This window comes from Brachybacterium sp. UMB0905 (genome assembly GCF_002871795.1).
Classification (GTDB): domain Bacteria; phylum Actinomycetota; class Actinomycetes; order Actinomycetales; family Dermabacteraceae; genus Brachybacterium.
The window spans coordinates 1-57671 of the sequence record NZ_PNHL01000012.1; the positions used below are offsets into that span (position 1 = coordinate 1).

A 57671-nucleotide genomic window follows, 5' to 3' on the forward strand; every position below is an offset into this window, starting at 1 on the left:
CCCGCCACGCCGAGGAGTACCGGCTGGAGTACAACACGGTGCGGCCCCACGAGGCCATCGCCTGGAACCGGCCCCTGGACGTCCACCTCGGGCACGCCAGCCCCGACACCCCCAATTTTGCTGGCCCCATAATCCTGCCAACAACTTGACACGGGACACCGGCACCAACGTTACGAAGAGACCTCAGCAGTGCTGGGCCGTGTCCCTATCAGCGGTCAACGCGTGTCTCTCGACCGGGCGGCAACACCCCCCGGACCATTGAAGGCAGGGCAACAAAGCCATACCCGGCCGAGCGACCAGACCCCCGACCATCGAGGGTGCTCACAAGGTAACGGGTCCGAGTGGTAAGGCGCGCGGCGGCGTCTCGCCGGTCCCGGCTCGCGGTGTGATTCCGCGGACGGCACTGAGGTGACCGACCACCTGCATACTGCACGCGCCCGGCCGTGAGAGTACCGTCGGTGGCAGCGGGCCGAGGGCTCACGCCCTGCCAGTCCCAGCCTCATCGGGCCTGGGGCCGCCCGCACCCGGTGAGCTCGACCTCGCCAGGACCCATCCCCTCGATATCTCGGAGGCACCCATGGCCGGCACCACTTTCGCTCAGCTCCTCGTCACGCAGCTGCGTGACCTCGGCGTGGAGCGCATCTACGGGGTGGTCGGCGATTCGCTGAACCCGATCGTGGACGCGATCCGCACCACGGACGGCATCGACTGGGTGCATGTGCGCAATGAGGAGGCCGGGGCGTTCGCGGCCGGTGCGGAGGCCCGGCTGACGGGGAAGCTCGCGGTATGCGCCGGGTCCTGCGGCCCGGGCAACACCCACCTGATCCAGGGCCTGTTCGATGCGCATCGTGACGGTGCGCCGGTGCTCGCGATCGCCTCCCATATTCCGAGCCCGAAGATTGGCACCGGCTTCTTCCAGGAGACCCACCCGGAGGCCATGTTCCGCGAGTGCTCTCACTTCTGCGAGATGGTGAACTCCGGGGAGCATGGCACCACATTGCTGCACACCGCTATCCAGACGGCAGTGGCCAAGCGGGGGGTGAGCGTGCTGGTGGTCCCCGGTGATGTGGCCGATGAACGGGTCGCGGGTGCGCAGACGAACAACCTGGCCACGGAGCTGGGGCGGGTCCAGCCTGCGGCGGGCCCCGTCGGACGTCTGGCGGAGATGATCGACGCGGCGGACACCGTGACCCTGTTCGCTGGCGCCGGGGTGCGGGAGGCGCGTGAGGAGACGCTCGCGCTCGCCGAACGGGTGAAGGCGCCGATCGGGCATGCTTTCGGCGGCAAGGAGTGGATCCAGTACGACAACCCCTTCGACGTGGGCATGAGCGGTCTGCTGGGGTATGGCGCCTGCTACGAGGCGATGCATGAGGCGGATCTGGTGATCCTGCTGGGCACGGACTTCCCGTACTCGGAGTTCCTGCCGCAGGAGGGTTCGCGGAAGGGGCCGCGTCTGGTGCAGATCGACGCCGATGCCTCTCGCCTGGGCCGCCGCGCCCCACTGGACCTGGCGGTGCATGGGGATGTGGCGCTCACGTTGCAGGCGGTGCTGCCGCTGCTGACGGCCAAGAAGTCCAACGCGTTCTTGAAGAAGATGCTCAAGCAGCACCACAAGGCGCTGTCCGGCGTGGTCGCGGCGTACACGAAGAACGTGGAGCGGATGAGGCCGATCCACCCGGAGTTCGTGGCGGCCACGCTGGACGACCTCGCGGCGGAGGACGCGGTGTTCACGGTGGACACCGGCATGTGCAACGTGTGGGGCGCCCGGTACATCACGCCCAATGGGAAGCGCCGAGTGTTCGGCTCCTGGCATCACGGCACGATGGCCAACGCCCTGCCGCAGGCGATCGGGGCGGCGATGACGTTCCCGGACCGGCAGGTCATCTCGATGAGCGGCGACGGTGGGCTGGGCATGCTGATGGGTGAGTTGCTGACGGTGAAGCTGCACCAGGCGCCCGTGAAGATCGTGGTGTTCAACAATGCGAGCCTGGGCATGGTGAAGCTGGAGATGCTGGTGGAGGGCATCCCGGATCACGAGACCGACCATGAGCAGGTGGACTTCGCGGCGATCGCGGCGGCGGTGGGCATCCCGTCGGTGCGGATCACCGACCCGAAGAAGCTGAAGAAGCAGATGGCGCAGGCGCTGGCGAGCCCGGGCCCGGTGCTGATCGACGTGGTCACGGACCCGGATGCGCTGTCGATGCCGCCGCACATCACCGCCCAGCAGATCCGCGGTTTCGCCACCGCGTCCACGAAGGTGCTGCTGGGCGGTGGCGTGGGCAAGATGCTGGACATGGCTGCGAGCAACCTGCGGAACATCCCGCGGTGAGGTGAGGCTGGTTGCCCCTCTGCCATACTCACCGGTATGCGAGGAATCATCCTGGCCGGGGGGACCGGCAGCCGCCTGCATCCGCTGACGATCGGCGTCTCGAAGCAGCTGATGCCGGTCTATGACAAGCCGATGATCTACTACCCGCTGAGCACGCTGATGCTCGCGGGGATCACGGAGGTCCTGGTCATCACCACCCCGCAGGACTCTGATGCGTTCCAGCGGGTGCTGGGGGACGGGGATCGTTTCGGCATTTCGATCCGATACACCACGCAGCCCTCGCCCGATGGGCTCGCGCAGGCGTTCGTGCTGGGCGAGGAGTTCCTGGGCGGTGACCGCGCGGCGCTGATCCTGGGCGACAACCTGTTCTACGGCCACGGCATGGGCACGCAGCTGCGCCGCCACCTGGAGGTGGAGGGCGCGGCGGTGTTCGGCTACCGGGTGGCGGACCCCACCGCGTATGGCGTGGTGGAGGTGGGGGCCGATGGCCGCGCGATCTCGCTGCAGGAGAAGCCGCAGCAGCCGCGCTCGAATCTGGCGGTGCCGGGCCTGTACTTCTATGACTCCACGGTGGTGGAGCGGGCGAAGGCGCTGCGGCCGTCGGCCCGTGGGGAGCTGGAGATCACGGATCTGAACCGCACGTACCTGGAGGAGGGGAACCTGCAGGTGGAGGTGCTGACGCGCGGCACGGCGTGGCTGGATACGGGGACGTTCGATGATCTCGCGGCGGCGGGGGAGTTCATCCGCACGGTGCAGAAGCGCCAGGGCCTGTCGATCGGTGCGCCGGAGGAGGTGGCCTGGCGGATGGGCTACCTCAGCGCCGACCAGCTGCGCGAGCGGGCCGAGCCGCTCGTGAAGTCCGGGTACGGCCGGTATCTGCTGGATGTGTTGGAGCGAGAGGAGACCCGATGACCCCCACCCCCCGCCACCTGCTGATCACCGGCGGTGCCGGTTTCATCGGCGCGAACCTGGTGCATCACGTCGCCGAGCACACCTCGGACACGGTGACGGTGTTGGATGCGCTGACCTATGCGGGCAACCGGGCCTCGCTGGATGGTCTGCCGAAGGATCGCGTCACCTTCGTTGAGGGCGATATCGCGAACCCGGACCTCGTGGATTCCCTGGTGAAGCAGGCCGATGCGGTGATCCACCTGGCCGCCGAGTCCCACAACGACAACTCGCTGAGTGACCCCTCGCCGTTCCTGCGCACGAACCTGGAGGGCACGTTCACGCTGCTGGAGGCGGTGCGGCGGCATGATGTGCGGTTCCATCATGTTTCCACCGATGAGGTGTACGGGGATCTGCCGCTGGGCACGCCGGAGCGCTTCACCGAGCACACGCCGTACAACCCCTCGAGCCCCTATTCGGCCACGAAGGCGGGCAGTGACCTGCTGGTGCGGGCGTGGGTGCGGTCCTTCGGAGTGGCAGCGACGATCTCGAACTGCTCGAACAACTATGGGCCGCGTCAGCATGTGGAGAAGTTCATTCCGCGGCAGATCACGAATCTGATCGACGGGATCCGTCCGCGGCTGTACGGGGCGGGCGCGAATGTGCGCGACTGGATCCACGTGGATGACCACAACCGGGCGGTCCTGGACATTCTGGATCGCGGCCGGATCGGGGAGACGTACCTGATCGGGGCCGACGGGGAGCTGTCGAACCGTGAGGTGGTGGGGATGATCCTGGAGGCGTTCGGCCGGGACGCCGAGGATTTCGATCACGTCCCGGATCGGCCGGGACACGATCTGCGCTACGCGATCGATGCGACGCGGCTGCGTGAGGAGCTGGGCTGGGAGCCGCGGTACGCGGATTTCGCGGCGGGGCTCGCGGATACGGTCGCCTGGTATCGGGAGCATGAGGACTGGTGGCGCGGCCAGAAGGCGGCCACGGAGCAGAAGTACGCCCGCACGGGGCAGTGAGGAACCGATGAGCTCTCCCACCGTTCACAGCACGCCGATCCCGGGCCTGCTGGTTCTTGACCTGCCCCTGCACGGGGATGCGCGCGGCTGGTTCAAGGAGAACTGGCAGCGCGAGAAGATGACCGCGGCGGGCCTGCCGGACTTCGGCCCGGTGCAGAACAGCATCTCCTTCAATGCGGAACGGGGGGTGACGCGCGGCATCCACGCTGAGCCGTGGGACAAGTACGTGTCGGTCGCCATGGGCAGCGTGTTCGGCGCCTGGGTGGATCTGCGCGAGGGCCCCAGCTTCGGCGCCACGTTCCACACGGAGATCACGCCGGGGGTGGCGGTGTTCGTGCCGCGCGGGGTGGGCAATGCGTTCCAGACGCTCGAGGCCCCGGCGGCGTACACCTACCTGGTCAATGACCACTGGTCGGAGGCAGCCCAGGAGCAGTACACGTTCCTGAACCTCGCCGATGAGACGGTGGCGATCCCGTGGCCGATTCCGCTCGATCAGGCGGTGCGCTCGGCGAAGGACCTCGCCCACCCCCGCCTTTCGGAGGTGACGCCGGTGCCGCCGCGCCGCACCCTGGTGATCGGTGCGGGTGGTCAGTTGGGGCGCGCGCTCACGCAGCGGTGGGCGGGGCGGGCCGATGTGGACGTCGTGGACCGGGCGCAGTTGAACCTCGCGGATGCCCAGAGCGTCGCGGCGTTCGACTTCGGGCCCTACGGGACCATCGTGAACGCCGCGGCGTACACAGCGGTCGATGGGGCGGAGACCGACGAGGGCCGGCGCGAGGCGTGGGCGGTGAACGTCACGGGCGTGGGGCGCCTGGTGGAGGTGGCGCGTGCGCAGCGGGCCACGCTGGTGCACGTCTCAAGCGACTACGTGTTCGATGGCACGGTGGAGCTGCATGACGAGGACGAGCCGCTGAGCCCGCTGGGCGTGTACGGGCAGACGAAGGCGGCGGGGGATCAGCTGGTGGCGACGCTGTCGGACCACTATGTGCTGCGCACCAGCTGGGTGATCGGCGAGGGCGCCAACTTCGTGCGCACCATGGCCTCCCTCGCCGAGCGGGGCGTGGACCCCGCCGTGGTGGACGACCAGATCGGTCGCCTCACGTTCACCGAGGATCTGGCCGCCGCGATCGATCACCTGCTCACCGTGCGTCCCGAGCCCGGGGTGTACGACGTGACCGGGGGTGGGGAGGCGCTGTCCTGGGCCGACATCGCCGCAGAGGTGTTCGCCCTGACCGGTCACGACCGATCCCGGGTGAGGCCGGTGGCCACGGCCGACTACTACTCCGCGCAGGGGAAGGCCGAGGGCGATGGCACTGTCGCGCCGCGGCCCCGGAACTCCGTGCTGGACCTGACGAAGATCGAAGCCACCGGCTTTGCGGTGGGGGACCACATGCGTCCGCTGGGGGAGTACCTGCAGCGGGGGTGACGCACGACCAGGCCGAACGCCGGTAGTGTGTGTCCCCAGTCACGCCCCCGGATTACTGGAGCCTCTTCATGTCCGCATCGGACAGCCCCGCGCCCGCCCCGGCCGACGCCACCGCGCACGCCTAGACCCGCAAGCTCGACAGGACGATGAAGCCCGCGTGGGTGTTCGCGATCGCGCTGGGCTCTGCCGTGGGCTGGGGCGCGTCCATCCTGCCGGTGGAGTGGCTGGCCGACGGCGGCACCGCCGGTGCCCTGATCGGCTTCGCGATCGGCACGGTGCTGATGGCGATCATCGCCGTCTCCTACGGTCTGGTGATCCGGGCGCTGCCGGTCACCGGTGGGGAGCTCTCCTTCACGCTGCACGCCTTCGGGAGGTACGCCTCCTTCGTGGTGGGCTGGTTCCTGGCTCTGGCGTACGCGTGCATCATCGCGCTGAACGCCTCGGCGATGACTCTGGTGTTCCGCCAGCTGTTCCCCTCAGTCATGGAGCGCAGCTACCTGTACACGATCGCCGGCTGGGACATCCATGCCCCTGAGGTGGTGGTGGCCCTGGCCGCGATGGTGATCGCCGGTGCGCTCAACGCCCGTGGCGCGGCGCTCTCGGGCCGCTTCCAGTTCTACGCCTGCGTGATCATGATGGCCGCGGTGGGCATCGTCCTGGTGTGGACCGCGGTGCTGTACCTCCAGGACCCCGTGCCGCTGTACCAGGGCTTCCCCTCGGAGGCCTCCCCGATCGCGGCGATCGCGATCATGGTGGCGTTCGCGCCGTGGGCGTTCGTGGGTTTCGACAATGTGCCACAGGCGGCCGGTGGGTTCGACTTCTCCCCGAAGAAGGCGATGGGCCTGATCGTGGCTGCGATCTTCGCCTCCGGCGCCACCTACCTCACGATGATCCTGGTGACCTCGGTGGCGGCCTCCCACGCCGGCGGCAGCGTCGACGGTTCCGTGTGGGCCACGGCCGATGCGATCACCGCGATGCTGGGCCCGGGGGGCCGGGCCCTGGTGGTGATCGCCGTGGTCATGGGCGTGATCACCGGCCTGAACGGGTTCACCGTCTCGGCCAGCCGGATCCTGATGACCATGGGCCGGGCCCGGATGCTGCCGCCCGTGCTGGGGCGGGTCAGCCACCGCTTCGGCACCCCGGTGGTGGCGGTGGCCGCAGCGATCCTGATCGCCTCCCCGTCGCCGTTCTTCGGCCGCTCGGCGCTGCTATGGATCGTGGACATGACCTCGGTGGGCGTGACCGTGGCCTACTTCGTCACCTGCCTGGTGGCGTTCAAGATCGCCGAGGAGGACGGCTGGTCGCCGGGAAAGACCAAGCTGGCGAAGATGATCGCCATCGTGGGGGCGGTGCTGTCGGTGGGCTTCCTGCTGCTGCTGATCGTGCCCGGCTCCCCGGGCGCTCTGGCCACCGAGCCGCTGGTCGCCCTGGCCGCCTGGGTGGTGCTGGGCATCGTGTTCTTCGTGCTGCGCAAGCCGGCGGTGGACGAGATGCCGGAGGAGCAGCTGGAGCAGGTGATCCTCGAGGGGTGAGCCAGTGAGCGGGCTTGCTGAGGCCCGCCCCTCACGGTTTTGCCCGCTGTGCTTCCAGTAGTGGAAGCACAGCGGACAATTCGGTGAGTTGCGCCGTCAGGGAGCCGACTCGACTTCAGTGCGGAGACGCGCGATGACGCCCGGCAGGTGCTCCGTGGTGGTCTGCCAGAAGAGGTCGGCGTCCATCGCCCGGTATCCGCTGTGTGCGGCGATGTTCCTCGTGGTGGTGATGCCGCGACGCTCGTCGTCCGCCACTGTGGTGAGGAATGGTGCGAAGCGGCTCGGCTCCTCGAACAGCGCGGCGAGTCGGATGACGGCCACTGTCGCCCGGTCATAACTGTCCGAGCCCTCGAAGAAGGCCGGGCGCCCCTGCTCGATGACATCGTCGAGGCGGACCTGGATGCGGTCGAGCTCGACCAGCAGCGCCTCTGCGGGCGAGGGCGCACCGGGGGCTTCGCGCTCGGCGCGGCCCTGGATCCGCCACCGGTGCCGCGCCGACGGGGAATCGTCTGCCGAGCTCACAGCGGCACCGCCGTCTCCCGGAGGTGCTCGGGCGTCTCCACCCCGTCGATCGCCACGTCGACCGGGAACCCGAGCAGGTCGGACGCGTCGGCGACGAAGAGCGCATAGTCCAGGGGGCCGGAGTCAGGGTCCCGGGACACCAGGAGGTCGACATCGGACTGGTGGTGGTCCGATCCTCGGGCGACGGAGCCGAAGACTCTGACGTGGCGGAGCCCCCGCCGCTCGGCGAGGGCCAGCAGCTCGTCCCGATGAGCGGCCAGAGCGAGGGAGGGGCGGTAGTCCGCCGCGGCGAGCAATCGGGCGAGCATCTCGGCGGAGACCGCTCGACGCCCGGATTCGATGCCTGCGATGTGCGGCTGCTGGGCACCGACCGCCTCGGCCAGCGCACGCTGCGTCATCCCGGCATCCTCGCGAGCGGCGCGGAGCACCCGGGGGGCATCCTGGAGCGGCACGGTCATGACGCCAAGCATACCCAGCGTGGTATGCGGCGGGGTTGGTGAGTGTGCATCGGTCGACGACGGGCGGGGTCGTTGCCGGCCCCGAAGAGACAGGCTCAGCTCTCGGACCGGGTGAGCCGCCGAAAGTGTCGCCCAGCCCGGGGAGCGGTACGACGCATCTCCTCCGCCGGCCGGGGCGTGGCGAGGATGCCTCGCCCGGGCCGCGCCCTCGATAGCCTGACTGACCAGGGCGGGAGAACCGCCCGAGGTGAGGACACCAGGGGAGGGGCCATGGAGGAGCGGCAGGCGCGCCGGCGGATCGGCATCGGGGCGGTGGTCGTGCTCGGCGGAGCGGCGGCGATCGGCGCGGTGCTGTGGACCGGCGGGGGGCTCGTCCCGTACCTGCTCGCCCTCGCGCTCGCGGCAGTGGGCGTGCTCGTCCTGCTCACGGCGCTGCCGACCACCCGCTGGCGCGTCCTCGGCACAGCTCTGCTCGTCCTCGTCCTCGCGCTCGCCGTCGCCGTCCCGTGGCGCCTCGCCGTCCGGGAGCTGCACGGCGACCCACTGTGGTCCCTCGACGTCCAGGGGTTCGTGCGAAGGGTCCACTCCGACGGGACACGGCTGCTGTACTCGGACGATGTGGGCCTCCACGCGGTGGACCTCGCGAGCGGGGAAGAGCTGTGGGTGCACGATCCGTCGGGCGCAGGCACGCCGCGGCGCTTCCATGTCGCGACCGACGGGCACGTGCTGGTGCAGCACGAGAGCCGACCGGGCCAGGTCCTCACCCAGTGGATCTCCCCGGGCGGCGAGGTGCTGTGGAGCCATCCCGCCGAGGCGGCGGTGGGAGACGGGGACGGCGCTCCCGTCGAGATCGATCTCGAGCGCCACCATCTCCGCGACCCGGTCGCCGCCGCCGATGGTGCCCTCGTGGTCGTCACCTGCGCGGACGACGCCGACCATGAGTCCTGCCGCACGCTCGGCATCGGCCCGGACGGGACGGAGGCCTGGTCCCGCGCCTCCCATCCCCGTCCGCTCGGCCTCCGCACGGTCCGCCAGGTCGACGTCGATCCCGGGGAGCCGCGGGAGATCCCGGCGGTCGCGGCGGTGCACGGCCCGGACTCGTCGACCCGCGCGCCGCGGCCGACGGATCTCCTCGAGCCCGCGACCGGCGAGGTGCTCGGGACCCTCGAGGTGACGGGCTTCCTCGGGGTGATGGGCGACGTCGTCGTCCACGAGTCGGCGGAGCAGGGGCTGGACGGCCTGTGCACGACCCGCGGCTGGTCCGCCGACGGCCGGGTGTCCTGGGAGCGGGATCTGCCGTGCCTCGGCCGGGGCGCGGTCGCGATCGGCGACTGGATCTACGGGACCCTGCGCACCGTCCAGGAGGCCGACGGCGAGACGCTCGGCGAGGACGTCCCCGTCGAGGCGTATGCGCTGGATCCGGAGACCGGGGCCCGGCAGGCGGTCGGACCGCTGGACTTCTTCTCGAGCCGCGCCGCGCCCCGCACCGGGGTGCCCGGCACGGACGTCGTCGTGCAGCGCCGCGACCAGCAGATCACCGCGGTCGATCCTGCGACCGGCGAGGAGACCTGGTCGTTCGGGGTCACCGGCACCACGATCGTCCCCGGGGTCAAGGCGGCGCACGGCGCGGTCGTGGTGCACTACGACGTCGAGGACCACCCCGGCCGCAACCCCTTCCTCGCGGGGGACGACCTGACCCTCGCCCGCAGGATCCTCGCCGTCGACACGGCCACCGGCCAGGTGACCGGGTCGCTGCTCACACCCGACGACGTCTGGGTCGTCGCGCCCGTCGCACCCGGCCAGGTGGCCGTCGCCGCCGGGGACCGGCTGGTGCTGATCGGTGCGAGGCCGAGCTGAGCCAGCCGCTCGCTGACGTCCTCAGTCCCCGAGCCCGGCGAGCAGCAGCGCCGAGAGCGTGATGCCGTCCGCGATCTCCCCGTCGCGGATCAGGGCGCGGATCTCCGGGTCGCTGCACCAGCACCGGGCCTCTACCTCGCCGTCCCCGCGCCGCGGGGCAGCTCCCACAGCTCCCGGCCGACGACGGGTCGACGCACGCGCACCAGCAGCGTCTCCCGCTCGCCGTCCCGGGCGCGACGACAGACGGCGACCGCGCCGGCCCGACCCGCGCCGGGGCTGGTGAGGAAGCGTGCGGGGAGGTGAGCCGCAGCTGCTGGAACACGAACGGGGAGATCAGGCGCATGTTGTCGACGATCTCGCCCTCGAAGGGGATCTCCTGGCGGGGCGGCACCTCGCGGGTCGACAGGCGGGAGCGCATCACGGCGAGGCGGGTGCGCGGCGCGCTGGGCGGCGAGGATCTTGAGCACCTGCCCGCGGCGGGTGGGCACCTCGTCGAGGTCGATGAGTGCGGTGAGCACCGGATGCTGCTCCAGCACGCGGTCGCCCGATGCCGGGGCGGGGACCTGGGAGATCTGCGTCCAGGGCGCGGTGGTCACCTCGCCGCGGGTCATCGCGTGCGCCCAGGCGACGCGCGCCTCCTGGAGGTCGTCGTCGATGCTGCGTCCGGCGGGGGTCGAGGCATGGCGTGCCGGCAGACGGGTCGCGGCGGGGTCGGTCATCGGCGGGAGCAGCCATTCCCAGGGGCTGTCCGGTGCCGCCTCGCGGGTGAGGGCGGCGCGGGCGGCGGAGGTGAAGGTCGGGCTGGTGACGGCGGCGAGCTGCTCGGCGACGTCGATCGACGGGGAGCCCGGGGGAGCGGAACCGGTGACGACCAGCGGGAGCGGTGCATGCTGCGGGAGCCCGAGATGCCAGCGCAGGCCCTCAGGGCCGAGGGCGAGCAGCACCACACCGTCGAGCAGCTGGTTGCGGTCCACGATGATCTGCTCGCTGAGCAGCAGCGCCGAGCGGAACATGGAGACGGTCCGGTCGATCGCCTCTTGCGGTCCGTGCCGACGCCAGGTCTGCGCCTGGTGCACCGAGTCCAGGTTCGTCACCCGGATGCGCAGCGGCGCGGAGTCAGACGGAGACACGAAGACCCTCTCGGTGGTGGGTGAGGTCCGGCCATCGGAGGCGGGTGGTGGCAGACGCCGAGCCGGCGCCTGCCACCTGGCAGGCCTGCTCAGGGCCGCCCGAGAGCCTCGACTTGCCACCCGGCCTCTCGCCAGGTGGCGAGGTCGAGGGTGTTGCGTCCGTCGATGATCTGTGCGGTGGAGACAAGTTCCTTTGCCGCACGAGGGTCGAGATCTCGGTACTGCTTCCATTCCGTCAGGAGGAGGACCAGATCGGCGTCGCGCAGGGTGTCCTCTGTCGAGTCCTCGACGTGGAACGAGGGGTACCTGCCCCGAACGTTCTCGTTCGCCACCGGATCGGTGATGATCACCCGGGCGCCCTCGGAGTAGAGCTTCAGGGCGATGTCGAGGGCTGGGGAGTCGCGGACATCATCGGTGTCCGGCTTGAACGCAGCACCCAAGACGGCGATGCGCTTGCCGTCGACGCTTCCTTCGAGAAGTCGCTTCGCGAGTCGCACCACGTACTCGCGACGTCCCTGGTTGATCGCATCGATGTCGCGCAGGAAGGCGAAGCTGTTGACGGTGCCGAGCTCGCCTGCGCGGGAGATCAGACCGCGGATGTCCTTGGGGAGGCAGTCGCCGCCGAAGCCGATGCCGGCGCGGAGGAACTTTGGCCCGATCCGATCGCCTCGGTGACGTCGCCGACATCGACCCCGGTTACGTCGCAAAGCTTGAAGATCGCGTTGATGAAGGAGATCTTTGTGGCGAGGAAAGAATTGGCCGATACCTTGACCAGCTCGGCAGACTCAAAGTTGGGCACCCGCCGGGGGTATCGAGATCGAGGATCTGCTGGTAGACGGCGTCGAGGAGTGCGATCTCGGCCTCGCCGTCGCTGGTGTCTGCGACCCCGCAAACCAGGCGGTCCGGACGCAGCGTGTCGTCGACGGCGAAGCCCCCGCGCAGGAACTCCGGGTTCCATGCCCTGTGCGCCCTCGCCGGGGAGCTCGGTGAGCAGCGCACCGCCGATCTGACCGAGCTCCTCGAGTACAGCCGGGCCCACAACCTGGCCGCCGAGGGCGCCGCCGCGGTGGCCCGCGCCGCAGAGATGGGCGGGGTGGGAGACGGGGAGAGGCATCGCTGGCGTCGGTCCCGGGGAGATGTACGCGACGACGGTGCCGTTGTTGGTCACCTCCATTGCCTCTCCGGCTGCGACACGACGCAGCACATCGGCTGGGTTGTTGCGGAGCTCGAGGTACGTGATGAATCGTCATCCGGGCGACGAGCCTGGATCCGGTCTCCTACGTCAGGTGGTGGTGTTCCGCGATGAGTAGCTCGCCCTGATCGGGGAACGACAGAGCCGAGCGAGCTCCACAGAGGGGGCTCCCGGATACCGCGGCCGCTGCCGGACTCCGCGGGGGTCACGGATTCTCCGTCCAGCGGTGGAGGCGCTCGATGGTGAGGCCGGTGGCGTCGAGGCCGCTGAGCAGGCGACCGCGATGCTCCCTGCGGCGCAGTACCCGAGCAGGCCGACGATCAGGCCGGCGATGAGCGCCGCTGATCCGATGGCCAACAGCCGCAGGGTCAGCAGCGGAGTGGGCGGGCGAGAGGTGCTGTGATCAGTGTGCTCAGGTGTCATGAGACGACGGTCCGGGCTCCCGGCGAAGGGACCCCTACGGTGAATGTCACGAGCGGCGGGGTCATCGTCCCGGGGTCATGGTGCCGGCGTCAGGGCTCTGTCTGATCGATCTCGTGCGCGGCGCAGAGCCTCGATAACCGCGGGAGAGTGCGTGAGCGCCCGCAGCGCTGATCGCGGTGGCCGCCTGGTGCGCGCTCGCGATCCACTCGATGATCGACCACCTCTACGAGTACCCGCTGGTGGTGCTCACCGCCGGGATCGTGCTGGGTGTTGCAGGGCGGCGCGTGGAGCGGGATCCGGACGAGCCGGGCTGACCGCCCTCATCAAGGGAGTGCCATCGCTCCTGCTTCAGGATGTCCTGCAGCGGCATCGTGATGCACAGCGGTGCGAAGAAGTGCGGCCCGTCTCGGAACGAGGACGGGCCCGTACTGTCGGCTGAGGCCGGGGATCAGAACTTCGCGTCGTAGCGCTGCCTTCGGGGTGCTCAACGACGCGGCGCTGTGGCTGCTGCGTGACGTCACCGCCTCCAACTACTGGCAGCAGTGGCTGCTCGCCGTGTGCGGCATCGTCAACGCGGGCTTCGGCGTGGCCTTCCAGGTCAAGGCCAAGGCCAAGCCGCTCGCGGGGGAGGGGTTGATCCACACCCTCAGCACCGAGCTGGTGGCCCGGTTCGGGCCGCGTGCAGCGGGTGCTCGAGCCCGTGCGCTCGGTCGAGAAGGCGGTCGCGCTCGCCGAGGACGCTGCCCCTGCGAGCATCGCCTGAGCGTTCAGGACAGGCGGTCGTAGATCTCCGCGGTGACCTCGTACTGCATCGGCTTCCCGGCGAGGAACGCTGCGACCGCGTCCACCACCCCGGCGCCCTGGGCGAAGCGCGCCTCCACGGTGCCCCCGGCCACGTGCGGGGTGAGCACCACGTTGTCCAGACCGTAGAGCGGGGAATCAGCAGGAAGGGGTTCGACGTCGAACACGTCCAGCCCCGCGCGCAGCCGCCCCGAGACCAGCTCGGCGGTGAGCGCTTCCATGTCGATCACCGCGGAGCGGGCGGTGTTCACCACGATCGCTCCGTCCCGCAGACGGGCCAGCAGGCCCGCGTCGAGCATTCCCCGGGTCTCGTCGGTCACCGGGGCATGGATCGCCAGCACATCGCTGCGCTCGCACAGCTGCGCGAGGTCCACCAGCTCGGCGCCGATCTCCTCGGCGTCGGCCGGACTCGTGAAGGGGTCATGCGCCAGGACGTCCTGCACGCCCAGGCCGCGCACCATGGAGGCGTACTCGCGGCCCACCCGGGACAGCCCCACGATGCCGATGGTCTGGGCGCGGATCCCGTGAGTGAGCCTGCCGGAGCCGCCCTCGTGCCAGTCCCGGCTGGCCTGCAGCCGCCGGTCCATCGAGTGCAGGTCCCGCAGCAGCACCAGAGTCAGCGTGAGGGCCAGCTCCGCCACCGCAGCGGCCATCGGGGCCGAGCCGCCCTGAGCGAGGCGCACACCCTGTGAGAGGACTTCCTTCGGGAAGAGGCCGCGGAGGGTGCCGGCGGTGTGCACGGCCAGCTGCAGGCGCGAGCCGAGCAGCTGGGCCGGTGCGAAAGGCGCCGTGCTCCAGGAGGTGATGAGGACGTCGTACTCGTCGGCGAGCCCCTCGGGCAGCGCCGCGCGGTCCTCGCTCGTCTCGGGAGCGAGGACCACCTCGGCCACCGCGCGCAGGCGCGCCAGGGTGGGCGCGTCGTAGAGGACGGCGAGCTCGCGCGGCGTGATCGCCACGTACACGCGGGGGGAGGGGTGAATGCTGGTCATGAGGTCTTCCTCTCGAGGCCGGGAATGTCGAGCAGGCCGAGACCCTGCAGGCCGGCACGGAGATGGCCAGCGATCGCGACGTTGCCGAGCTGGTTGAAGTGTCCCGGATCGGTGGAGAGTGACGGCGGCTTCTCGCCGTCGGCGCGAGCTCGCAGATCGGCCGGGGTGGGCGGGACGCCGGTGCGCTCCGGCAGGGCGGCCGAGGTGAGGAACTCCTGCACCTCCAGGTGCGCCGCACCGAAGTGCTCCTGGCACGCGGCGTTCACGGCGAACACCTGCTCCCGGACGGAAGGCTCCGCGCCGTTGTTCACGAACTGGCCGATCACCACGACCCGCGCCCCTGCCTGCTCGAGGTGACGGGCGGAGGCGATGATCCGCTCCACCACGCCTGCGGCGTCCTGCCCGCGCAGCAGATCGTTCTTGCCCATCCACAGCAGCGCATCGGTGCCGCGCAGCGCGCTGCCGCTCGAGGGCACGAAAGGGTCCCCGCAGACGGCGACCGGATCCCCGGGGGTAAGGCGCGTGAGGAAGACTCCCTCCTCGGTACCGTGCACCACGGCGGGCACCCCGGCTACGTCACCCGCGAAGGGTCGCAGGAAGTGCGCGACCAGATCCAGCGCGGTGGGCTTCAGGCGCACCGTCCCGGCGCTCGGCAGGCGGCCGCCCTCGACGGAGACCTCCAGCGGGATCGCCCCGAGGCGGGCGGCCGTGTGATGGGAGGTCTCGCCGCCGCGGCCCTGATCGTGGAAGCGCACGCCGCACGGGGCCAGCACCGCCTCCATCGCCGGGGCCAGCAGCGCCATGGAGGAGGATCCCCACCCCACGAGCTCGGTGGTCAGTCCAGCCATCGCGAGAGCCCCTCGGCGATGAACTCCTCGTCGAACAGCACCGGGAAGCGCTCCCGGAGCGAGCGGATCAGCTCCGACTGCCCGGGGGAGAGGACATCGGGGCCCAGGCACCTCGTGGTGCGCAGCAGGCCCTGCTGGCGGAGCACCTCGTTGATCCCCGGCACGCATCCGGCGAAGTCGTGGAGCACGTCGAACACCCCGGCGTTGATCTCGACCAGATCGGCGGCCAGGGAGAGCAGCTCCGGGGTGATCGCCCCGGACTCCGCCTCGGCGTTCGCCCGCGCCACGAGGCCGACGGCGGCGCGAGTGCCCACGGCCCACTGGCCGAGAAGGCCGCCCCGCGCCCGCACCTGCCGCTGCACCCCGCCGACGGTGCGGCGGTACGGGGTCAGCAGATCGGCGACGATCGCATCGTCGTTGCCGGTGAGCACCGCCACCTGGTCCCACCGGTCATGGACCAGCAGCTCCTGCATCACGTCATTGGTGCGATACCGGTTGAACGGCGCGGTCTTGACCGCCACCACCGAGTCGAGATCGAACAGCGAGCGCCAGAAGGACCGCGACAGCGGCATCCCGCCCACGCTGTCCTGCAGGTAGAAGCCGATGGTAGGCAGCACCTCGCCGACGGCGGCGGCGCGCTCGAGCAGTCGCGGCTCGCTGCGATCAGCCATGCCCCACGGGCTCATGAGCACCGCCTGGTAGCCGAGGTCGCGGGCGACCTCCGCCTCGTGCACGGCCTGCGCCGTGTCCCCGACCAGCCCGGCGATCAGCAGGGGAGCACTCGCCGCGGCCCCGTCGGCCCCAGGGCCCGAGGTGCTCGGCGCAGCCGCGTGCTCGTCGGCCGTGCGTGCTGCCAGCTCCCACACCGTGCGCAGCAGGCCGGGGTCGTCGTGCAGCTCGAACTGTGTGGAGTGCACGCCCACGGAGAGGCCGTCCGCCCCGGCGTCCAGCTGGTAGAGGGTCAGCGCGCGCTGGGCCGCAGGATCCAGGCGCGAGGAGTCATCGAGCGCAAGAGGATGAGCGGGCACCACCACGCCCGCGTCCAGCCGCTCGTGCAGGGAGGCGGGTGCGCTCGCCGGAGCTGCGGCGGTGCGGGATGACGCGGGCGGCTGGGTGGAGCGGTCCTCGAGATCGGTCATCAGAACTTCCCCTCCCGCTGCTGGAACTTGGTCGCCTTGCCGAGCTGACGCCCACCTCCTGCGACCCAGCCTCCCACCCAGCGCACCAGGCGGCGCAGCGGCACCGACGGATAGCCGTACAGCTCATGGATCTCGGAGGAGTCGCTCAGCAGGGCGTCGGCGGACTCCTCGCCGACGATCATCGGCTCGATCCCCATCTCCTCGCCGAGCCAGTGCGCCAGGCGCCGCACCGAGACCATCTCGGGGCCCGTGGCGTTGAGCAGCCGCGGGGGAGCGGAGGCCAGCTCGATCGACCGCAGCGCCCAGGCGTTGATGTCCCCCTGCCAGGCGACGTTGACCGCCGGCATCGTGACATCGACCGGCTGGCCGGCCGCGATCTTCTCGGCGATGTCGGCGATCACGCCGTAGCGCAGCTCGCAGGCATAGTTCAGCCGGAAGATCGACACGGGCGTGCCCCAGGTGTGGGACGCGTAGCTGAACAGGCGCTCACGGGCCAGGCAGGACTGCGCGTACTCGCCGACGGGCGCCGGCTCATCCTGCTCGGTGGAGCCTCCCCGGGTGAGCGGGGACAGCGGGTAGACGTTCCCGGTGGAGTAGACGACCGACGGCACACCGCGGTACCTGTCGGCCACGAGGGCGGGCATCGCCGCATTGGACCACCAGGTCTGATGCTCCTGACCGGTGGTGCCGAACTTCATCGCCGCCAGGTAGAACATGCCGGCGGCGTCCGGCAGCTCCGCGTAGGACTCGGAGCGCGAGAGGTCCGCGGGATGGACGACCACCCCGGCCTGCTCGAGCAGCTCCCGTGGGGCGGGATCCGAGAAGCGCGAGACCGCGACGACCCGGGCGGAGGAGCCCACCTCGTCCAGCGCGCGACGCGCCATCAGGGACATCGTGGGGCCGATCTTGCCCCCGGCCCCGAGCAGCACGATGTCCCCTCCGAGCGCGTCGAGAGCCCGGCCCACGCCGGGCAGCGGCCGGGAGAGGAGCTCGTCCAGCGCCTGCTCATCGGCCGGGGCGGTCAGGGGGGCAGCGTTGGCTGTGATCGCGGTCGACACTGATCGTCCTCACGTCGGTGGGTGTGAACGGGGTGAGAAAAGGATTTCCCCGTAGGTGCGACTGTATGCCGCACCCGTTCCGCCGTCAAGGCTGCGGGCGTCACGGGTATCCTCCGGCCATGGCAGTGACCCTCAAAGTCGTGGCACAGCGCGCCGGTGTCTCCGTTCCGACGGCCTCCCGCGTGCTCTCGGGGAGCACGTACCCGGTGGTCGACGAGCTGAGAGAACGCGTTCTGGCCGCCGCGAAGGAGCTCGACTACGTCCCCAACGCCCAGGCGCAGGGGCTGCTGCGCGGCAACACCGGCACCATCGGCGTGCTCGTGGGCGATGTGGGCGATCCCTACTTCTCCGAGATCGTCAACGGGATCCATGAACGCGCCACAGCGCAGAACCTGCTGGTGACCATCTGTCACACGGAGCGAGATCCGGAGCGCGAGCTGGGGTACTTCCGGATGCTGCAGGCCCATCGCGCGCACTCCGTGATCATCGCCGGGTCGGGGCTCAGCGACGAGGAGTACCGAAAGGGGATCGCGACCCGCGTGACGTCCTTCCGCGCCGCGGGCGGGCACGTGGTGGGCATCGGCACCCCCGTGGTCGAGATGGATCGGGTGCTGGTCGACAACCGTGGCGGCGGCCGCCTGCTCGGGCGCTATCTCGCCGGGCTCGGCCACCGCGAGGTCGCCCTGATCTCGGGGCCCGAGGCGCTGAGCTCCAGCCGGGAGCGCTATGACGGGCTGAAGGAGGCGTTCGACGAGGTCGGAGCGCGACTCATCGTCCACCACGGCCCGCCGAACCGCGACGAGGGCTACCACGCCGCCGGCGTGCTGCTGCGCGACCATCCCGGTCTCACCGCCCTGATCGGCTCCGCCGACCAGATGGCCATGGGGGCGCTGGCGCAGCTGCGCGACCGCGGGCGCAGCGTGCCCGGGGACGTCTCCGTGGCAGGCTTCAACGACATCGCCGTCTCCCGCGACCTCTCGCCCTCGCTGACCACCGTGCGCCTGCCGCTGCGGGAGATGGGGATGGGCGCTCTGGATCTCGCGCTTCGCCCGCACGCCGCCGACGGCGAGGCCGCCATCGAGCGCCGCCTCGGCGTCGAGCTGGTGGTGCGCGAATCGACCGGTCCCGCCCGCAGCTCCTGAGCGCGTGCACAGCGGGATGGGAGGAGGAGTGGTGGACGAGCAGGCCCCGCAGGGGCGCAGCAGCGACATCCGGGTGACGGAGGCGGAGGTCCGCTTCCGGGACGTCGCGCTCGAGCCACCTTTCGTGATCAGCGGCCGCCCGATGACCCACTTCACCGCGGTCACCGTGCACGTGGAGGTCGTCTCGAGGAGCGGGCGCACCGCCACGGGGGTGGGGGCGGGGATCCTCTCGGTCCCCTGGTCTTGGCCCCGCTCCGGGATCGACCTGGGCGCACGGGACCAGGTGCTGCGGGGCCTGGTGAGCGAGCTCGCCGCGCGCGCGGCGGCGGCGCCGGGGTTCGGCGATCCCTTCGTGCTCTGGCACCCGCTGTACGAGCAGCTCGATGCGACGCTCGCGGAGGCGGCCCGCAGTGCCGGCGTCGAGAGCATCCCGCGCCTGGCCGGGCTGCTCGCCCTCGGGCCGGTCGACAACGCCCTCCACGACGCCTGGTCCCGGGCCGCCGGGATCTCTCTGACGTCGATGTACACGAAGGAGCACCTGCGCGAGGACCTCAGCCGCCACGGAGCGCTCGGGGTGGGGCTCTACCCCGCGGACACTCTGCGCCGGCCCCGCCGCGCGCTGCCGGTGCAGCACGCTCTCGGCGTCGGGGACCCGCTCACGGCGGGTGCGGCGGGCCCCGGGGTGCGCGATCTCGAGGACTGGATCCGGGCCGACGGGGTGCACCATCTGAAGCTCAAGCTCACCGGCGATGCCCGGGCGGACCTCGAGCACCTGCGCGCCGTGCACCGCGTCGCCGCCCCACTGCGCCCTGGCCTGCGGCTCTCCCTCGACCCCAACGAGTCCTACGCCCTGCCCGCTCTCTCCGGGCTGCTCGATGCGCTCGCGCGCGAGGGGCCGGAGGTGGTGAGCGCGATCGACTATCTCGAGCAGCCCACACCGCGGGACGAGGAACCGGATCCGGATCAGCTGCGCAGGGTGTCCGCCCGGATCCCGGTGCTGCTCGACGAGGGATACAGCAGGCTGTCCCAGCTGGCCACGCTCGCGGAGCAGGGATGGTCCGGCGTCGTGATCAAGGCGGCCAAGGGGCAGAGCCACGCGATGATCACACAGGCGCTCGCGAGCGCCGCCGATCTCCACATCGCCGTCCAGGACCTCACCGCGGTGGACCTCGCCCTCGAGCACTCCCTCGGCCTCGCCGCGGTGCTGCCAGTCTCCTGGCCAGGGGTCGAGTACAACAGCCGCCAGTACGCCCCGGGGGCCAATGCGGAGCTGGCCGCGAGGCGGCCCGAGGCCGTCATCGTGCAGGACGGTCACGTGGCCTGGCACCCGAGAGGACTCGGCCTGACGGCCCTCCCACACCGGGCTTGATCCTCTTGTGACCCACCGGACGTTGACCTGGGTCACATGGCGGGCTAGCGTATAGAAATCGTTTGCCGTCGTGCTCGGGCCCGGTGCCCGCAGCGCAGGCGCAAAGCGACGGCCACCACTGGCCGCACGACCCGGGACTCTCGCCGACCCCCGTCGGCGACCCACCTGTTTCAAGGAGGAGACATGGTCGACAGAATCTCGCGCCGCAGTGCCCTCGGTGCCGGTGCCGTCAGTGCCGCCGCGCTCGGACTCGCCGCCTGCGGCGGGAGCGGCGGCGACACCGTCGAGGCCCCGCCGGAGAGCTCCGAGGAGCTCAGCGGCTCGATCGTCATGTGGATCTACCCGCTCAGCGACAGCGCGAGCGCCGAGTCCTACGCCCCGTTCGTCGAGTCCTTCAAGGAGAAGTACCCCAACGTCGAGGTCGAGATCGTCCAGCAGCCGTGGGCGAACCGCGAGGAGCAGCTGACCACCGCCATCAGCGGCGGGAACGCTCCGGACGTCGTCTACTTCAACCCCGACTTCGTGCCGCGCTTCGCCGAGGAGGACCTCCTGGTGAGCCTCGATGACCTGCGCGAGGACTGGGACAGCGCCTTCGTCCCCGCCTCCCTCGAAGCGATGACCTACGAGGACACACTGTACGCGGCCCCCGTGCTCATGCAGGCCTCGCAGGCCTTCGCCAACCAGCGGATCCTCGACGAGATCGGCATGGAGGCCCCCACGACCTGGGACGAGCTGCGCGCCGTCGGCGAGGCCGCCAAGGAGAAGGACTACTACCTGCTCGAGTACTCCGGCGACATCACCCTGAACCACAGCTACTACATGTACCTGTGGCAGGCGGGCGGCAACGTGCTCACCGAGGATCTGAGCGCCGCTGCTTTCAACTCCGCCGAGGGCCTCGAGGCGCTCGAGTTCATCAAGGAGATCGTGGACAACGGATGGGCTCCCACCGAGCCGATCAGCGTGACCCTGCCCTTCGAGCAGACCGACATGGCGCAGGGGAAGGTGGTGTACAGCATGGGGTCCAACATCGGTCAGGTGCGCGAGATCCTCGAGGATCCGTTGACCGTGGTGCCGCCGATGACCCACGCGGAGCAGGTCGCCAAAGGCTCCGTCGGCGCCCTGTCCATCTTCAACACCACCGGGTCCCCGGAGGCGGCGGCCGCCTGGGTCCACCACCTCACGGAGCCCGACTTCATCGAGTTCGTGGCTTCAGAGTTCACGTACTACCCGCCGCGCACCGACGTCACGGGCGTCCATGACGACGACGAGCAGGTCGCCGAGTTCGAGCAGTACCTCGACGTGGTCAACGCCGGGATCATCCACGCCCAGGCGAGGGAGATCATCGACGTGATGAAGCCCGAGATCCAAGCCGTGCTGCTGCAGGGGAAGGACCCGCAGGCCGCACTGGACACCATGGAATCCGCGGTCAACGAGCTGCTCGAGCGCGGCTGAGTCGTCCCACCCGCGCCGGGCACGTGATGACTGCGTGCCCGGCGCCGAGCAGACCACAGCTCAGAGAGGAGCGGCATGTCCACTTCCGTGGCCCCCGCAACCCCCGGCGCCGCTGGCGGCCCCCACGTGCCCGATGAACCGGGCACGGCGGACTCCGACTCAGGACGCCCTGTGGCGGTCGCCCGCACAGTCACTTGGAAGGAGCTGGCCACCTCCCGCGCCGCGCTCGTCGCCTATGCGTTCATCTTCCCGTACGTCGCGTTCTTCGTAGCCTTCCGCATCCTCCCGGCGCTGTACGGCGTGCTGCTGAGCTTCGGCGACGTCTCCCTGTCAGGGAAGTTCCGGCTGGTCGGAACGGAGAACTTCGCCCGCCTGATCTCGGATGACGTCTTCTGGCACTCGCTCCGCGTGACGGGCATCTACGCGGTGCTGGCGATCCCGCTGTCCGTGGTGCTCTCGCTGCTGATGGCGCAGCTGTGCAACCGCACGATGCGGGGGATGTCCTTCTACCGCTCCCTGTTCTTCCTGCCCGTGGTGACCTCGCCGGTGATCTCCGGCATCATCTTCGTCTGGTTGTTCAGCGGCGGCGGGCCGATCGACGAGCTGCTCAGCACCGCCGGGCTGGAGCTGGGCTCCTGGCTGCAGAACAAGCACCTGGTGCTGCCCGCCCTGGCCCTGGTCGCGGCATGGGGGAGCTTCGGCTACAACATGCTGATCCTGCTCGCCGGCATGCTCGCGATCCCCACGGACTACTACGAGGCCGCCGAGCTCGACGGCGCCGGCGCCTGGCACCGCTTCCGGTACATCACCATGCCGCTGCTGAAGCCCGCGCTGTTCTTCGTGCTGGTGCTGGAGACCGTCAAGAGCTTCCAGGCCTTCGACATGATCTACGTGATGACAGGCGGCGGTCCCGCCCGCGGCTCCTACACCCTCACCTTCATGGTCTTCGACCAGGGCTTCGGCTACTTCGAGTTCGGGTACGCCAGCGCCGTGGGCGTGGTGCTGCTGGTGATCACCCTGATCCTCTCCCTGATCCAACGCCGCCTCGTGGGAAGGAACGACACATGAGCGCGATCACCGAGCGCCGCGAGCCCTTCGCCGCCCGCCGTGCGCCCCGTGCGGTGAGGGTGCGCAAGCAGCTGATCCACATCCCGATGATCCTGATCGGCGCGCTGACGCTGTTCCCGTTCATCTCGATGGTGGTCATCTCCCTGCACCCGGGGGTCCCGGTGCAGGTGCCGGAGATCTTCTTCAACACCGACATCTCGCTGGACGCCTACCGGCAGGCCCTGCGCAGCTCGAACATCCCGCGCTGGGCGCTGAACACCACGATCTACTCCGTGGTCTCGGTGGTGCTGGTGCTGCTGTTCGCCTCCATGGCCGGGTACGCCTTCGCGAAGAAGAGGTTCCTGGGGCGCGAGGTGATCTTCTGGGTGTTCATCGCGATGCTGATGATCCCCTACCAGCTCACGATCATCCCCCAGTACCTGCTGGTGGGCCAGATCGGCGGGCTGGACACCATGTGGGGCCTGATCCTGCCCACCATCGCCAACGCCCAGGCCATGTTCCTGATGCGCCAGTTCATGCAGGACATCCCCGATGAGCTGATCGACGCCGCCAAGATCGACGGCGCCGGCGAGCTGCGCGTGTACTGGTCGGTGATCCTGCCCCAGACCAAGCCGATCCTCGCCACCCTGGGCACCTTCGTGTTCCTGTGGCACTGGAACGACTTCCTCTGGCCGCTGGTCGCCCAGCAGTCACCGGAGAACTACGTCCTCACGGTGGGCCTGAACGGTCTGCAGGCGCAGAACGTCTCGCTGGCGACGTTGATGGCCTCCGCCGTGGTCATGTTCATCCCGGCGCTGCTGGTGTTCATCTTCCTCCAGCGGTACTTCGTGCGCGGCGTGATGATGAGCGGGATCAAGTAGATGAGCCCTGCTCCGAGCGATGCATCGCCACATGCGCCGATGCTCCGGGCACGGCAGCGATGAGGGACTCCCTGCGCACCCATTTGGAACGCGACGTGCTCGCGTGGTGGAGCCGGCACGGCGCCGACGACGAGCTCGGCGGTGTCCGCACCTGCTTCACCAACCGCGGGCAGCTGAGGACCACGGAGAAGTACACCTGGTCCCAGGGACGCTGGGCCTGGACCAGCGCGCTGGTCGCGGAGGAGCTCGATGCCGGTCGCCTCGAGGGAGATCGCGACTTGTGGCGCCGGCGGGCGCTGCGCACCGCGGACTTCCTGGCCGAGCACGCCTTCCTGCCCGATGGCCGCACCGCCTTCCTGCTCAGCGCCCGCGGGGAACCTGTCGCCGACGCACAGGGCGAGCTGGCCACCAGCGTGTTCGCCGATTTGTTCGCCGTGCTCGGGCTGGCCGGGGCACTGCGCCTCACGGAACCGAGCACCGACGGCGACCGGGAGCACGGGACGGGCACGCCCGCGGCGACGCGAGGCCCCGCCGCCGGGTGGCTCGCCCAGGCCGAGCGCACACTGCACGGAGCAGCGGACTCCCTGCGCCGGCGCACCGCCCGCAGCGAGCCCTACCCGGTGCCCCGGGGCTTCGGCGACCTCGCCGGTCCGATGACCCTCCTCCACGTGGCCGCCGAGCTGCACCGCGCCACCGGCTCGGACCTCGCCGCCGAGGTGATGAGCGAGGCGCGGGCCGTTCTGCTCGGCGGTGACGATGCCTTTCTGGGCACCGAGGTCTGGTGGGAGCACCGACCCGATGCGGCCGCGGACCACGACACCCTGCTGGCCCGCCACGTCACCCCCGGCCATCTGCTCGAGCTGCTGTGGATGCTCGTGCACGTCGGCGATCAGCATCCGCAGTTGGCGGTCGCGGAGAGCACCCTCACCGTGCTCGCCCTGCGCGCGCTGGAGACGGGATGGGATCAGGCGGAGGGAGGACTGCTGCGCTACGTCGACCGTGGCACCGGCGCGGCCCCTGCCGGGCGCGAGCTCGGCACCCCGTACGAGGCACTCGTGCATCGCACCTGGGACACGAAGCTCTGGTGGGTGCACGCCGAAACCCTGTACGCCACGGCGCTGCTGGCACGCCGCACCGGCTCCCCGGAGATCGCACGCTGGGCCGAGCAGGTGCGCGAGTACACGATGGCCACCTTCCCCGACCCGGATGGTCAGGAATGGATCCAGATCCGCTCCCGTGACGGCAGCCCGCTGGACGAGGTCGTGGCCCTGCCGGTCAAGGACCCCATGCACATCGCCCGGTCCTTGCTGCTCCTCAACGCGCTCGAGGCCGGCGGCGAGTCCTGACGGGTGAGCGGCCCGCAGAGGTGCTCAGGCCCGGCGGGGCAGCTTCTCGCTGAACCACGCGCCGATCGCGGTCATGACGTGCGGCGGGAGCGGGTGCCCGCCGTCATGCAGGAGCAGGTCGGGTCCCTGCCCGTCGGGCCACCGCCGCGCTGCCGAGCGGAACAGCTCGAGGTTGTGCACGCCGTCGCCGTCCCCACCCCCGGCCAGCAGGAAGGGCCGCGGGGCCACCAGCCCCAGCAGATCGTCCTGATCGCGCTGTGGCGGGATTTCCCCGTCCAGGTACCACGGGTCCGCCCAGTTGGAGTGGGCGAAGCCCAGGCCGGGCTCGTGCGCGGCGGCCGCCTCGATGCGGGAGTCCAGGGCGGCCAGGTGCAGGGTGAGCTTGCCGCCCAGAGAGTGACCGAAGGCGGCGAGGTGGGCCCCCGGGACGAGCCCGGACTCCTCGAGGGCGGTGAGGGCGAGCATCAGGTCGGCGATGCTCCTGCCGAGCCCCGTCATCGACTGCTCGCGGCGGTGGCGGGCCGCGGCAGGGCCGTATCGCTCCTCGAGGCCGCGAGCCCCGGCGGTCGCCGGATCCGCAGCGGCGACCTGCTCGAACCACCACGGCACCGCGAGCACGGCATGCCCGGCGCGCGCCAGCTGCAGCCCGAAGGCGCTGCTGGCGGGGTCCCGGTCGTTCAGCGCGGTGCGCGGGGAGGGCTCGGCGAAGAGCGGAGGCGTGTCGTAGAACGGCACGACCACCACGATCCCGGGCGACGCGGCCGCCGTCGGCACGAGCAGCTCGCACACGAGCTCGGAGCCGAAGCTCCGGATCGCCAGCTGGTCGATCTGCCCCTCGAGCCCGCGAGGCGCCAGCGCACGCCGACCGGCGTGTCGCCAGGAGCCGCCCGGATCCGGGACCGCGCCCAGCCGCTGCCGCCACCACTCACGTGCCGAGTGCACGGGGGCCGCCGGCGCCTCAGGACTGCGCCGGCAGCGCGGCGGGGCGGACCGGCCGCCCCGTGCGGCCCGACTCGTAGACCGCCTCGATGAAGGCGACCGCGGCGCGCGCCTCGGCCGAGGAGACCAGCGGCGCCGTGCCCTGCTGCACCGCCGTCACGAAGTCGATCAGCCCTTCGCGGAGGATGTCGCGAGGGGTGAACTCCGGGAGCTCGAGCCCGTCGCGCGAGTGCACGTGCACCACGCGCTCGTTCTCCGTCACGATCGATCCGGCATCCCCCATCAGGTTCATGCGGATCGGCAGGTTGCCGTAGGCGGCGGTGGTGGCCTGGAAGGTCAGCTGGGCGCCGCTGACCAGCCGGGCGGTGACGGTGACGGTGTCCTCGACCTCGATCCGCTCATGGGCGAGCAGGCCGGTGTGCGCGAACAGCTCCTCGACCTCGCCCAGCAGCCACAGCGTCAGATCCACCAGGTGCACGCCCTGGTTCATCAGCGCGCCGCCGCCGTCGAGCTCCCAGGTGCCGCGCCAGGCCCCGGAGTCGTAGTACTCCTGGCTGCGCCACAGCGGCACCTCGATGGTCGCCGAGGTGATCCGGCCCAGCCGCCCTTCCTCGATGATCTGCTTGAGGAACTGGTTCTCCGCGGCGAAGCGGCGCTGGCTGGCGATGGTCAGCACCTTCCCGGACCGCTGCTCCGCGGCGCGGATCCTGTCCGCCGCCGCGACGGTCACCTCGATCGGCTTCTCGAGGAAGACGTGCTTGTCCGCGTCGAGCGCCTGAATCGTCACCTCGGCGTGCAGGCCGGAGGGGACCGCGATGATGACCGCGTCGAGGTCCGCGCGGGCCAGCAGGGCGGTGACATCCGCAGCGGCCTCGACGCCGTGCTCCGCGGCGATCTTCTGCGCGGCCTCGGGGTTCTGATCGGCGACGGCGATGAGATCGGCAGGGGAGTCCTCCGCGGTGAGCCGCTTGGCATGGCCCTGGCCGATGACGCCGACCCCGATGATGCCGAATCGCAGGCGGCCGTGCGCGGCCGCGGCGGGGGACTGGGTCATGACGGGTTCCTCTCGAGAGACTCGGTGATCGCACAGAGCGTCACCACGGGGGACAGAAGGGCCTGCGGGGAGCGCGGTGAGGCACCGTCCTCCACCGCCTGCAGGAACTCGGCCAGCGCCGGGGCGTTGTAGTCCCCGCCGAGCGTCAGCGGGCGGGAGACGGCGGCGTTCTCGTAGATCGCCGTCGCATGGAAGGGGGTGCGGGTCCCCTCCCCGGGGGTGAGGAAGGTGAACGTGACCTGGGTGCCGGCGATCTCGCACCACGCCACGACGGTGTCCTCGCGGCGCACGGTGCGCACCTCGAGCGTGCCGGGCGCGACCGTCGGATTCCCCAGGATCTCCAGGGCCGCCTCCACATGGTGGATGCCGTAGAAGAACAGTCCCGCGTACTCGCTGTCCGGATCGGCCGGCCCGCTCACGTGGAGGTGGCGCAGCCGGCCCGTCTCCTGCGAGGCGGCGAAATCCGAGAGCTCCGGCACGAAACGCAGCGCCGAGCAGGACAGCATGACCGCCCCGCTGCGCTCGGCCAGGGCGAGCAGCTCCTGGGCGTCGGCCACGGAGGCGGCCAGCGGCTTGTCCACCAGCACCGCCTTGCCGGCCTCGAGGAGGGGGCGGGCGTGCTCGAGGTGCTTGCCGCCGTCCCGGGAGGAGACGATCGCGGCATCGACCTCGTCTCCCAGATCGGCGGGCTCCTGGACGATCCGCTCGATAGCGCCGAGCTCGGCGAGCTCCTGGTTCCGCGGTGACGGGCCGCCCACCAGCGCCGTCGCCCGGACGCCGGGGTGCCGCTCCTCCACGTTGAGGAAGCGCGTGAAGTGGGTGATGTGCGAGTTCTCGGTGCCTATCAGGCCGATGCGCAGCACGGCTGCTCCTCGTGGTTCGGTGGGTCCTTGCCAAGCTGCCGACAAGGGCGGGCTCCCGACGGGCAGGCGCGGTGCCACGACGACGGGACAGTGCCACAAGGCTCCCCCGCATAGGCCCCTGAGTCAAGAGGAAAAGGTGTTCATCAGGCATAGCGGTGTATTGCGATCGCGCTCCCGGCCACCTAGTGTCGAGACATGACCACGCACAATGACGTCGTCCGGGTGGGCCTGCTCGGCCTCGGCACCATCGGGGTCTCGCACGCGAAGGCGCTCGCCGAGCTGCGCCACCGTGCCCAGCTCGTCGCCTTCAGCGGAGGTGATGGCGAGAAGGCGGCCGATGCCGGCTGGCCCGAGGCGGTGCAGTCGAGCCCCCAGGAACTTCTGGCCCGGGAGGACCTCGACGTCATCGCCATCTGCACGCCCAGCGGCGCGCACGCCGATAACGCCCTCGCCGCGCTCGGCAGCGACCACCACGCGGTGGTCGAGAAGCCGCTCGCTCTGACCGCGGCGGAGGCGGATCGGATCGTCTCCCTCGCCGAGTCCCGAGGCCTCAGCGTCCACGTCATCTCCCAGCGCCGCCTCGAACCCGAGGTGCAGGCCGTGCGCAGGGCGCTGGAGGAGGGGCTGCTGGGCCCGCTGCGGCTGGCCACCACGCACGTCCACTGGTGGCGGGACGAGAGCTACTACTCCGCCGCTCCCTGGCGGGGCGACGCCCGTGCCGGCGGCGGTTCGCTGATGAACCAGGGAGCGCACAACGTGGACCTGCTGCGCTGGCTCGCCGGCCCCGTCGAGGCGGTCACCGCGCAGTCCGCGACCCTCGCCCATGAGCCCGGCACCGAGGACACCACCGTGGCGACCCTCCGCTTCGCCAGCGGTGCCCTGGGACTGATCAGCACCTCGACCGCCACCCCTCCCGGGAGCCCGGCGACGCTCACCCTGTACTGCGCACGCGGGGTCGTCGAGATCGGCCAGGGCGAGCTGCTGCGATGGGACGTGGACGGGGTCCCCGCACCGCAGATCGACGCGGCGGGGACAGGCATCGGGGTGGGTGCCTCGGATCCCGCCGCCATTGGCATCGCCGGACACGTCCAGCAGTGGACGGAGATCCTCGACGCCATGCAGGAGGGGCGCGACTCCTCGATCCCCGGCCGGGACGGCGCGGAGACTGTGCGCCTGCTCGAGGCCATCACCGCCGCGGCCGCGACCGGCCGCACCGTGACCATGAACGAGCTGCGATGACGGAGGAGCTGCGATGAAGGTCGCCATCCTGGGCGCCGCCCATCAGCACGTCGACTACGCCCTCGCGGAGGTCGAGCACCGCGAGGAGCTCGAGCTGGTCGCCGTCGCCGAAGCCGATGAGACGCTGCGCCGCCGCTTCTTGCCCGGCATCGAGGTCCCGAGCTACCGGAGCGCACAGGAGCTTCTGGCGGAGCATGACGTGGACGTTGCGCTCGTGGCCGGGATCTACAGCCAGCGCGGCAGCGCGACCGTCGCGGCGCTGCGCGCGGGAGCGCATGTGCTCGCCGACAAGCCCCTGTGCACCTCCCTCGAGCAGCTCGCACAGGTCAGCGCCGCGGCCGAGGAGGCACAGCGGCACGTCTCGATCGTGTTCGAGAAGCGGTTCTATCCCGCCACCCTGGCTCTGCGGCAGCTGCTCGCCGAGGGCGTGCTCGGGACGATCGCCATGATCGCGAGCACCGGCCCGCACAAGCTCCTCCAGGAGAACCGTCCCGCCTGGTTCCTGGACCCCGCGAGCTACGGCGGGATCGCGGCGGACCTGCCGATCCACGACATCGACCTGGTGCTCGAACTGGTCGCGGAGCAGTACGGGGCATCGGCTCCTCTGCAGGGGACCGTGAGCGCCTTCACGGGCAACGCCCGAGCGTCGGACCATCCCGGTTTCGACGACCACGTCAGCCTGCTGCTGCACGCCGGCGGCGTGCCCGCCACGATCGAGGCGAACTGGCTGGGCCCCGAGGCGGCGGACGTCCACGGCCACTACCGGATGCGGGTCACCGGCTCGAAGGGGACCGCCGAGGTGGACTGGGCCTACCACCGGCTCACCGTCACCACCCACGACCGGCCGCGCTGGGAGGAGCCGCTGGGCCCCGCGCAGCGCCCCGCCCAGTACTTCTTCGACGCACTGCTCGCCGGAGAAGAGCCGGAGGTGAGCACCGCAGCGAGCCTGCAGGCCACCGAGATCGCCCTCAAAGCGCAGGCGAGCGCACTGCACGCCGGCGTGCCGCAGGCGTTCTGACGTTCTGTCGCTCTGCTGTTTCGTCGTTCTGTCGTTCCCGAAGGAGACCCGATGTCGTCCCCCACCAGCACCCCGCGCCCCACGGTGAGCATCCGTGACACCGCGGAATCCGCCGGCGCCGCCGCCGGACGCGCCGCCGCCGATGCCCTGACCGAGATCCTCGAGCAGCAGGACCGGGCACGGGTGATCTTCGCCTCGGCCCCCTCGCAGGAGCAGATGCTCGCCACCCTGGGCGCCGACCCGCGGATCGACTGGACCCGCGTGCAGTCCTTCCACATGGACGACTACCTGGGTCTGGACCCGGCGCACCCGGCCGCCTTCGGCACCTGGCTCGCCGACCGACTGCCGCAGGCCGCGCGGGCCGGACTGGATCGGATCCGCGCCGATGCCGATCCGGACCAGGAGGCCGCCCGGTACGGCGCCGCGCTCGCGGCCGCACCGATCGACCTCGTGTGCCTCGGGATCGGGGTCAACGGGCACATCGCCTTCAACGAACCGGGCGACACCGACTTCGACACCCCCGAGCGGGTGCGGCTGATCGAGCTCGCGCACACCTCACGGCAGCAGCAGGTGGACGAAGGGCTGTTCCCGGATCTCGAGTCGGTCCCCACCACCGCCCTCACCCTCACCGTCCCGGCGCTGCTGAGCGGAGACGTCCTGGTGTGCACGGTGCTCGGCGAGGCGAAGGCGGAGGCTGTGGCCGCGACGCTGGCCGGGCCCGTCGACCCCCGCGTGCCCGCCACCGCGATGCTCACGCACCCCCGGGTCCGGATCCACCTCGACCAGGCCGCAGCCGGGCTCCTGCCCGCGCAGCACCGCACCGACAGCCCGGTCACCGAGGGCTGAGCCGTGAGTGCGGACCCCCGCGTCGAGCCGGGCCTCGTCGACCTCCAGGTCAACGGATACGCCGGGCACGACGTCAACGCCGACGACGTCACCCCGGACACCCTGGCGGACCTCACCCGCGCGCTCTGGGGGAGGGGCGTGACCACCTACCTGCCCACGGTGATCACCGCGAGCGAGGAGAAGATCCTCCACGTCCTCTCGGTGATCGCCGCCGCCCGCCGCGAGGACCCGTTGCTCGCGCACTCGATCGCCGGTGTGCACGTGGAGGGACCCTCGCTCGCGACCGAGGACGGCCCGCGCGGAGCCCACGACATCGCGCACCTGCGTGACCCCGACGTCGCCGAGCTGGACCGCTGGCAGCAGGCGGCCGAGGGGGCGGTGCGCCTGGTCACCCTCGCCCCGGAACGGGCCGGCGCCGCACCGTACATCGCCGCCGCCAGCGCTCGCGGCGTGCGCATCTCGCTCGGGCACTGCGCCCCCTCGCCCCAGCAGGTGCGCGCCGGCGTCGAAGCCGGGGCGACGCTCTCCACCCACCTCGGCAACGGCGCGGCGAGCATGCTGCCACGGCACCCGAACCACCTGTGGACCCAGCTCGCCGACGACCGTCTGACCGCCATGCTCATCGCCGACGGTCACCATCTGCCCGCTGACACCCTCACCGTGATGATCCGCGCCAAGGGACCTGAGCGCTGCGTGCTCACCAGCGACTCCGCCGCGCTCGCCGGGATGCCGCCAGGGCGCTATCGCACCCCGGTCGGCGGTGACGTCGAGGTCGCGGCCGACGGCAGGCTGACCCTCGCGGGGACGGAGTACCTCGCCGGCTCCGGCTCCGATCTGCGCACCTGCATGAACTGGGCTCGCGCTGCCCTGCCGATCGACCCCGCGACGCTCGGGGACATGGCGAGCCGGATACCGGCCTCGCTGCTTGGCCTCGAGGGGCGGACCGCAGCCGGTGGGGACAGCGTGCTGGTCGAGGACGACCAGGTGATCGAGACCCGCGTGGCCGGGACGGTGGTCCACCGCGCCTGAGCGCTCACGCCACGAGCGGCTCGAGCTCCTGCCACAGCGGCTCTGCCATCTCGCGGCTGAAGGTCTGGGTGAGGTGGTGCTGATCGCGGTAGATCACGGTGTTCCCGAGCAGCACTGGGCAGGTGCTGTCATTGCAGAAGTAGTCGGTGAGGTCCACGTGGTCGGCATCCGCGTCGGATTCGGTGATCGCGTCGGCCTCCGCCTGTACCAGGGGCTCCTCGAAGGCGGCGGCCCGCGGTGTGGCGCACCGGCCGGCGCTCTCGGGATTCTGCGCGAGGCAGTGGGTGGGTGCCTGGGCCTGCGTCGGCACGTCCCGCATGACCGCTACGGGCGGGCCGTCGATCCGGGCGAGCGTGCGGGCGAGCCCGTCATGCCACCGGGTCTCGGGGCTGTCCTGCCCGCCGGGCATCAGGCGGTTCGGGTCGTGGAAGGCGGCGAGGACCACCAGATCCGGCTCCACCTCAGCGATCCGCTCCAGCACGCCCTCGCGCCACTGGTCGCAGGAGGTGAAGGGGCGATCCTCGAACTGCTGCGGGGTCTCCAGCGGCAGGCACGAGCTCTTGGTGCTGCTGTCCAGCCGGATCCGGCCCTCCTCGGCGAGGCGCTCGAGCGCCGGATACCAGTTCGCGGCGTGGGAATCGCCCACCAGGAACACCAGCGGGGCGTCGGGGTTCTCGCCGGCCCGGCAGCCGCTCGCGTCGGCCGCCTCGCCCTCCTGGTGGCAGCCGGCGGCGTAGATGGAGGGGTTATCCCCGGAGACGGTCTCGAGGGTGGGGGAGAGGTTCGCCGGAACGAAGTCCGTGCCCGCCGGAGCGAGCGAGGGCTGCTCCTGCGCGGCGGTGCGGTCCGAGGAGGTCTGCTGGGGAAGGACCTGCGAGATACCGGCGGAGGTGGCGATCAGCGCGAGCGACGCCGCGGCCGCCAGGCCACCGGTCCGCCAGGAGGGCCCCCGCCGCAGGGAGGGCCAGCGCAGCACCGGCCGCTCCACCAGGCGATGCAGCAGCCAGGCCAGCGGCACCGCGACCGCGCCCAACAGCAGCCGGATCCACAGCGGCAGAGGCTCCTCCGACAGGGACGCGGCCTGGGGGATCACCTGCAACGGCCAGTGCACCAGATACAGCGAGTACGAGATCGTGCCCAGGAACTGCATCGGCGCGAGGCCGAGCACGCGCCCGGCATGGAGCCCGCCCGGCGCGGCGCCGCTGACGAGCAGCGCCGCAGTGGCCAGCACCGGCAGCGCGGCACTCCACCCCCTGCGCGACGTGCTCTCCTCCCTCAGCACCGGGTTGAGCGCCGGTGTGCTCCTGCTGCTGCTCGCCCTCGGAGCCCTCACCATCGTGGTGCCCGCCGCCGTGGGCGGGATGCCGCTGTTGGTGCTGACCGGCTCGATGCGCCCCACCTACCCTCCCGGCACCCTCGTGGTCATCAAGCCCGCTGCGCCCGAGGCGATCGGGGTGGGGGACGTGATCACCTTCCAGATCGAATCCGGCAAGCCTGCGGTGGCGACACACCGTGTGATCGCCCGCAGCACGGACAGCGGCACCGGGGAGATTCGCTTCACCACCCAGGGCGACGCGAACAACACCCCCGGTCCCGAACGGGTCCAGCCCGCGCAGATCCGGGGGAAGGTCTGGTACGCGATCCCTTACCTGGGCTGGGCGAACCAGGCCATCGACGGCAGCACCCGCAGCTGGGCGGTGCCCACCCTCGCCGGTGCGCTGTTCGCCTACGCGGCCTGGACCGTCGGCTCCGGGTTGCGGGAACGACGGCAGAAGAAGCGCACGGCCGAGGAGGCGCCGGCGCCCCGCTCCGAGGGGGACTGAGCCGGCAGCCATGCTGCGAGCGTGAACCCCGGACAAGGTTCAGTTAACCTTATGCATCTAAGGTTTACTGAAGGGGTGCTCATGGGTATCCATGGCTCATGGCTGCCAGGCCGTCAGCAGCCCGACTTCCGAGGTGCGACGGCGGCGGAACGACGGGGCGGCGCCTACTCCTACTACGTGCCTGCACGTCTCGCCGAGCAGGACGTGGGAGCTCTGCTCGGGCGGGAGCTGCGGGAGGAAGCACTCGAGATCGCCAGCCTCATCACTGCGACCTCCGCGCAGGTCGATGAGGCGACGCGACGGGGCATCTACCCCCTGCTCCTGCGCTCCGAGTCCATCGCCTCCTCGCGGATCGAACGCGTCAATGCCTCCGGTCGGGACGTCTCCTACGCCCAGCTCGGCGATCAGCAGGACCACCTGCGCAATCACGAGGCCATGAGCGTGGCCCGCAACGTCCAGGCGACGCGCGACGCGATCGAGGAGCTCGCGGGGCGCGATGAATGGACCATCGGTGATGTCGAGCAGGTCCATCGTGCGCTGGGAGTGGTGGGCGCCTCGGAAGGTCTGCGCCGGGTGGACGTGTGGATCGGCGGCCGGGACAAGCTCCGCGCAGAGTATGTGGCCCCTCCGCCGGGTGAGGTCCCCGCCCTGGTGGAGGATTTCCTGCAGTACCTCAGCAGCTCCGGAGAGCATCCCCTTCTGCTCGCCGCCATCGGCCACCTGCAGTTCGAGTCCATCCACCCGTTCGAGGACGGAAACGGACGCGCCGGACGAGCACTGATCCACGCCGTCCTCGAACGAGGTGGCGTCGTGCGCTCCGGCCTCCTCCCCGTCTCCACCGCGATCCGTGCACGAGAGCGGGAGTACGTGCAGCATCTCAGCACTTCACGTACGGACGACCCGTCAGAGGCGGCGGAGGCACTGAACGCGTGGGTGCGATTCTTCGTCGAGATCGCCGCCGAGGCATGCGAGCGGATGCAGGGCGTCCAGGACGAGATCCGGGCCCTCGACACGCTGCTCGCGGAGAAGGCCGCGGGCCTGCGCGCCGATTCCTCGGCCCGCCGGATCCTCCCGGTCCTCAGGGAGCAGCCGGTCGTCACCGCGAAGTTCATCGCTGAGCAGCTGGGAGTCTCTGCAGTGGCCGCGCATCGCGCCGTGGACACCCTGGTCACCCGCGGGATCCTCACTCCGGGAACAGGTAGATACCGCCGCTCGGAGGCCTTCCAGGCGGACGATGTGCTGCGGGTGATCGACGGGGCGAGCTGAGGTGTGAGATCCAGGCCGCCCGCCGCCTGTTCGCGCCCGATCCGCCCACTCGACCTCGTCCAGACCGAACCGGATGGTGAAGGTTGACCCCTCGCCCGGGCGGGAGCTCACGCTGATCTGACCGCCGTGGGCGACCACGATCCGCCGGGTCAGCGACAGCCCGATGCCGTGGCCGGGGATGTCGCTGTTGCGCGCGGTCTCGGTGCGGTAGTAGTCGGTGAACAGGTTCGTCTGCTCCTGATCGGACATTCCGATCCCGGTGTCGGTGACCGCGAGCTCGAGATGGTGATCCTCCACCGCGGTGTGCACGCACACCGTTCCACCGCTCGAGGTGTACTTCAGCGCATTGGAGAGCAGGTTCCCCACCGCCTGCTGCAGGCGCTGCGCATCCAGCGGCAGCTCAGGGGTCTCGACGATCTTGCGCTCCAGGGTGATGCCCCGCTCCTCGGCCCGCAGCGCCACCGACTCCGCGGCCTGCTGCGCTATCTCGGACAGGCGCGCCGGACGCAGCGTGAGCTGCTCCGTGCCCGAGCGGGCCACCTGATTCGCGAGCAGGTCCTGCACGATCAGCAGCAGCTGATCCGCGTTGCGCTGCGCGACCTGGAGGTACGAGGCCGTCTCCCTCGAGAGGTCCCCGTCATCCTGAGCGAGCTCGAGGTAGCCGATCACGGAGGTCAGCGGGGTGCGGAGCTCATGGGAGACAGCGGCCACGAACTGCTCCTGAGAGCGCACCGTTTCGATGTACGAGGTGACATCGGAGAAGACCACCACCGCGCCCGAGCGCTCCCCTCGGTGATCGATGATCTGCCGGGCTGAGGCGGAGAACACGCTCGCCTCGCGCTGCAGCGGTCCCATCGCCACGAGCGAGTTGGTGAACGTCTCCTGCAGCACGGCGCGACGTACCGGACGCTGCTCGGGAGGCATTGGCAGAGCCGACCACGGATACCGAACGATCAGCTGGGACTCGTTCGGATCGTCGTTGCCCGGCGGGGAGGCGAGCTGAGGGATCCGTCGCTGGGCGCGATTCATCAGCACATCGTGGCCATCACGATCCACCACCACGATCCCCACGTCCACGGAGTCGATCACGTTCTCCAGCAGGCGCTCGGAGGCCGCTGCCGACTCGAGCAGTGCTTCCTTCTCCGTGAGGGCTTCGAGGAGCTGCTGGTTCCGTCCGTCCATCACCGTCAGCGCCCCGACGGCCAGCATTCCGATCTGCAGCACGATGAAGGGCGGCACCAGCGAATGCGCCACCACGAGGGAGTCGATGTGCGAGGCGCGCACCAGGACGGCAGAGCGATCAGTGCCGAGGTGGAGACCACGGCGATCACCACGCCGTCCCGCCGCAGCCGGGCGGCGAGCCACAGGGTGGGCACCAGCACCAGCAGCGAGACCGCGGTGGTGTGCTCTCGGGCCGCATCCCGTGCGAGCGCGACCGCAACCATGTCCAGCACCGGCACCACCGCACCCCAGGCGGGCCTGACCTCCTCCCACCGGACCGCGAGCGCGAGCATGGTCGCCAGGGCGAGCATGCCGAGAGCAGTGAGGTAGTCCGCGGCCAGCACCAGCTCGGGACGCGAGATGCTGACCAGCGCCGAGAACCCCACCAGCAGCGCCGCGAAGTACAGCTGCTTGGAACCTGTGCCCGAGGTGGGCGAGACGATGCCAGCGAGTCAGCGACTTGGCGAGGTCCACGGGTGGGCTCCTTCTGCGAGGCGGGCGGGGCGCTCGGCCCGGCGCTGAGCGGAGCGTCCGCAGCCCACGCCGGTGCCCGCCACTCTACGAGTGTCCAGTCTCTCCGCGCTGAGGGAATCGCCTTTCTCACCCTTGTTCAGCCCGGTGTGTGAGGTCGGGGTGAGGCCCTCTCGCCCAGGTCCAGGACCGCAGGGCATCTCCCGGGGCGGTGTGAGACAGCACCTCACCCACCCATCTTCCGGAACCGCTCCACATACCGCTCGAAGTCCCTCGCCTCGTGCGTCGCGTCCCCATCCAGGAACTTCGTCGCCGCCTCACGACCCTTGCGGTACAGCAGCCCCGAGGGCGCCTATGTCAACGCCGACTCCTCACCGTGGCGGGCCCTCGATTAGGACGAGGTGCGTGCCGTGCTCGCCGGTGGCTCGCCCTCCGACGGCGGGGCCTGAGAGGCGGAGGAGGAGTTCCCGCCTGTTGGGCGTCGGACATGAGGAGCCCATCAGCAACGCACCCAGTCCTGGGCCCAGCGGAGCTACATCGCGAAGTCGGCGTCGTCCCCGGCCCGGGCAGCGCGGTGCGGCCGGTCTACGACGAGCGGCATTGGTCGACATCGACGGAACCTGAGCCGGTTTCAAGTTGAGCCATTCGCTTACGCGGAAACGGACATGCGTCCATGAAGTCTGACCCGTTACACGATCGTGCCCTTGGTGGTGCGCGCTCGGGGTCCAATCCATGATTGACCACCTCTACGATTACCCGCTGGTGGTGCTCCCCGCCGGGATCGTGCTCAGGGTCGCGGGGCGGCTCGCGGAGCGGGATTCGGATTAGCCGGGCTGACTGCCCTCATTAAGGGAGTGCCATCGCTTCTGCTTCAGGATGTCCTGCAGCCGCATCGTGATGCAGAGCGGTGTGAAGAAGTACGGGCCCGTCCCGGAAAGAGGACGGACCCGTACTGTCGGTTGAGGCCGGGGATCAGAACTTCGCGTCGTAGCGCTGCAGGAATGCCGCCATCGCATCACGCTTGACGGGTTGGAGCGGACGGTAGGTGCCATCACTCCAGCCGGTGGAGATGCCGGCGGACTTCATCCAGCACATCTCCTTGGCGAACATCATCGCGCGCGGCACGTCGGTGAAGCACGCCCCAGCGGGTTGGGTATAGGCCGGATTGCCAGAGAACCGGTACAGGAACGCCGCCATCGCGTCGCGGGCGATCGGCTCCACCAGGCGGAACTGGCGCGCGTCGTTCGGCATCTTCCAACCGGTGGTGATGCCTTCGTGGTAGGCCCAGATCACCGCGGTGTAGTGCTCCTGGCTCGGCTTCATGTCCGTGAACGGACACCTCGCCGGGAGGGCGACCCGGGGAGAGCCGGCCTGGCGGTAGAGGAATGCCGCCATCGCGTCGCGGTTGACCGGGCTCAGTGCGCGGTACTCGGGCCCCTTCGGGGTCTGCCAGCCGGTGGGGACCTCGGCGTCGTACATCCACATCATGGAGTCGTAGTGCTCGACACCGGGCTTGACGTCGATGAACGGGGTGAAGCGCCCTGGGTTTCGTGCCGTGGTTAGAAAGCCCGGCATGGCCCCACGCCCGGCCCACTCCACCCTGGACCTCACCCGCATCCAGTCCACCGGCTTCACCCCGCCGACCATGCAGGACAGCTGGGCAGAGCTGCTGGAGGAAAGCCAGGTCAACTGACCGACGAGCGGTAGGACAGCCGCCGAGCGTGGTTAGCTTCCTGCGTTGCAGTGGTCAGGGCGTCCACGGCCAGTGCTCCGGGCCCATCACATCTCCCGCCCGGCCGCCCGTGCCCCCAATAAAAGTGTCACCCCATCACCTCCCACACCCCAAGGTACAATTTTTCCGAGGATTAATTGTCATCCGCCGTCCAGGAGGTCCCCCGTGACAGTTTTCGGCATCGATCCCGTCGCCGACCAGCTCGATGAGGTCCTCACGGCTCTCGACGAGGGGCGTCTTCCGGCCGAGCGACGCCAAGTTGACTTCAAGGAGGAGGCCGGCCGCCGGGGCCGCGGTGGGGAGATCCTGCCGGGCGAGGATCAGAGCGACGCCGCCGCGACTGCCCTGGCCCCGGAGGTCGCGTGCATGGCGAACACGCCGGGTGGGGGAGCGTTGATTCTCGGCGTAGCCGATGACGGCACGGTCATTGGCACGGCTCTGAACGAGGACTGGCTGCAGGTGCGGCTTTATCAGCTGCTCCAGCAGGCGTACACCACGTTGATCTATGAGGCGATGCTCCGTGGCCAGCGGGTGCTGGTGGTCCGTTGCCCGCCGGCGGTGGAGCCGATCCGCTGGAAGAACCGCATCACCTGGCGGGTAGGGGATCAATGCCAGGACATCGATTCAGCCTCGTGGCATGAGCGTCGAGCGTTCAGCTGGGGCTTCGACTGGTCCGCTCAGTCCAGCGGAGTAGCGGTGGATCGGGCTCAGCCTGTCGCAATCCAGATCGCCCGGGATTTCCTCGAGGCGGCAGGGGATGCACGATCCGAGGAGCTGGCGCAGGCCCCTCAAGTTGACCTGCTGCGACGCCTCGGAGCGGTGCACGATGACGGGACGTTCACGAACGCGGGTGCGCTGCTGTTCGTGGGCCGCGCTACTCCTGCACTGGACTACATGCGCCGCCCGGCCGCGGGCGCGGATACGCAGGAGCGAGTGAACATTGAGGGCCGCTCACTGCTGGAGGAACTGGCGGCGGTGTTCACGGCCGCGCGCTCGTACAACCCGGAGATCCACCTGATGAAGGGCCTGGTGATCGGCAGGACGCGGGCGGTGCCGGAGCGGGCGCTGCGCGAGGCGATCGTCAACGGGTTGGCGCACCGGGAGTGGATCGACACGCGGCCGACGACGGTGGAGCACATCGGTCGCACCGTACGAGTGACCAGTCCGGGAGGGTTCTTCGGTGGGGTGCGGCCGGAGAACATCATCAATCATCCACCGGTCTCGCGGAACAAGGACCTCAGTCAGCTGCTGGCGACGTTGCGGATCGCCGAGCGGCAGGGGGTGGGGGTGGACCGCATGTTCGGGGACATGATCCGGGCCGGTCACCCCATACCGGTGATCGATGAGGTCGACGGGGTCATGGTGCGCACGGTCTTAGCGGCGGAACGGGCCGACGAAGGCTGGATCCGCTGGCTCGGAGACATCACCCCCGATATCCGTTCGGATCTGCGGGCCCTGATGGCGCTGCATCGGCTGTGCCAGAAGAGGTGGACGGATCCGGAAGATCTGGCGCCGGTGCTGCAGCTGACCGTGGAGGAAGCACGGCAGACGGTGCAACAACTCGCTGTGCTCGAGCTCGCGGGCGAGCGGGTGTGCCATGAGATCGAGGGGCTGCCCGTTCAGGCGCCACGCCCCGGGGTTGCACTGAATGCCGAGGCATACGGTGGGCTCGTGGAGCTACGCCAGGAGAGCGGCGCGGTGGTCAGCGAGCCCTCCCGGGAGGAGATAGCGGTGGATTATGCCCAACAGAAGGGGAGGATCAGCACTACGGAGCTCGGCAGCATCCTTGGCGTGCACCCCACGAATTTGGGACGGGTGCTGAGGAGCCTCGAGAGCCAGGGTCTGCTGACACCCTCCCGCAGCAACCGCCGCGGCGCCGGGTTCTTCTATCACTGGGCCGGCTGACGCCAACGCATGACCACTACCCCGCCCTGCTGGCACCCCAGGCCCCGGAAAGTGTCACTCCGGTGGCCCCGCGGGCGAAAGTACAATTTAAATTGTCATCCGCCGCCGAGGTGGCCGACGGTGACACTTTCTCTGGACAGCCCCCTAGGTGACCAGCAGGAATGGAGGTGCCCCCGTCATCGGCGGCTCTCCTGGTGAGCGGAGGGTCAACGGCGGGGGCAACTGTGCGTAGAGCACACCAGGTGCCGCGACGGCGGTAGCCTTCGGTGGCCGATGCCACGCGCGGCCTTGGGCGCCGACCCTACGGCGCCCCCCGGCGCCCACACCATCACCCCAGGTAACCCCCACGTGAACGCCAGGTAGCGCCCCCCGTGCTGTGAGGGGATCCTCGGACCTTCGGATCCCGAATGTGGGTTATCTCGGTTAGCATGGGCGAGCCTCCTGGACAGGTGCCAGGCGGTCCTTCGTGCCCCCCCCCACCCGTCCCCGAAGCCGGCCCCCGGCGCATACCTCCTCCGCACAAATGCGCCGGTGACCTGCATGAAAGGTTTCGGATGTCCTCCACCCCCACCCCTGAGCCCGATGCTGGATCCCGCCCCACGGTGGTGCGGCGCACGCGCCCGTTCCCGCCGTGGATGGCGATCGCGACGGATTCTCTGGCGTGGCTGGTGGCGATTTCTTTCCTGACGATCAGCCGTTTCCTGCTATCGGATATCGGTCAGGAGACGGCCTGGTCCGAGGTGTTCCGGGGCATGGGCCTGATCGCCCTGGCAGCGATCGTGCTGCAGGTGCTGTGGGGGATCTGGAACGGTCTGTACCGCAGCCGCTTCGTGGTGGGCTCGCTGGATGAGGCGAAGCATCTGTCGGTCGCCGCGGTGGGCGTGTGGGTGCCGCTGGTGGCGCTGGTGTTCTTCACGGCGGTGATTCCGCGCAGCGTGGTGCTGGCGGTGCTGCCGATGGCGCTGCTGCTGATGGGGGCGGCGCGCCTCGTGTTCCGTGCACTGATGGAGGGGCGCTCGCGGCCGGGGGCGGATGCCACGCCGGTGCTGCTGTATGGCGCGGGGGATCTGGGACATTCGGTGGCGCGGCAGATGCGGGCCGATCCGTTCTCGGAGCTGCGCCCGGTGGGGTTCTTGGATGATGACGCCTCGAAGAAGGGCTTCGTGCTGCAGGGCGTGAAGGTCCTGGGCAGTGGCGCGCAGATGGCGCGGATCGCCCGGGAGACGGGCGCGGAGGCTGTGGTCATCACACGCAGCCGCGTGGATTCGTCGGACCTGCGGGATGTGCACGAGGTGACGGAGGCGGAGGGCCTGCGCATGCTGGTGTTCCCCTCGATCAATGAGACGCTGTCGCAGCGCCGCACCACCCGCAGCCTGCGGGATGTGTCGGTCGATGACCTGGTGGGGCGGCATCCGGCGGAGATCGACCTGTCCTCGGTGGCGGGCTATCTCTCGGGCAAGCGGGTGCTGGTCACCGGTGCCGGCGGGTCGATCGGCTCGGAGCTGTGCCGGCAGATCCACAAGTTCGGGCCCAGTGAGCTGTTCATGCTGGACCGGGATGAGTCGGGGCTGCATTCCACGCAGATCTCGATCTTCGGCCACGGGCTGCTGGATACGCGTGACGCGGTGCTGGCGGATATCCGGGAGCGGGATGATCTGCTGCGGGTGTTCCGGGACCGCCGCCCGGAGGTCGTGTTCCATGCGGCGGCGCTGAAGCACCTGCCGATGCTGGAGCAGTACCCCTCCGAGGCGTGGAAGACGAACGTGCTGGGCACGCTGAACGTGCTGAAGGCCGCGATGGATGTGGGCGTGGAGCACTTCGTGAACATCTCCACGGACAAGGCGGCGAACCCGACGAGCGCGCTGGGGCACTCCAAGCGCATGGCGGAGCAGCTCACGGCATGGGCGGCGAAGCAGGATGAGGGAAGCTACGTCTCGGTGCGGTTCGGCAATGTGCTGGGCTCGCGCGGGTCGATGCTGCCGACGTTCCAGGCACAGATCGAGAAAGGTGGGCCGGTGACGGTCACCCACCCGGATGTGACCCGCTACTTCATGACCATCCCGGAGGCCTGCGAGCTGGTGGTGCAGGCCGGTGCGATCGGCGAGGATGGCCAGGTGATGATCCTGGACATGGGCGAGCCGGTGCGCATCATGGACGTGGCCCAGCGGATGATCGACATGTCCGGCAAGGACGTGGAGATCGTCTTCACCGGCCTACGCCATGGCGAGAAGCTCCACGAGGACCTCTTCGCGGTGGACGAGCAGATCGAGAGCCCGCTGCACCCGCGCATCTCCCATGCCCCCGTGCCGTGCATTCGGCCCGATGAACTGAGCTTCGACCAGTGGCTCGAGAGCGTGCAGGACAAGGCCGCCCTGCGCACCCGGACCGGGGAGATCCCGCTGGACCGGCGGACGCTGTCTCTGTCCGACGAGGTATTTGGGGCCGTGGGTTCGGCGCGGAGCGAGACGAAATCCGCGGAAAGGAGCTGAAGTGCGGATCACCTATATTCACCAGCACTTCGTGCTCCCGGATGAGCCTGGTGGTTCCCGTCCGTGGGAATTCAGCAGGCGCCTTGCGCGGAACGGGCATCGCGTCACCATGATCTGTGGCGGTCCGGAGGGCCTGCGGACCACGCGCGAGGGCGTAGAGATCATCCGACTGCCGATCCCCTACTCAAACAGCATGGGCTTCGTTTCCCGCATCCTGTCCTTCGCACGGTTCATGGTCTCCGCGACGTGGGTGGCAGCAAAGACCCCCGCGGATCTTGTGTTCGCGTCAAGTACACCGCTCACCGTGGCTGTTCCGGGGATGATCGCTGCTCTGGTGCGCCGACGGCCGTTCGTCTTTGAGGTCAGGGACCTCTGGCCCGGTGTCCCAGTAGAGCTTGGGCTCCTGACCAATCGGGCGATGATTGCCGTGGCTCGTGCCCTCGAGAAGTTGACCTACCGGCAGTCGCGCTCTGTCATCGCGCTTTCGCCGTCAATGGCCGACGGGGTCCGCGAGGTCCATCCGGACGCGAATGTCCATCTGGTCCCTAACTCGGCCGACGTAGAGCTGTTCCGCGTCAGTGCGGACGAGCGGCGGAAGCTCCGAGCAGGGTTTGACTGGGGGGATGACGAGCTGGTCCTGGCCTATTGCGGCTCGTTCGGTCGGTCCTACGACTTGGAATGGACGGTGCGTGTAGCAGCTGAGTTGAAGGATGACCCGGTCCGCGTAGTGCTCGTCGGGGAGGGGGCAACCACTGATGACCTCACTGCATTGTGCAAGACGCTGGGGTTGGACCCGGCGGCGATCCTCTGGGGATCGCGACCCAAGTCCGAGGTTGCGAAGATCGTGAGTGCTGCGGACGTCGTGGTGTCGACGCTGATCGACCACCCTGCCCTGGAGGGCAACTCGCTCAACAAGGTCTTTGATGCTATGGCCGCTGGACGACCGGTGCTTTTCAATCATCGCGGGTGGCTCGGCGGAACCATGGCTGACAAGGGAGCAGGTTGGCTGGCTAGCCGTGAACCCGCGTCTGCGGCATCCCTGATCCGGACTCTGGTGAGCGAACGTGAGACCGTTGAGGAGTCAGCTGCGCAGTCCGCCGCACTGGGTGATGCGCAGTTCTCGAGAGATCACCTGTTCTCCGTCTTTGAAGAGGTACTCCTACGCGCAGCATCATCGCACCCCAGCCGTAGGCCACACGGCCTCACTTGGCTGCGTCGCCGCCGCGGAAACACGTATAAGAGGCAGTCATGAAAATCGCAGTGTTCGGGTTGGGGTATGTGGGCGTCGCCAACGCTATCGTGCTAGCGCAGCATCACTCGGTCATCGCAGTAGACATCTCCGGCGATCGCGTGGCGATGATCAATGATGGCCTCAGCCCTATTCGAGATTCCGAGGTCGAAGCAGCACTGAAGGCCAAGCAGCTTGACCTAGAAGCGACAACGGATCCCTTGCGGGCGGTGGATGGTGCGAACTTCGTCATCATCGCCACACCCACGAACTACGATTCGGACACCAACCAGTTTGATACCGGGTCGGTGGAAAGCGTGATCGCGATGATCGCCGATAGCGGAAATACACCTGCGGTGGTCATCAAGTCAACGATTCCTGTGGGATTCACGGATGAGATGCAGCAAAAGCATCCTGGGCTGCCAATTCTCTTCTCTCCGGAGTTCCTGCGCGAGGGCCGCGCGCTATATGATAATCTTCATCCATCGCGGATCGTTGTCGCAGGTCCAGAGCCGTACGCATCTGCGTTCGCCGCTCTCCTGGAAGAGGGGGCGGAATCTGCCGACACCCCAGTCCTCATCACGGGAAGGGTTGAGGCGGAGTCAATCAAACTCTTCGCCAACACCTACCTCGCGATGCGCGTTGCATTCTTCAACGAGTTGGACACCTTCGCTGCTACACACGGATTGAACGTTCGACAGATTATTGAAGGTGTCGGGCATGACCCACGCATCGGTAGTCATTACAATAATCCATCGTTCGGCTACGGGGGCTATTGCCTCCCCAAGGACACCAAACAGCTTCTCGCCAACTACGAGGACATTCCTCAAACTCTGATACGCGCGACGGTAGAGTCAAATGCTACCCGAATTCAGTTTATTATCAACGATATCGCCTCGAAGCGCCCCGGTGTGGTGGGCGTGTATCGACTCGCGATGAAGGCGGGCTCGGACAACTTTCGTGAGTCAGCAGTGCTGAAGGTTATCGACGGCCTCCTCGGCAAGGGAATATCAGTCGTAATCTTTGAGCCCGAGATCCGCAGCGAGATCCCGACGGGCACGGAGGTAATTGAAAGTCTGAATGAGTTTATGCGGCGGGCGGACGTAATTGTGGCGAACCGGGTAACACCCGACCTCACTGAACAGGCAGAGAAGGTCTACTCTCGGGATATATTTGGCGAAAACTGAGCTCCTGGGGGTTCCGAGCGTGCCCAGCAGGGCGCACGAGCTTGGACGCGGACATCACACGAAAGGGATGCACAATATGACTGAACGGTCTGGGGTGCGGATTGTCCATCTTACAACCGCGCACGGTCCAGAAGACAACCGGATAGTCCGCAAGGAGTGCCAGGCTCTTGCGGATTCTGGATACGACGTGCATCTCGTCGCTCGCGGCCCGAAACAGCGCGTCGCTCCCGGCGTCGAACACCATATTCTGCCCACAATACCCACCCGAGCGCTCCGAATGTTGCTCGGTCCCGCTATGGGATGGCTCCGCGCGCTTGTGCTGCGGCCCGATATCGTTCATATTCACGATCCAGAGCTTGTTCCGCTTGGGGCCGTTGCGAGCAAGATACTTCGTCAGCGAGTGATTTACGATGCGCATGAGGATCTGGAGTCACAAGTATTCCACAAGCCATACCTTCCCCGGAGGACGCGCCCAATAATTTCTCGCTTCGCCCGGACGATCGAGAAGCTCGCCGATCGCAACGTCACAGCGATAGTGACGGTGACACAGAAGGTTGCAAGTAAATATCAGAACGAGCATTTAGCTATCGTTCGCAACTACCCTCTTTCGGGAGACTATCCGGCCCCAAAGGGTGACGATTCCCCAAACGAGAAGTTCACGTTTGGCTACGTAGGTGCAATCACCGAAGCACGCGGTTTAGTCGAAATGATCAATGCCACAGTAAATCACAGGCTTGTTCTCGTTGGGCCCGCCGATAATGCAGCCCAGGAGCACATAGATGCCGCCCCTCCGCATGTGACATATTGCGGAAGAAGGTCACCCGCCGAGATTCCTGAGATTATTGGTTCATTCGATGCCGGCCTCGTCCTACTGCATGACCTCCCAAACCATCGTGAATCTATTCCAACGAAGCTGATTGAATATATGGCGGGCGCTAAGCCGTTCATTGCCACGGATTTTCGCGCTTGGCGAGAACTGGTTGGCGTGGAGGGCGCCGGTTACTTTTGTAACGTCGCGGATCCTCGCGCCTGTGCAGACGCGGTGGAGGACCTCGCCCGAAACCCTCGTCGTGCGCGAAACATGGGGCGTGTCGGCCGGAAAGCTTTCGAGGAAAAGCTTACCTTCGGAGCTGAAGCCTCGAAACTGATTGCGCTGTATGATGCATTACTCGCGTAGCGAGAAGTCCCAGACGGGAGAGAACTTCCCAGTGTTGGCCGATGGTAGAGATATGGAATATCGATGAGCCGATTCGCAGTTAGTCCAAATGCGACAGGGGTGTCGCAGTTTGATGATCGAATCCATCTGGTCGGTTTGCGCTTGATCTCCGCCACCTGTGGCGCCGCGCTTGCGGTCCTGCTCGTCTGGAGTGTCGGACGATTTATTTCTGGCCCTTTCCGCTACCTTGGGTACACGCCTCGCGCTTGGCACTGGGATGAGCTGGTTGTCGCGGCTATTTGCGCTGTGCTGCTGTTCTTCATCGCGGGAGATCGTGCCGAGACCCCCGGCCGCGCCGGCATTGCATTTCTTGTCGTATTTGTGGGGCTGCCGGTTCTGCTGTTACCCGTGTTTTATGGAACCATCGACAGGCGAACACTGGCGATACTTTCGCTAGTTGTGGTTGTAAGCTTTGGAATTATTCGTATCTTTCATTGTCTGGCGCCAATGGTATCTCTTCCGCGCATTCCTGATGTGTTTCCGCCCGCCCTACTGTTGGGCTTACTCTCTGTGGCGAGCCTGGCGCTCGTCATTGGCTTGACTGGAATATCCATTGACTGGGTGTCGCTGACGAATGCGTATGAGCAACGGGATGAGTACTCCGCCGCCTCCTCAAGTGTGGTCGCCTACGCCTTGGGCTGGACCGGCGGAGGAGCGCTGGCTGCTCTTGCAGCGTATGGATACCATCTGCGTTCCTGGTTCTATATGGCGATCGGTTTCGGTGGCTTAGTGGCCATTTACATGCTTACTGGCTACAAAAGCTATCTTTTGGGTGCGGCTCTTGTTTTAGTGCTGGCGCTAATTTTCGGTAGGTCTCGCGAGGTGCGCGTGTGGAGGGTGTACCTAATTTTTGGGGGTGCAATTAGCGCGGCGGGCGTCATGGATTGGGTCACGGGGTCAAACTTCTTTACGTCACTAGGGGTGCGGCGCGCATTTTCGACGGCGGGCATCAATACTGGGTACTTCATCGACTTCTTCGAGAAGCATCCTAAGTACGGGTTGAGGCACAGCGTGTTGAGCTTTATGGGCGAGCCTCCGTTCAGCACGTCGCCGGCGAAGCTCATTGGATCCGTTTATTACTCGCAGGAGGGTGTTGCTGCAAATGCCAACTTCCTCGCGGACGGGATGGCGAACTTCGGCTTCGGCGGAATGCTCGGTGCGAGTGCTGTGGTGGGAATATGGCTCGGCTTTGTTGATCTGGTGGCTGCGGAGCTTCCCGCAGGCATCGTGTTTGCTGCGATCGCAGTAGTGCTCGTAGCGTTTTCGAACACCGCATCGCTGACAGTCCTTGCTACCCACGGTGGGGCGGCAAGCCTCATTGCCCTATGGATTGTCGGCGAGGACTGGCGGCGCAGATCCGTTGCCATGCAGTCTGCGGAGGAAGTGTCGGGTAGCTCGAAGCTGGCGCAGGCTGGTGACGCACAAACGCTTTAGTCAGTCAGGCTCCTGTGGAGTGTGGTCTGGACACGAGGCAACCGCATCACATGAGCGCTCTGTCAGTTTGAAGTTCGAGCGAGGGTATTTTGCCGGCACGCCCTTCGAACGAGCAGGTACAGTGCTGCGTACAAGATGACCATTGCGCCCGAATATGCGGTGGCGGCGGCGATCATCCCACCGCCAGCGAGTGGTATTCCGATGAAGATTGCTGTGAAAAGAACGACGCGGGTTGCGTCCCAGGCCATCAGGATGCCTGGTCGCTTGGTGAGGTTCAGGATCTGGGCCAGGGGCGAACCAACGCCTTGAGCAAAGGCGCCTACGGACAGCACACGGAGGGTGGTGCCGACATCTTCCCATGCGTTGCCCAACAGGGCATTCGCGAGGTAGGGGCCTAAAAGAGCGGCACCGAGCGCTACTACCCCCATAAGAACTGCAAGCTGTCGGACGAGGCCATTGACGGTGGGAAGCAACTTGGGGTCGTGCCGGGCTGCGAGGCGTCCGATTTCCCCAACACTCGTGGTCCCGATGGCCTGGGCCATGATCTGTATTGGGCCGAGCAGCATTCTCACTGCCATGGCGAAGATGCCTGCTCCGACGGTGCCGAACATGCTTGTGGTCAGGAGAATCGGCACCTGGCTACCGGCACTGTTGACCAGCGCGCTAGCTCCGGCTGTGGAAGCGAAGCCTCGGGCCCGCCGCCAGGTGGACCGCAGTGGCATCCGTCCAGGGCGCAGAGAGAGCAGCGGCAGCACCCACTGCGCTCGGGCAAGCAAGAATCCGCCGACCAGCGCAAAGGCTGTTGGTGACACAAGAGCCAGGACTACCTGGAAAAGTCCAGTGCCGCCGCCCTGAATTGCATTGCTCAGTCCGAGGGTGGCGTAGCGCCGCTCGTGGGAGTACAGAACACTTGCGACGAGTTGAAGCGATCCCATGAATACCATCGGTCCGGCAAGCAGCCACAGCGGAGATGCGCCGGTGACCAGGATGATCGCGGTGATGACGGCGGAGATCGCAATCGAAGCCGCGGCAGCGAAGAGCAGCGCAAGAAGCTGAGCATTGATGCGGTGAGCTGCTGATCGGGCGCTCGCCGCAAAGATCTCAAGTCGTAGCGTCGAGGCCCCGATGAACATGGTCGCTGTGGCGAGAATTGCGGCGAAAGTTCCGAACGTTTCGGGAGTGACGAGGCGGCCGAGGAGCGGGGTAAGGAGGTAGTTGATTCCATACCCGAGCACGCTGCCGGCGAAAACTAGAGCAGTACCGCGGCGGAGCCTGCGAGTGATCGCGCCAGCGCTGTCGTCGGCCTCATCTCCGGAGAGTGGTGCATCCGAAGGCTCGCTCACCACCGCCCCGGCACCCCTTTCACGGTCACGCCCGCAGGCACATCCTTGGTCACGAGCGCCGCGGCGCCTACCACAGCATCATCGCCTACGCGCAGACCCTGCAGTACGGTGGCGCGGCCACCTAGGAGCGCTCCGTTGCCCAGATGCGCTTCCCCGGAGACGGTTGCCCCGGGGTTCACGGCCGCGTAGTCGCCCAGGCTCGAATCGTGGCCCACCGCGGCGTTCATGTTCACGATGGTGTGCCGGCCGGTGCGGACGTTCGTGGACAGCTGCGCCCCGGCGTAGATCGTCGTCCCCTCGCCCAGCACCACCTGGGATCCCAGGATCGCCTGCGGGTGCACCAACGTGACCGGCCGGAGGCCGCCGGCCTCGACCTTGGCCGCGAGCAGCCGGCGCAGGTGTGGGAAGGCGACTCCGAGCGTGAAATGGTGGACCGAGCGGGAACCCGCGGCGCGGAAGTCTTCGATCGTGCCCAGGTAGGGGACGTCCCGCGCGGCCAGACGCTCCAGGTTCTGGGGCGAGGGGCTATCATCGAGCACACCGACGACCTCCCAGCGGGCGCCATCGGCGTTGCAGGCCGCGATGATGTCCAGCACCTCGCGGCCGGTTCCGGCGGCGCCCACCACCACCAGGGGAGTCGTCTCCATCAGGAATCCTCGGCGGGGTGGGTGGATGTGCCGGTGAAGCGGGGCATGGTCGCCTGGCCTTCGGCGCTGATCCCATCACGCCGCACCACCGTCATCACCGTGCGCCACAGGATCTGGGCATCCAGCCGCAGGCTGCGCTGCTCCACATACCGCACATCGTGCGCGAAGCGCTGCTCCCACGTGGTGTCGTTACGGCCCGAGACCTGCGCGAGCCCCGTGATGCCGGGGCGCACCTCATGCCGGCGGCGTTGCTCGGGCGTATACAGCGGCAGGTACTCCATGAGCAGCGGCCGCGGCCCCACCAGGCTCATGTCCCCGCGCACCACATTCCACAGCGACGGCAGCTCATCCAGGCTCGTCGAACGCAGCAGCGTCCCAAAACCGCTCAGCCGGTCTGCATCCGGCTCCCCGGGATAGGCAGGGTCCCGCATCGAGCGGAACTTCAGCAGCTCGAACGGCTTACCGTCCTTGCCCGGCCGCTGCTGCCGGAACAGCACCGGGGAGCCCAGCTTCACCCGCACCGCCGCGGCCACCACCACCTGGATCGGCAGGGACACCACCGCCGCAGGCAGGGACACAGCGAGGTCCAGGCTTCGCTTCAGCGGGTCATACCGCATCAGCCCCGCGCCCCCACGAACTCGCTGATCGCATCCAGTACCCGCTGGATCGTCGCCTCATCGTGCGCGGACCCGGACGGCAGCGACAGCCCCGTGCGGAACAGCCGCTCCGAAACGCCGCTGACGTAGGCGGTGCGGCCAGCGAACACCGGCTGCAGGTGCATCGGCTTCCACAGCGGCCGCGCCTCAATGTTCAGGCCCGTCAGATGCTCCTGCAGCTCGCTCGCCGCGAAGCCCGCGGCCTCCGGATCCACCAGGATGCTGGTCAGCCACGCGTTATCCCGCGTCGCCCCATCCTCGCTGTGATCGGGCATCCCGAACAGGGTCACGCCCGGCATGTCCTCCACCAGGCGCGCATAGGCGGCGCGAATCTCGTGACGGCGGTCGATCATCTGCGGCAGCCGCGCCAGCTGCGCGCGTCCCAGGGCCGCCAGCAGGTTCGAGAGCCGGTAGTTGTAGCCGATGTCCGTATGCTCGTAATGCACCACCGGCTGCCGCGCCTGCGTCGCCAGGTAGCGGGTGCGGGCGGCGAGATCCCCGTCGTCGGTGAGTAGGGCCCCGCCACCGGAGGTGGTCATGATCTTGTTGCCGTTGAAGGACACCGCCGCCGCGACGCCATAGGCCGGAGCGGGCCGTCCCGCGAGCGTCGCCCCCACGGACTCCGCTGCATCGGACAGCACCGGCACCCCGTAGCGCTCCGCGATCTCGCCGATCCGGGCGTGATCCACCACCTTGCCCAGCAGATCCACCGGGAGAATCGCCCGCACCTGCGCGCCGCGGGCAGTGAGCTCGTCCATCGCCTGCTCGAGCAGCTGCGGATCCATCGACCCGGACTCATCGGCGTCGATGAACACCGGTTCCGCGCCCGTATACACGATCGCATTGGCCGTCGCGGCGAACGTCATCGAGGACGTGACCACCACATCCCCGGGCCCCGCGCCCAGCTGGATCAGCGCCAGGTGCAGCGCCGCAGTCCCCGAGGACAGCGCCACTGCATGCTCACGCCCGCAGAACTCCGCCAGCTCCTGCTCGAAGGCATCCACCTCCGGGCCCAGAGGTGCGATCCACCCGCCGCGGAACGCCCGCAGCAGCGCCTGCTCCTCCGCCTCCGTCACATCCGGCGGCGACAGGAAGATCCGCTCACTCATCGCTGCTCTCCCTCCGTGACCCCCACATGCCGGTGCAGCGCCTCGCTGATCTGCTCGCTGAGCTCCACCACCTGCGTGAACGCGGTCTCGTAGCCCTCAGCTGGGCCGCCGTACGGGTCGGGGATATCTAGGTCGCGCTCTTCGGTCACCCGCTGGGTGCGCAGTCGCGAGGCCGCGAGCGCCAGTTCCTTCACCGAGCCGAACCGGGCGTCCTCCTCCAGCAGCTCGAGCACGCTCGCGAGCTCCACCAGGGTGAAAACGCGCCGCACCGTGCGCGGCGCCAGCTTCGCCACCACGGCCCGCTGCTCGGTGGTCATCGTGATCAGCAGATCCGCGGACTCCGCGGTCGCCTTGTCCAGCTGACGCCCCACATGCTCCAGCTCGGTATCCAGCATGCGGCGCACGAACCCGACGGTCTCACTCGGCGCCGGGCGATCCACTGCCGCCTGGGTGCCGGCGCTGCTCACGCCCACTCCGAGATCCACCAGGCGCTCCGCCAGGATCGCCTCACCGACCGCTGAGCGGCAGATATTGCCCGTGCAGATCACCAGCACCGACCCGGCAGCCATCAGTGATCCACCTGCCCTCGGGACGCCGCGCCCGGCCAGGAGCGCTTCTGGCTGCTATACCCGGCCAGATCCACATCCGCGCGGCGCTTGCCCGAGGCTGGCTCCACGGGGGACACCCCCGGCAGGGACCACAGATCCTGCTCCGGCTCGGGCTGCGGATCCGCCGCCCGCGCCGCGGGGGCGGTATGCCGACCAGTGGAGTCACCGCGGGCCGCCGGGGCTTCCTGCTCGAGGGACTTCGCCGGGGCCGACGGGGCCTCCTTCGCCACGCTCTGCCGCACCGCCGAACCATCGGTCGTATACGAGTAGTTGTAGCGGTAGCTCGAGCGGCCGGAGGTGGGCACCCGGTTCAGCACGATGCCCAGGATCTTCGCGTCCACCGCCTCGAGCTTCTCGAGCGCCTGCTGCAGCTGGTGGCGCCGCACATGCTCGCTGCGGGCCACCACCAGCGCCCCGCCCACCAGGCGGGAGAGCACCACCGAATCGGTCACCGCCAGCAGCGGCGGCGCATCCACGATCACGTAGTCGTACTCCGCGGTGGCCTGCGCCAGCAGCTGCTCCATCGCCTCGCTGCCCAGGATCTCCGAGGGGTTCGGGGGGATCGGCCCGGAGGCCAGCACATCCAGGCCATCGGTGGCCATCGGCTGGATCACGTCCTCCAGATCCGCCTCGCCGATCAGCACCGTAGTCAGCCCCGCATTGCCCTCGAGCCCCATGTAGTGGTGCAGCGAGGGGCGGCGCAGATCCGCATCGATCAGCAGCACCTTCCCGCCGGACTGCGCCACCACATGCGCGAGGTTGATCGCGGAGGAGGTCTTACCCTCCGCCGGCAGTGAGGAGGTCAGCAGCACGCTGCGCTTCCCCTCCGCCAGGCCCATGAACTGCAGGTTCGTGCGCAGATCGCGGTACGCCTCCGCCTGCACGGACTGCGGATGCTGCGAGGCGATCAGCGGCAGATGCTTCGTGTCCCGCGAGTACGGGATCTTCGCGATCACCGGGCGTTCGAAGGTGCGCTCCAGATCCTCCGCGCGCCGCACCCGGTTATCCAGCAGGTCCCGCACGATCGCCATCGCGACCGCCGCCATCAGACCCAGCACCACGCCGATCGCGAGGTTCCGCGTCAGCGACGGGGAGGCGGGGGAGGTGGGCACCGTCGCCGGGGTGATCACCGTCAGCTCCACCGAGGCGTCCTCGCCGTTGCTCTCCAGCTCCGAGACCCGCTCACGCAGGCTCTCCGCCGTGGCATCGGCGATCGTCGCGGCCTGCTGCGGATCCTCATCGGTGACCGTGATCTCCAGGATCAGCGTCTCCGGCGGCACCGTCGTGGAGATCATTCCCGCCAGCTGCTGCGGCGTGGAATCCAGGCCCTGGTCTTCGATCACCGGCTCCAGCACCAGCGGGGTGGTCGCCAGATCCGCATACGAGGTGATCTGCTGGCGGGCAAAGGTCACGCCGCTGTTCAGATCCGTCACCGAGCTGCCGGCCTGGGTCTGCACGAACAGCCGATTGGTGGCCTGGTACGTCGGCGTCTGCATGAGGGTGAAGCCGACGACGGCCCCCAGCACCAGCAGGAACGTCACCAGTGCGGAGATCCATCGATCCCGCAGGATGGCCAGGTAGTTCTGCAGCTCCACGGTCTTCCATTCATTCGACGACGGCACTCCGCAGCCCCTGGCGCCCTGCCGTCGGGTATGCGCTCAGCGCGCCCGCGGGCGCCCGCGTTCAGGCAATTCACGCAGCCGTTCACAGCGGAGTCCCATGAATCGTAACAGCGCACGGAATGCCGGACAGGTGTCGTGACGAACATCCCCGCGCCGATGATTCGCAAGCGCCACGACCTACCATGGGCGCGGCCCCTAGTTACCGGAAGGTGATCCTGCAGTGACGATCGAAGACTTCCTGCGCCTGCTGCTGCGCAACGCGGTGCTGCTGGTGCTCGTCACCGTTCTGGGGGCGGCCGCCGGCTACGGCTACTCCCACACCAAACCGGAGCTGTATTCCGCGAGCGCCCTGGGCTACGTCTCCGCCTCCACCAGCGTGGACGAGGAAGGCAACGCCATCCAGCAGGCCAGCGGCAACATGCAGTTCCAGTACGAGAAGGCGCAGTCCTACCTGCCGCTGTTCCGCACCCGCGCCGTCGGTCAGGCCATCGTCGATGACCTCGGGCTGCAGGCCAGCCCCGACGCCATCGCCGGATCCCTGCAGGTCACCCTGGACCCCAACGCCCCGATCATCACTGTCACCGCCACCGCCGGCAGCCCCGAGGAAGCCTCCCAGATCGCCAACGCCGCGGTGGAGGCCACCGCCGCTGAAGCCCGCCAGCTCGAAACCGGTGGGCAGGAGAACGCGCCGGTGAGCGTGCAGCTGACCACTTACCAGACCGCCATCACCCCCGGCGCGCCCGTCAGCCCCGACCGCAAGAAGTTCCTCCTCGCCGGAGCGGCCGCCGGGCTGCTGCTGGGCCTGGCGCTGGCCTGGTTGCGCCAGCGCAACGACTCCCGCCTGCGCACCGCGGATGACGTCGCGAAAGTCGTCGATGCCCCACTGCTGGGTGTCCTCCCCGACGCCAAGGAGCTGCACCGCGCGAAGGACGGCACCCTCCCGGAGCTGCGCACCTTCGGGTCCCGCGAGGCGATCCGCAAGCTGCGCACCAACCTGCGCTACATCGACGTGGACAACCCCCCGCGCTCTATCGTCGTCACCTCCTCCGCCCCCGGGGAAGGCAAGTCCGTGGTCTCCGCGCACCTGGCCCGCGTCATGGCCCGCGCCGGCCAGCCCACCATCCTCGTGGACGCGGACCTGCGCCGCCCTATGGTCGCCGGCCAGTTCGGCCTCGACGGCGCCGTGGGTCTCGCCCAGGTGCTCGCTGGCGCTGTCCGTCTCGAGGACGCGCTGGAGGAGACCGAGACGGAGCGCCTGCACGTGCTGCCCGCCGGGCAGATCCCCCCGAACCCTTCCGAGCTGCTCGGTTCGCGCCGCATGCACGACCTCATCGCCGACCTCGCCCGCGAGCACTTCGTCATCATCGACGCCCCGCCCGTGCTCGCCGTCACTGACGCGCAGCTGCTGGGCCGCCAAGCCGATGGCGCGCTCATGGTCGCCGTCTCCGGCCGCACCCGCACCTTCGCCCTGGCCCGCGCCGTGGAGTCCCTGCGCACCGTGGGCGGCACCGTCTACGGCGTGGTCCTCAACCGTGCCTCCACCCGGCGCCTCACGCGCCTCGCCTACGGGGATGCGGAATACGGGTACGGCTCCTACGGCCGCTACGGCTACGGCTCCGCCGCCGGGTATGAGGAGGCCGCTGTGGTGCCCGACGCCCCCGATGTGGACGTCGAGGCTGCCGGCGGTCCCGCCGAGCCGATCGCTGCCCCTGCCGCCCCCGCCCGGCGCCGCCGTGGCCGCCGGGAGGCCCCCGTGCAGCCCGAAACCCAGGAGACCCGGTGAGCATCGCCCACCTGGGGGTCGTGATCCCCGTGCACGGCCCCCTCGATGAGGCCGTGCAGGGCCTGCTCACCGCCCTCATCGGCCCGGACGTTCCCGCCGCGGAGCGCCCCGGCGCCGTGGTCGTGGTCGATGACGCGAGCCCCGAACCGCTGGATCCTGCAGCTCTGCCCGCCGGGGCGGAGCTCGTGCGTCGGCCTCGCAACGGCGGTTTCGGCGCCGCGGTGAACACGGGCCTTACGCACCTCGCTGACCACGGAGCGGCCGACGGGGGCGGGATCGACCTCGCGCTCGTGCTGAACTCGGACCTGGAGATCCCGCCCGGCTTCGCCGCGAACCTCGTCGTGCACGCCGCGCCCTGGCAGCCCGCCGTCGTGGGCTGCCGCATCATCGGCCCCGACGGGATGAGCGGGCATGCCGCCCGGTTCTTCCCCACCACCAGCCAGCAGGTCATCGAATGGCTGGTGCCGCTTGCCTCCCAGCGTCACCGCGACGTGCTGCACCGCGCCGTCGGCCATGACCTCAGCGCCGACCGCGGCCACGGCATGATCCCCGTGGACTGGGTCTCCGGCGCCGTGCTCCTCCTGCCGCTCGCGCAGGTGCGCGAGGCCGGCGGGTTCGACGAGGGCTACTTCATGTACTGCGAAGAGGTGGACCTGCAGCTGCGGCTGCGCGCACGCGGCATCCCCGCCCTGCTCGATGCGGACCTCACCGCGATCCACGCCGGCGGCGGCTCCGCAGGGAACGAGGCGCGGCGCCGCCGCTGGCTGCTCGGCGCCCGCCTGCGCTACGCCCGCAAACACGGCAGCATCCACGCCCTGCGCGCCGGCCTCACCGCCGCGAGCTGCGCGAACCTGCTGTGGAACACGGGCCGACGGGCCGCCGGACGCGATGTGAACCCCCTGGCCGTGGCCCGCGAAGAGCTCACCCTCATCCACCGCGCCGGACGGGAGCTGCCCCGATGATGCGCCGCGAGCGTCTGCTGCTCATCTCCCCGACCTTCCACGGCTACTGGCAGTCGATCGGCGATGCGCTGGCCCGCCGCGGCTACGAGGTCACCACCGCCCGCTACGACGCCTACGATCACGTCACCGACAAGCTCCGCCTCAAAGCGACCGTGGAGATCCCCGAGAAGCTCGGCCGCGGGGAGGCCGCGCGTGCCGCGGAGCGTCGGCGCCTCACCGACCGAGTGCTGGGCCTGCTGCGGCAGGTGCGGCCCCAGAAGGTCATCGTCATCAAGGGCGATGGGCTCGACGAGCGGTTCTGGGACGCCACCGCCGATCTGCCGCGCATCCTGTGGCTGTACGACGACCGGCACCGCCACGACTACACCGACGAGTTCCTGCGCAGCGTCGGCCCCGTCCTCAGCTACGCCGCCTCCGAGACCGCCGCCCTCGCGGACCTCGGCGCCGACGCCCATTTCGTGCCGAACGCCTTCGACCCCCATCGGGCCGAGCCCACCGGGCGCCGCAGCGGCGAGATCGTGTTCATCGGTTCCGGGTATGCGAACCGCCGCGAGATCCTCACCGACCTCGCCGAGCGCGGCCTGCCCGTCCACGCCTGGGGCCGGGACTTCTCCCGCCACCTCATCGACCGCGCCCGCACCCTCTCCTGGGCCCGGCCCCCGATCACCGGCTCACGCGAGGTGCCGCTCGAGCGGGCCTACCAGATCCACGCCGAGGCGGCGGCGGCCGTCGCAATCCACGGCCTGCAGGCCGGGCACGCCATGCGCACCTTCGAGATCCCCGGCATGGGCGGGGTGCAGTTCGTGGACCGCCCGGACGTCGACCAGTTCTATGACGTCGGCACCGAGGTGGCGGTGTGGCAGGACGTCGAGGAGCTCGCCGACCTCGCCCAGCGTGCCCTGCATGATGAATCGTGGGCGCAGCGCCTGCGGGAGGCGGGGCGGGCCCGCACCCTGGCCGAGCACACCTTCGACCATCGACTGAGGGAGGTCGATTCCCTGTGGCACTGAACGACCCTGCAGGATCGTCGGAGAACCCAGGGCTGATCCATCCGCGCAGCCTTGAGCGCTGGCAGGAATGGCAGGCCAGCCGCCAGCGCCTGCGCCGCGCCAAGCACGCGA

Annotated in this window: 51 protein-coding genes and 2 pseudogenes (1 of these 53 running past the window's edge); 30 read left to right on the forward strand and 23 right to left on the reverse strand. The window is 69.0% G+C overall.

What is annotated here, in order from left to right; all coding sequences use genetic code 11:
* Window positions 1-577: 577 nt before the first annotated feature.
* The 5 genes from CJ197_RS11470 (at window position 578) to CJ197_RS11490 (ending at window position 7206) form a co-directional block, all read left to right on the forward strand.
* Window positions 578-2329, forward strand: coding sequence for a pyruvate dehydrogenase (locus CJ197_RS11470; protein WP_102236894.1), 1752 nt, complete (start codon window positions 578-580; stop codon window positions 2327-2329).
* Between the two features lie 36 nt (window positions 2330-2365).
* Window positions 2366-3241 (forward strand): glucose-1-phosphate thymidylyltransferase RfbA, encoded by an 876-nt coding sequence (rfbA, locus tag CJ197_RS11475; protein ID WP_102236895.1) that lies wholly within the window; start codon window positions 2366-2368, stop codon window positions 3239-3241.
* On the forward strand, window positions 3238-4248 hold the full coding sequence (rfbB, locus tag CJ197_RS11480) for a dTDP-glucose 4,6-dehydratase (protein ID WP_102236896.1): 1011 nt from the start codon (window positions 3238-3240) through the stop codon (window positions 4246-4248). Before rfbA ends, rfbB begins: the two co-directional genes overlap by 4 nt.
* Before the next feature lie 7 nt (window positions 4249-4255).
* Window positions 4256-5674 (forward strand): bifunctional dTDP-4-dehydrorhamnose 3,5-epimerase family protein/NAD(P)-dependent oxidoreductase, encoded by a 1419-nt coding sequence (locus CJ197_RS11485; RefSeq protein ID WP_102236897.1) that lies wholly within the window; start codon window positions 4256-4258, stop codon window positions 5672-5674.
* Between the two features lie 146 nt (window positions 5675-5820).
* A complete protein-coding gene (locus CJ197_RS11490) occupies window positions 5821-7206 on the forward strand; it encodes an APC family permease (protein WP_102236898.1) in 1386 nt (461 codons plus the stop codon).
* 96 nt (window positions 7207-7302) lie between these two features.
* Here the strand turns inward: CJ197_RS11490 and CJ197_RS11495 are convergent, their stop codons facing one another.
* A complete protein-coding gene (locus CJ197_RS11495) occupies window positions 7303-7728 on the reverse strand; it encodes an antitoxin (RefSeq protein ID WP_102236899.1) in 426 nt (141 codons plus the stop codon).
* The gene (locus tag CJ197_RS11500; protein ID WP_158239469.1) at window positions 7725-8186 is read right to left on the reverse strand and encodes an XRE family transcriptional regulator; all 462 of its coding nucleotides are present in this window, start codon (window positions 8184-8186) and stop codon (window positions 7725-7727) included. The genes CJ197_RS11495 and CJ197_RS11500 overlap by 4 nt, the downstream gene beginning before the upstream one ends.
* 270 nt (window positions 8187-8456) lie before the next feature.
* Here CJ197_RS11500 and CJ197_RS11505 point away from each other — a divergent pair, with 270 nt between their 5' ends.
* On the forward strand, window positions 8457-10043 hold the full coding sequence (locus CJ197_RS11505; RefSeq protein ID WP_102236901.1) for a PQQ-binding-like beta-propeller repeat protein: 1587 nt from the start codon (window positions 8457-8459) through the stop codon (window positions 10041-10043).
* A gap of 21 nt (window positions 10044-10064) precedes the next feature.
* On the opposite strand, the gene CJ197_RS15195 is transcribed toward CJ197_RS11505, so the two are convergent.
* The 4 genes and pseudogenes from CJ197_RS15195 to CJ197_RS15915 all read right to left on the reverse strand — a co-directional run.
* Window positions 10065-10211 carry a hypothetical protein gene (locus tag CJ197_RS15195; protein WP_158239470.1) on the reverse strand — a complete coding sequence of 49 codons (147 nt, stop codon included), beginning with the start codon at window positions 10209-10211 and terminating at the stop codon, window positions 10065-10067.
* Window positions 10175-11173 carry a hypothetical protein gene (locus tag CJ197_RS11510; protein ID WP_102236902.1) on the reverse strand — a complete coding sequence of 333 codons (999 nt, stop codon included), beginning with the start codon at window positions 11171-11173 and terminating at the stop codon, window positions 10175-10177. Before CJ197_RS11510 ends, CJ197_RS15195 begins: the two co-directional genes overlap by 37 nt.
* Window positions 11174-11262: 89 nt before the next feature.
* Window positions 11263-11673 (reverse strand): UDP binding domain-containing protein, encoded by a 411-nt coding sequence (locus tag CJ197_RS15590; RefSeq protein WP_369801543.1) that lies wholly within the window; start codon window positions 11671-11673, stop codon window positions 11263-11265.
* A 75-nt stretch (window positions 11674-11748) separates the two neighbouring features.
* Window positions 11749-12413: pseudogene (locus CJ197_RS15915) on the reverse strand (type II toxin-antitoxin system prevent-host-death family antitoxin); the annotation flags it as partial.
* Window positions 12414-12964: 551 nt separating this feature from the next.
* On the opposite strand from CJ197_RS15915, the gene CJ197_RS15205 reads away from it, so the two are divergent.
* The gene (locus CJ197_RS15205; RefSeq protein ID WP_158239472.1) at window positions 12965-13102 is read left to right on the forward strand and encodes a hypothetical protein; all 138 of its coding nucleotides are present in this window, start codon (window positions 12965-12967) and stop codon (window positions 13100-13102) included.
* A 166-nt stretch (window positions 13103-13268) separates the two neighbouring features.
* A complete protein-coding gene (locus tag CJ197_RS11525) occupies window positions 13269-13574 on the forward strand; it encodes a hypothetical protein (protein WP_102236903.1) in 306 nt (101 codons plus the stop codon).
* On the opposite strand, the gene CJ197_RS11530 is transcribed toward CJ197_RS11525, so the two are convergent.
* From CJ197_RS11530 to CJ197_RS11545, 4 genes are read right to left on the reverse strand one after another with little or no spacing between them, the layout of a single operon-like run.
* Window positions 13556-14578, reverse strand: a complete 1023-nt coding sequence (locus CJ197_RS11530; RefSeq protein WP_102236904.1) for a hydroxyacid dehydrogenase — start codon at window positions 14576-14578, stop codon at window positions 13556-13558. The genes CJ197_RS11525 and CJ197_RS11530 overlap by 19 nt on opposite strands.
* Complete coding sequence (locus tag CJ197_RS11535; protein WP_102236905.1) at window positions 14575-15426, reverse strand: hypothetical protein; 852 nt, start codon at window positions 15424-15426, stop codon at window positions 14575-14577. Before CJ197_RS11535 ends, CJ197_RS11530 begins: the two co-directional genes overlap by 4 nt.
* Window positions 15414-16565, reverse strand: a complete 1152-nt coding sequence (locus CJ197_RS11540; RefSeq protein WP_233190886.1) for a dihydrodipicolinate synthase family protein — start codon at window positions 16563-16565, stop codon at window positions 15414-15416. Before CJ197_RS11540 ends, CJ197_RS11535 begins: the two co-directional genes overlap by 13 nt.
* Window positions 16565-17623 (reverse strand): NAD(P)-dependent oxidoreductase, encoded by a 1059-nt coding sequence (locus tag CJ197_RS11545; RefSeq protein WP_199173922.1) that lies wholly within the window; start codon window positions 17621-17623, stop codon window positions 16565-16567. The genes CJ197_RS11540 and CJ197_RS11545 overlap by 1 nt, the downstream gene beginning before the upstream one ends.
* Window positions 17624-17742: 119 nt before the next feature.
* Between CJ197_RS11545 and CJ197_RS11550 the strand changes: the two genes are divergently transcribed.
* The 6 genes from CJ197_RS11550 (at window position 17743) to CJ197_RS11575 (ending at window position 24860) form a co-directional block, all read left to right on the forward strand.
* Entirely contained in the window at window positions 17743-18765 is a 1023-nt protein-coding gene (locus CJ197_RS11550) for a LacI family DNA-binding transcriptional regulator (RefSeq protein ID WP_158239473.1), read from the forward strand.
* A 31-nt stretch (window positions 18766-18796) separates the two neighbouring features.
* A complete protein-coding gene (locus CJ197_RS11555) occupies window positions 18797-20134 on the forward strand; it encodes an enolase C-terminal domain-like protein (protein ID WP_102236907.1) in 1338 nt (445 codons plus the stop codon).
* A gap of 183 nt (window positions 20135-20317) precedes the next feature.
* Complete coding sequence (locus CJ197_RS11560) at window positions 20318-21586, forward strand: sugar ABC transporter substrate-binding protein (RefSeq protein WP_102236908.1); 1269 nt, start codon at window positions 20318-20320, stop codon at window positions 21584-21586.
* A 75-nt stretch (window positions 21587-21661) separates the two neighbouring features.
* Window positions 21662-22654 (forward strand): carbohydrate ABC transporter permease, encoded by a 993-nt coding sequence (locus CJ197_RS11565; protein WP_102236909.1) that lies wholly within the window; start codon window positions 21662-21664, stop codon window positions 22652-22654.
* The gene (locus tag CJ197_RS11570; RefSeq protein ID WP_102236910.1) at window positions 22651-23514 is read left to right on the forward strand and encodes a carbohydrate ABC transporter permease; all 864 of its coding nucleotides are present in this window, start codon (window positions 22651-22653) and stop codon (window positions 23512-23514) included. Before CJ197_RS11565 ends, CJ197_RS11570 begins: the two co-directional genes overlap by 4 nt.
* Before the next feature lie 59 nt (window positions 23515-23573).
* A complete protein-coding gene (locus tag CJ197_RS11575; protein ID WP_102236911.1) occupies window positions 23574-24860 on the forward strand; it encodes an AGE family epimerase/isomerase in 1287 nt (428 codons plus the stop codon).
* A 24-nt stretch (window positions 24861-24884) separates the two neighbouring features.
* Here CJ197_RS11575 and CJ197_RS11580 read toward each other — a convergent pair whose 3' ends face one another.
* Genes CJ197_RS11580 through CJ197_RS11590 form a run of 3 tightly spaced genes read right to left on the reverse strand, consistent with a single transcriptional unit; the run spans window position 24885 to window position 27716 of the window.
* Window positions 24885-25802 (reverse strand): S9 family peptidase, encoded by a 918-nt coding sequence (locus CJ197_RS11580; protein ID WP_102236912.1) that lies wholly within the window; start codon window positions 25800-25802, stop codon window positions 24885-24887.
* A gap of 16 nt (window positions 25803-25818) precedes the next feature.
* Window positions 25819-26853, reverse strand: a complete 1035-nt coding sequence (locus CJ197_RS11585) for a Gfo/Idh/MocA family protein (RefSeq protein WP_102236913.1) — start codon at window positions 26851-26853, stop codon at window positions 25819-25821.
* Window positions 26850-27716, reverse strand: a complete 867-nt coding sequence (locus tag CJ197_RS11590; RefSeq protein ID WP_158239474.1) for a Gfo/Idh/MocA family protein — start codon at window positions 27714-27716, stop codon at window positions 26850-26852. Before CJ197_RS11590 ends, CJ197_RS11585 begins: the two co-directional genes overlap by 4 nt.
* A 195-nt stretch (window positions 27717-27911) precedes the next feature.
* Here CJ197_RS11590 and CJ197_RS11595 point away from each other — a divergent pair, with 195 nt between their 5' ends.
* From CJ197_RS11595 to CJ197_RS11610, 4 genes are read left to right on the forward strand one after another with little or no spacing between them, the layout of a single operon-like run.
* Window positions 27912-28955, forward strand: a complete 1044-nt coding sequence (locus tag CJ197_RS11595; protein ID WP_102236915.1) for a Gfo/Idh/MocA family protein — start codon at window positions 27912-27914, stop codon at window positions 28953-28955.
* Between the two features lie 13 nt (window positions 28956-28968).
* Window positions 28969-29973, forward strand: coding sequence for a Gfo/Idh/MocA family protein (locus CJ197_RS11600; protein ID WP_102236916.1), 1005 nt, complete (start codon window positions 28969-28971; stop codon window positions 29971-29973).
* 51 nt (window positions 29974-30024) lie between these two features.
* Window positions 30025-30819, forward strand: a complete 795-nt coding sequence (locus CJ197_RS11605) for a 6-phosphogluconolactonase (RefSeq protein ID WP_102236917.1) — start codon at window positions 30025-30027, stop codon at window positions 30817-30819.
* A 3-nt stretch (window positions 30820-30822) separates the two neighbouring features.
* On the forward strand, window positions 30823-31848 hold the full coding sequence (locus CJ197_RS11610; protein ID WP_102236918.1) for an N-acetylglucosamine-6-phosphate deacetylase: 1026 nt from the start codon (window positions 30823-30825) through the stop codon (window positions 31846-31848).
* A gap of 4 nt (window positions 31849-31852) precedes the next feature.
* Here CJ197_RS11610 and CJ197_RS11615 read toward each other — a convergent pair whose 3' ends face one another.
* Window positions 31853-33079: an acyltransferase family protein gene (locus tag CJ197_RS11615; protein ID WP_102236919.1), complete on the reverse strand. Its 1227-nt coding sequence runs from the start codon at window positions 33077-33079 to the stop codon at window positions 31853-31855.
* Here CJ197_RS11615 and CJ197_RS11620 point away from each other — a divergent pair.
* Both CJ197_RS11620 and CJ197_RS15605 read left to right on the forward strand, forming a co-directional pair.
* On the forward strand, window positions 33069-33671 hold the full coding sequence (locus CJ197_RS11620) for a signal peptidase I (RefSeq protein WP_199173923.1): 603 nt from the start codon (window positions 33069-33071) through the stop codon (window positions 33669-33671). The two genes, CJ197_RS11615 and CJ197_RS11620, sit on opposite strands and share 11 nt — an antisense overlap.
* Window positions 33672-33848: 177 nt before the next feature.
* Window positions 33849-34937: a Fic family protein gene (locus CJ197_RS15605; RefSeq protein ID WP_233190888.1), complete on the forward strand. Its 1089-nt coding sequence runs from the start codon at window positions 33849-33851 to the stop codon at window positions 34935-34937.
* A gap of 72 nt (window positions 34938-35009) precedes the next feature.
* On the opposite strand, the pseudogene CJ197_RS15610 reads toward CJ197_RS15605, so the two are convergent.
* The 3 genes and pseudogenes from CJ197_RS15610 to CJ197_RS11635 form a co-directional block, all read right to left on the reverse strand.
* Window positions 35010-36146: pseudogene (locus tag CJ197_RS15610) on the reverse strand (sensor histidine kinase); the annotation flags it as partial.
* Window positions 36125-36544 carry a hypothetical protein gene (locus tag CJ197_RS15210; protein WP_158239476.1) on the reverse strand — a complete coding sequence of 140 codons (420 nt, stop codon included), beginning with the start codon at window positions 36542-36544 and terminating at the stop codon, window positions 36125-36127. The pseudogene CJ197_RS15610 and the gene CJ197_RS15210, both read right to left, overlap by 22 nt.
* 1057 nt (window positions 36545-37601) lie before the next feature.
* Entirely contained in the window at window positions 37602-38108 is a 507-nt protein-coding gene (locus tag CJ197_RS11635) for an S-layer homology domain-containing protein (protein WP_233190890.1), read from the reverse strand.
* A gap of 418 nt (window positions 38109-38526) precedes the next feature.
* Here CJ197_RS11635 and CJ197_RS11640 point away from each other — a divergent pair, with 418 nt between their 5' ends.
* The 6 genes from CJ197_RS11640 to CJ197_RS14935 all read left to right on the forward strand — a co-directional run bounded on the left by CJ197_RS11640 (window position 38527) and on the right by CJ197_RS14935 (window position 47820).
* Window positions 38527-40266: an RNA-binding domain-containing protein gene (locus CJ197_RS11640; RefSeq protein WP_102236921.1), complete on the forward strand. Its 1740-nt coding sequence runs from the start codon at window positions 38527-38529 to the stop codon at window positions 40264-40266.
* Between the two features lie 554 nt (window positions 40267-40820).
* Window positions 40821-42755, forward strand: coding sequence for a nucleoside-diphosphate sugar epimerase/dehydratase (locus tag CJ197_RS11645; protein WP_158239478.1), 1935 nt, complete (start codon window positions 40821-40823; stop codon window positions 42753-42755).
* A 1-nt stretch (window position 42756) separates the two neighbouring features.
* Entirely contained in the window at window positions 42757-44007 is a 1251-nt protein-coding gene (locus CJ197_RS11650; protein WP_102236923.1) for a glycosyltransferase family 4 protein, read from the forward strand.
* Entirely contained in the window at window positions 44004-45170 is a 1167-nt protein-coding gene (locus CJ197_RS11655) for a nucleotide sugar dehydrogenase (RefSeq protein ID WP_102236924.1), read from the forward strand. The genes CJ197_RS11650 and CJ197_RS11655 overlap by 4 nt, the downstream gene beginning before the upstream one ends.
* Before the next feature lie 76 nt (window positions 45171-45246).
* Window positions 45247-46347, forward strand: a complete 1101-nt coding sequence (locus CJ197_RS11660; RefSeq protein ID WP_158239479.1) for a glycosyltransferase family 4 protein — start codon at window positions 45247-45249, stop codon at window positions 46345-46347.
* Between the two features lie 63 nt (window positions 46348-46410).
* Entirely contained in the window at window positions 46411-47820 is a 1410-nt protein-coding gene (locus CJ197_RS14935) for a hypothetical protein (protein WP_146007769.1), read from the forward strand.
* Window positions 47821-47882: 62 nt separating this feature from the next.
* On the opposite strand, the gene CJ197_RS11670 is transcribed toward CJ197_RS14935, so the two are convergent.
* The 6 genes from CJ197_RS11670 to CJ197_RS11695 are packed head-to-tail and all read right to left on the reverse strand — an operon-like array spanning window position 47883 to window position 53805.
* The gene (locus CJ197_RS11670; protein WP_158239480.1) at window positions 47883-49163 is read right to left on the reverse strand and encodes a lipopolysaccharide biosynthesis protein; all 1281 of its coding nucleotides are present in this window, start codon (window positions 49161-49163) and stop codon (window positions 47883-47885) included.
* Window positions 49160-49810, reverse strand: coding sequence for an acetyltransferase (locus CJ197_RS11675; protein WP_102236928.1), 651 nt, complete (start codon window positions 49808-49810; stop codon window positions 49160-49162). The genes CJ197_RS11670 and CJ197_RS11675 overlap by 4 nt, the downstream gene beginning before the upstream one ends.
* The gene (locus tag CJ197_RS11680) at window positions 49810-50427 is read right to left on the reverse strand and encodes a sugar transferase (protein WP_102236929.1); all 618 of its coding nucleotides are present in this window, start codon (window positions 50425-50427) and stop codon (window positions 49810-49812) included. Before CJ197_RS11680 ends, CJ197_RS11675 begins: the two co-directional genes overlap by 1 nt.
* The gene (locus CJ197_RS11685; protein ID WP_102236930.1) at window positions 50427-51575 is read right to left on the reverse strand and encodes a DegT/DnrJ/EryC1/StrS aminotransferase family protein; all 1149 of its coding nucleotides are present in this window, start codon (window positions 51573-51575) and stop codon (window positions 50427-50429) included. Before CJ197_RS11685 ends, CJ197_RS11680 begins: the two co-directional genes overlap by 1 nt.
* Window positions 51572-52144 carry a hypothetical protein gene (locus CJ197_RS11690; protein WP_102236931.1) on the reverse strand — a complete coding sequence of 191 codons (573 nt, stop codon included), beginning with the start codon at window positions 52142-52144 and terminating at the stop codon, window positions 51572-51574. The genes CJ197_RS11685 and CJ197_RS11690 overlap by 4 nt, the downstream gene beginning before the upstream one ends.
* A complete protein-coding gene (locus CJ197_RS11695) occupies window positions 52144-53805 on the reverse strand; it encodes a polysaccharide biosynthesis tyrosine autokinase (RefSeq protein ID WP_102236932.1) in 1662 nt (553 codons plus the stop codon). The genes CJ197_RS11690 and CJ197_RS11695 overlap by 1 nt, the downstream gene beginning before the upstream one ends.
* A gap of 220 nt (window positions 53806-54025) precedes the next feature.
* Between CJ197_RS11695 and CJ197_RS11700 the strand changes: the two genes are divergently transcribed.
* The 4 genes in view from CJ197_RS11700 to CJ197_RS11715 are tightly spaced (each overlapping or abutting the next) and all read left to right on the forward strand, a layout consistent with a single transcriptional unit that may run on beyond the window.
* On the forward strand, window positions 54026-55588 hold the full coding sequence (locus CJ197_RS11700) for a polysaccharide biosynthesis tyrosine autokinase (protein WP_102236933.1): 1563 nt from the start codon (window positions 54026-54028) through the stop codon (window positions 55586-55588).
* Window positions 55585-56550, forward strand: coding sequence for a glycosyltransferase family 2 protein (locus CJ197_RS11705; protein WP_102236934.1), 966 nt, complete (start codon window positions 55585-55587; stop codon window positions 56548-56550). The genes CJ197_RS11700 and CJ197_RS11705 overlap by 4 nt, the downstream gene beginning before the upstream one ends.
* Window positions 56547-57560 carry a glycosyltransferase gene (locus tag CJ197_RS11710; RefSeq protein ID WP_102236935.1) on the forward strand — a complete coding sequence of 338 codons (1014 nt, stop codon included), beginning with the start codon at window positions 56547-56549 and terminating at the stop codon, window positions 57558-57560. Before CJ197_RS11705 ends, CJ197_RS11710 begins: the two co-directional genes overlap by 4 nt.
* Window positions 57551-57671, forward strand: partial view of a hypothetical protein gene (locus tag CJ197_RS11715; protein WP_233190891.1) — the 5' end (the start) only. It continues 1082 nt past the right edge of the window; only the first 121 of its 1203 coding nucleotides appear in the window; it begins with the start codon at window positions 57551-57553; its stop codon lies beyond the right edge, outside the window. Before CJ197_RS11710 ends, CJ197_RS11715 begins: the two co-directional genes overlap by 10 nt.

Bases quoted from the DNA above. Each gene is read 5' to 3' on its own strand.
- CJ197_RS11470 (WP_102236894.1), top strand. From the start codon at position 578: ATGGCCGGCACCACTTTCGCTCAGCTCCTCGTCACGCAGCTGCGTGAC.
- rfbA (WP_102236895.1), top strand. From the start codon at position 2,366: ATGCGAGGAATCATCCTGGCCGGGGGGACCGGCAGCCGCCTGCATCCG.
- rfbB (WP_102236896.1), top strand. From the start codon at position 3,238: ATGACCCCCACCCCCCGCCACCTGCTGATCACCGGCGGTGCCGGTTTC.
- CJ197_RS11485 (WP_102236897.1), top strand. From the start codon at position 4,256: ATGAGCTCTCCCACCGTTCACAGCACGCCGATCCCGGGCCTGCTGGTT.
- CJ197_RS11490 (WP_102236898.1), top strand. From the start codon at position 5,821: ATGAAGCCCGCGTGGGTGTTCGCGATCGCGCTGGGCTCTGCCGTGGGC.
- CJ197_RS11500 (WP_158239469.1), bottom strand. From the start codon at position 8,186: ATGACCGTGCCGCTCCAGGATGCCCCCCGGGTGCTCCGCGCCGCTCGC.
- CJ197_RS11505 (WP_102236901.1), top strand. From the start codon at position 8,457: ATGGAGGAGCGGCAGGCGCGCCGGCGGATCGGCATCGGGGCGGTGGTC.
- CJ197_RS11530 (WP_102236904.1), bottom strand. From the start codon at position 14,578: ATGACCAGCATTCACCCCTCCCCCCGCGTGTACGTGGCGATCACGCCG.
- CJ197_RS11535 (WP_102236905.1), bottom strand. From the start codon at position 15,426: ATGGCTGGACTGACCACCGAGCTCGTGGGGTGGGGATCCTCCTCCATG.
- CJ197_RS11540 (WP_233190886.1), bottom strand. From the start codon at position 16,565: ATGACCGATCTCGAGGACCGCTCCACCCAGCCGCCCGCGTCATCCCGC.
- CJ197_RS11550 (WP_158239473.1), top strand. From the start codon at position 17,743: ATGGCAGTGACCCTCAAAGTCGTGGCACAGCGCGCCGGTGTCTCCGTT.
- CJ197_RS11560 (WP_102236908.1), top strand. From the start codon at position 20,318: ATGGTCGACAGAATCTCGCGCCGCAGTGCCCTCGGTGCCGGTGCCGTC.
- CJ197_RS11565 (WP_102236909.1), top strand. From the start codon at position 21,662: ATGTCCACTTCCGTGGCCCCCGCAACCCCCGGCGCCGCTGGCGGCCCC.
- CJ197_RS11570 (WP_102236910.1), top strand. From the start codon at position 22,651: ATGAGCGCGATCACCGAGCGCCGCGAGCCCTTCGCCGCCCGCCGTGCG.
- CJ197_RS11575 (WP_102236911.1), top strand. From the start codon at position 23,574: ATGAGGGACTCCCTGCGCACCCATTTGGAACGCGACGTGCTCGCGTGG.
- CJ197_RS11585 (WP_102236913.1), bottom strand. From the start codon at position 26,853: ATGACCCAGTCCCCCGCCGCGGCCGCGCACGGCCGCCTGCGATTCGGC.
- CJ197_RS11595 (WP_102236915.1), top strand. From the start codon at position 27,912: ATGACCACGCACAATGACGTCGTCCGGGTGGGCCTGCTCGGCCTCGGC.
- CJ197_RS11600 (WP_102236916.1), top strand. From the start codon at position 28,969: ATGAAGGTCGCCATCCTGGGCGCCGCCCATCAGCACGTCGACTACGCC.
- CJ197_RS11605 (WP_102236917.1), top strand. From the start codon at position 30,025: ATGTCGTCCCCCACCAGCACCCCGCGCCCCACGGTGAGCATCCGTGAC.
- CJ197_RS11635 (WP_233190890.1), bottom strand. From the start codon at position 38,108: ATGTACGACGCCGAGGTCCCCACCGGCTGGCAGACCCCGAAGGGGCCC.
- CJ197_RS11645 (WP_158239478.1), top strand. From the start codon at position 40,821: ATGTCCTCCACCCCCACCCCTGAGCCCGATGCTGGATCCCGCCCCACG.
- CJ197_RS11655 (WP_102236924.1), top strand. From the start codon at position 44,004: ATGAAAATCGCAGTGTTCGGGTTGGGGTATGTGGGCGTCGCCAACGCT.
- CJ197_RS11660 (WP_158239479.1), top strand. From the start codon at position 45,247: ATGACTGAACGGTCTGGGGTGCGGATTGTCCATCTTACAACCGCGCAC.
- CJ197_RS14935 (WP_146007769.1), top strand. From the start codon at position 46,411: ATGAGCCGATTCGCAGTTAGTCCAAATGCGACAGGGGTGTCGCAGTTT.
- CJ197_RS11675 (WP_102236928.1), bottom strand. From the start codon at position 49,810: ATGGAGACGACTCCCCTGGTGGTGGTGGGCGCCGCCGGAACCGGCCGC.
- CJ197_RS11680 (WP_102236929.1), bottom strand. From the start codon at position 50,427: ATGCGGTATGACCCGCTGAAGCGAAGCCTGGACCTCGCTGTGTCCCTG.
- CJ197_RS11685 (WP_102236930.1), bottom strand. From the start codon at position 51,575: ATGAGTGAGCGGATCTTCCTGTCGCCGCCGGATGTGACGGAGGCGGAG.
- CJ197_RS11690 (WP_102236931.1), bottom strand. From the start codon at position 52,144: ATGGCTGCCGGGTCGGTGCTGGTGATCTGCACGGGCAATATCTGCCGC.
- CJ197_RS11710 (WP_102236935.1), top strand. From the start codon at position 56,547: ATGATGCGCCGCGAGCGTCTGCTGCTCATCTCCCCGACCTTCCACGGC.